At 71.7% G+C, this 57,671-nt stretch carries 41 protein-coding genes and 4 pseudogenes; 17 read left to right on the forward strand and 28 right to left on the reverse strand.

Annotation, left to right across the window (positions count from 1 at the left end):
* Positions 1 to 50 precede the first annotated feature (50 nt).
* Positions 51 to 830, reverse strand: coding sequence for a hypothetical protein (locus OG410_RS31810; RefSeq protein WP_329302244.1), 780 nt, complete (start codon positions 828 to 830; stop codon positions 51 to 53).
* A gap of 136 nt (positions 831 to 966) precedes the next feature.
* Complete coding sequence (locus tag OG410_RS31815; RefSeq protein ID WP_329302245.1) at positions 967 to 2,643, reverse strand: PucR family transcriptional regulator; 1,677 nt, start codon at positions 2,641 to 2,643, stop codon at positions 967 to 969.
* Positions 2,644 to 3,104: 461 nt separating this feature from the next.
* On the opposite strand from OG410_RS31815, the gene OG410_RS31820 reads away from it, so the two are divergent.
* From OG410_RS31820 to OG410_RS31840, 5 genes are all read left to right on the forward strand, one after another.
* Positions 3,105 to 3,995, forward strand: a complete 891-nt coding sequence (locus OG410_RS31820; RefSeq protein WP_329302246.1) for an FAD binding domain-containing protein — start codon at positions 3,105 to 3,107, stop codon at positions 3,993 to 3,995.
* Positions 3,995 to 4,597 (forward strand): (2Fe-2S)-binding protein, encoded by a 603-nt coding sequence (locus OG410_RS31825; protein WP_329302247.1) that lies wholly within the window; start codon positions 3,995 to 3,997, stop codon positions 4,595 to 4,597. The genes OG410_RS31820 and OG410_RS31825 overlap by 1 nt, the downstream gene beginning before the upstream one ends.
* A gap of 2 nt (positions 4,598 to 4,599) precedes the next feature.
* Positions 4,600 to 6,987, forward strand: a complete 2,388-nt coding sequence (locus OG410_RS31830; protein WP_329302248.1) for a xanthine dehydrogenase family protein molybdopterin-binding subunit — start codon at positions 4,600 to 4,602, stop codon at positions 6,985 to 6,987.
* A gap of 300 nt (positions 6,988 to 7,287) precedes the next feature.
* Positions 7,288 to 8,745: an NCS2 family permease gene (locus OG410_RS31835; RefSeq protein WP_329302249.1), complete on the forward strand. Its 1,458-nt coding sequence runs from the start codon at positions 7,288 to 7,290 to the stop codon at positions 8,743 to 8,745.
* A 43-nt stretch (positions 8,746 to 8,788) separates the two neighbouring features.
* Positions 8,789 to 9,943, forward strand: coding sequence for an XdhC family protein (locus OG410_RS31840; RefSeq protein ID WP_329302250.1), 1,155 nt, complete (start codon positions 8,789 to 8,791; stop codon positions 9,941 to 9,943).
* A 194-nt stretch (positions 9,944 to 10,137) separates the two neighbouring features.
* Here the strand turns inward: OG410_RS31840 and OG410_RS31845 are convergent, their stop codons facing one another.
* Entirely contained in the window at positions 10,138 to 12,846 is a 2,709-nt protein-coding gene (locus OG410_RS31845; RefSeq protein ID WP_329302251.1) for an AfsR/SARP family transcriptional regulator, read from the reverse strand.
* Positions 12,847 to 13,301: 455 nt separating this feature from the next.
* Here OG410_RS31845 and OG410_RS31850 point away from each other — a divergent pair, with 455 nt between their 5' ends.
* The 3 genes from OG410_RS31850 to OG410_RS31860 all read left to right on the forward strand — a co-directional run bounded on the left by OG410_RS31850 (position 13,302) and on the right by OG410_RS31860 (position 16,279).
* On the forward strand, positions 13,302 to 14,207 hold the full coding sequence (locus OG410_RS31850) for an aegerolysin family protein (RefSeq protein WP_329302252.1): 906 nt from the start codon (positions 13,302 to 13,304) through the stop codon (positions 14,205 to 14,207).
* Between the two features lie 87 nt (positions 14,208 to 14,294).
* Entirely contained in the window at positions 14,295 to 14,819 is a 525-nt protein-coding gene (locus OG410_RS31855; RefSeq protein WP_329302253.1) for a hypothetical protein, read from the forward strand.
* Between the two features lie 284 nt (positions 14,820 to 15,103).
* Complete coding sequence (locus OG410_RS31860) at positions 15,104 to 16,279, forward strand: glycoside hydrolase family 6 protein (RefSeq protein ID WP_329302254.1); 1,176 nt, start codon at positions 15,104 to 15,106, stop codon at positions 16,277 to 16,279.
* Position 16,280: 1 nt separating this feature from the next.
* Here the strand turns inward: OG410_RS31860 and OG410_RS31865 are convergent, their stop codons facing one another.
* The 3 genes and pseudogenes from OG410_RS31865 to OG410_RS31875 all read right to left on the reverse strand — a co-directional run.
* On the reverse strand, positions 16,281 to 16,721 hold the full coding sequence (locus OG410_RS31865) for an SRPBCC family protein (protein ID WP_329302255.1): 441 nt from the start codon (positions 16,719 to 16,721) through the stop codon (positions 16,281 to 16,283).
* A gap of 141 nt (positions 16,722 to 16,862) precedes the next feature.
* Positions 16,863 to 18,248, reverse strand: coding sequence for a diacylglycerol/lipid kinase family protein (locus OG410_RS31870; RefSeq protein ID WP_329302256.1), 1,386 nt, complete (start codon positions 18,246 to 18,248; stop codon positions 16,863 to 16,865).
* 250 nt (positions 18,249 to 18,498) lie between these two features.
* A pseudogene (locus OG410_RS31875) lies at positions 18,499 to 18,954 on the reverse strand (winged helix-turn-helix transcriptional regulator); the annotation flags it as partial.
* Between the two features lie 120 nt (positions 18,955 to 19,074).
* Here OG410_RS31875 and OG410_RS31880 point away from each other — a divergent pair.
* From OG410_RS31880 to OG410_RS31905, 6 genes and pseudogenes are all read left to right on the forward strand, one after another.
* Entirely contained in the window at positions 19,075 to 19,560 is a 486-nt protein-coding gene (locus OG410_RS31880) for a PaaI family thioesterase (RefSeq protein WP_329302257.1), read from the forward strand.
* 90 nt (positions 19,561 to 19,650) lie between these two features.
* Positions 19,651 to 20,295 (forward strand): DUF1345 domain-containing protein, encoded by a 645-nt coding sequence (locus OG410_RS31885; protein WP_328672195.1) that lies wholly within the window; start codon positions 19,651 to 19,653, stop codon positions 20,293 to 20,295.
* 145 nt (positions 20,296 to 20,440) lie between these two features.
* Positions 20,441 to 21,475 carry a Dyp-type peroxidase gene (locus OG410_RS31890; protein WP_329302258.1) on the forward strand — a complete coding sequence of 345 codons (1,035 nt, stop codon included), beginning with the start codon at positions 20,441 to 20,443 and terminating at the stop codon, positions 21,473 to 21,475.
* A complete protein-coding gene (locus OG410_RS31895; RefSeq protein WP_329302259.1) occupies positions 21,472 to 22,407 on the forward strand; it encodes a family 1 encapsulin nanocompartment shell protein in 936 nt (311 codons plus the stop codon). Before OG410_RS31890 ends, OG410_RS31895 begins: the two co-directional genes overlap by 4 nt.
* 236 nt (positions 22,408 to 22,643) lie before the next feature.
* A pseudogene (locus OG410_RS31900) lies at positions 22,644 to 23,306 on the forward strand (Clp protease N-terminal domain-containing protein); the annotation flags it as partial.
* A gap of 254 nt (positions 23,307 to 23,560) precedes the next feature.
* Positions 23,561 to 23,845, forward strand: a complete 285-nt coding sequence (locus OG410_RS31905; protein ID WP_328672198.1) for a hypothetical protein — start codon at positions 23,561 to 23,563, stop codon at positions 23,843 to 23,845.
* A gap of 74 nt (positions 23,846 to 23,919) precedes the next feature.
* Here OG410_RS31905 and OG410_RS31910 read toward each other — a convergent pair.
* A pseudogene (locus OG410_RS31910) lies at positions 23,920 to 25,049 on the reverse strand (RNA-guided endonuclease InsQ/TnpB family protein).
* Between the two features lie 50 nt (positions 25,050 to 25,099).
* Between OG410_RS31910 and tnpA the strand changes: the two are divergent.
* The 3 genes from tnpA to OG410_RS31925 all read left to right on the forward strand — a co-directional run bounded on the left by tnpA (position 25,100) and on the right by OG410_RS31925 (position 29,272).
* Positions 25,100 to 25,528, forward strand: a complete 429-nt coding sequence (tnpA, locus tag OG410_RS31915) for an IS200/IS605 family transposase (protein ID WP_329302261.1) — start codon at positions 25,100 to 25,102, stop codon at positions 25,526 to 25,528.
* A gap of 573 nt (positions 25,529 to 26,101) precedes the next feature.
* A complete protein-coding gene (locus OG410_RS31920; protein ID WP_329302262.1) occupies positions 26,102 to 28,423 on the forward strand; it encodes an FdhF/YdeP family oxidoreductase in 2,322 nt (773 codons plus the stop codon).
* A gap of 117 nt (positions 28,424 to 28,540) precedes the next feature.
* Complete coding sequence (locus OG410_RS31925) at positions 28,541 to 29,272, forward strand: phosphatase PAP2 family protein (RefSeq protein ID WP_329302263.1); 732 nt, start codon at positions 28,541 to 28,543, stop codon at positions 29,270 to 29,272.
* A gap of 7 nt (positions 29,273 to 29,279) precedes the next feature.
* Here the strand turns inward: OG410_RS31925 and OG410_RS31930 are convergent, their stop codons facing one another.
* From OG410_RS31930 to OG410_RS32030, 21 genes and pseudogenes are all read right to left on the reverse strand, one after another.
* Positions 29,280 to 30,605, reverse strand: coding sequence for a glutamate-1-semialdehyde 2,1-aminomutase (locus OG410_RS31930; RefSeq protein ID WP_329302264.1), 1,326 nt, complete (start codon positions 30,603 to 30,605; stop codon positions 29,280 to 29,282).
* Positions 30,606 to 30,612: 7 nt separating this feature from the next.
* The gene (gene rfbC / locus OG410_RS31935; protein ID WP_329302265.1) at positions 30,613 to 31,164 is read right to left on the reverse strand and encodes a dTDP-4-dehydrorhamnose 3,5-epimerase; all 552 of its coding nucleotides are present in this window, start codon (positions 31,162 to 31,164) and stop codon (positions 30,613 to 30,615) included.
* Positions 31,161 to 32,393, reverse strand: coding sequence for a polysaccharide pyruvyl transferase family protein (locus tag OG410_RS31940; protein WP_329302266.1), 1,233 nt, complete (start codon positions 32,391 to 32,393; stop codon positions 31,161 to 31,163). The genes rfbC and OG410_RS31940 overlap by 4 nt, the downstream gene beginning before the upstream one ends.
* Positions 32,390 to 33,337 carry a glycosyltransferase family 2 protein gene (locus tag OG410_RS31945; RefSeq protein WP_329302267.1) on the reverse strand — a complete coding sequence of 316 codons (948 nt, stop codon included), beginning with the start codon at positions 33,335 to 33,337 and terminating at the stop codon, positions 32,390 to 32,392. Before OG410_RS31945 ends, OG410_RS31940 begins: the two co-directional genes overlap by 4 nt.
* Positions 33,334 to 34,623 carry a hypothetical protein gene (locus OG410_RS31950; RefSeq protein WP_329302268.1) on the reverse strand — a complete coding sequence of 430 codons (1,290 nt, stop codon included), beginning with the start codon at positions 34,621 to 34,623 and terminating at the stop codon, positions 33,334 to 33,336. The genes OG410_RS31945 and OG410_RS31950 overlap by 4 nt, the downstream gene beginning before the upstream one ends.
* Before the next feature lie 5 nt (positions 34,624 to 34,628).
* On the reverse strand, positions 34,629 to 35,912 hold the full coding sequence (locus tag OG410_RS31955) for a DUF4910 domain-containing protein (RefSeq protein ID WP_329302269.1): 1,284 nt from the start codon (positions 35,910 to 35,912) through the stop codon (positions 34,629 to 34,631).
* Complete coding sequence (locus tag OG410_RS31960) at positions 35,900 to 36,925, reverse strand: NAD-dependent epimerase/dehydratase family protein (protein WP_329302270.1); 1,026 nt, start codon at positions 36,923 to 36,925, stop codon at positions 35,900 to 35,902. The genes OG410_RS31955 and OG410_RS31960 overlap by 13 nt, the downstream gene beginning before the upstream one ends.
* 3 nt (positions 36,926 to 36,928) lie before the next feature.
* Positions 36,929 to 37,576 (reverse strand): PIG-L deacetylase family protein, encoded by a 648-nt coding sequence (locus OG410_RS31965; RefSeq protein WP_329302271.1) that lies wholly within the window; start codon positions 37,574 to 37,576, stop codon positions 36,929 to 36,931.
* Entirely contained in the window at positions 37,573 to 38,403 is an 831-nt protein-coding gene (locus tag OG410_RS31970; protein WP_329302272.1) for a glucose-1-phosphate cytidylyltransferase, read from the reverse strand. The genes OG410_RS31965 and OG410_RS31970 overlap by 4 nt, the downstream gene beginning before the upstream one ends.
* Positions 38,400 to 39,635, reverse strand: coding sequence for a class I SAM-dependent methyltransferase (locus OG410_RS31975; RefSeq protein ID WP_329302273.1), 1,236 nt, complete (start codon positions 39,633 to 39,635; stop codon positions 38,400 to 38,402). Before OG410_RS31975 ends, OG410_RS31970 begins: the two co-directional genes overlap by 4 nt.
* Complete coding sequence (locus OG410_RS31980; RefSeq protein ID WP_329302274.1) at positions 39,632 to 40,873, reverse strand: glycosyltransferase; 1,242 nt, start codon at positions 40,871 to 40,873, stop codon at positions 39,632 to 39,634. The genes OG410_RS31975 and OG410_RS31980 overlap by 4 nt, the downstream gene beginning before the upstream one ends.
* Before the next feature lie 2 nt (positions 40,874 to 40,875).
* Positions 40,876 to 42,126 (reverse strand): O-antigen ligase family protein, encoded by a 1,251-nt coding sequence (locus OG410_RS31985; RefSeq protein WP_329302275.1) that lies wholly within the window; start codon positions 42,124 to 42,126, stop codon positions 40,876 to 40,878.
* Between the two features lies 1 nt (position 42,127).
* On the reverse strand, positions 42,128 to 43,648 hold the full coding sequence (locus OG410_RS31990; protein WP_329302276.1) for a right-handed parallel beta-helix repeat-containing protein: 1,521 nt from the start codon (positions 43,646 to 43,648) through the stop codon (positions 42,128 to 42,130).
* 13 nt (positions 43,649 to 43,661) lie between these two features.
* Positions 43,662 to 45,629, reverse strand: a complete 1,968-nt coding sequence (locus OG410_RS31995; protein WP_329302277.1) for a heparinase II/III family protein — start codon at positions 45,627 to 45,629, stop codon at positions 43,662 to 43,664.
* On the reverse strand, positions 45,626 to 47,833 hold the full coding sequence (locus OG410_RS32000) for a bi-domain-containing oxidoreductase (protein ID WP_329302278.1): 2,208 nt from the start codon (positions 47,831 to 47,833) through the stop codon (positions 45,626 to 45,628). Before OG410_RS32000 ends, OG410_RS31995 begins: the two co-directional genes overlap by 4 nt.
* Before the next feature lie 29 nt (positions 47,834 to 47,862).
* Entirely contained in the window at positions 47,863 to 49,797 is a 1,935-nt protein-coding gene (gene asnB, locus OG410_RS32005) for an asparagine synthase (glutamine-hydrolyzing) (RefSeq protein WP_329302279.1), read from the reverse strand.
* 3 nt (positions 49,798 to 49,800) lie between these two features.
* Entirely contained in the window at positions 49,801 to 51,321 is a 1,521-nt protein-coding gene (locus OG410_RS32010) for a Wzz/FepE/Etk N-terminal domain-containing protein (protein WP_329302280.1), read from the reverse strand.
* Positions 51,318 to 52,685, reverse strand: a complete 1,368-nt coding sequence (locus OG410_RS32015) for a Wzz/FepE/Etk N-terminal domain-containing protein (RefSeq protein WP_329302281.1) — start codon at positions 52,683 to 52,685, stop codon at positions 51,318 to 51,320. Before OG410_RS32015 ends, OG410_RS32010 begins: the two co-directional genes overlap by 4 nt.
* Positions 52,682 to 53,949 (reverse strand): annotated as a pseudogene (locus OG410_RS32020) (glycosyltransferase family 4 protein). The gene OG410_RS32015 and the pseudogene OG410_RS32020 overlap by 4 nt, the downstream one beginning before the upstream one ends.
* Positions 53,939 to 55,255: a nucleotide sugar dehydrogenase gene (locus OG410_RS32025; RefSeq protein ID WP_329302283.1), complete on the reverse strand. Its 1,317-nt coding sequence runs from the start codon at positions 55,253 to 55,255 to the stop codon at positions 53,939 to 53,941. The pseudogene OG410_RS32020 and the gene OG410_RS32025 overlap by 11 nt, the downstream one beginning before the upstream one ends.
* A 73-nt stretch (positions 55,256 to 55,328) precedes the next feature.
* Positions 55,329 to 56,807 (reverse strand): sugar transferase, encoded by a 1,479-nt coding sequence (locus OG410_RS32030; RefSeq protein ID WP_329302284.1) that lies wholly within the window; start codon positions 56,805 to 56,807, stop codon positions 55,329 to 55,331.
* Positions 56,808 to 57,671: the final 864 nt, after the last annotated feature.

Raw genomic sequence — 57,671 nt, forward strand, 5'->3', positions numbered from 1 at the left:
TCCGGCGGGCACCCCTTCGGCGTGTGACTTGCTCAGGTGGGTCCAGTCGGTCAGGCCGTCGCGGCGGGTGGCGCCGGGGTCAACTGGTCCCCCAGCCACAGGGGGACGCCCCCGAGCAGCCGGAACAGCCGTCCCGCCTCCGCCCGCAGCCGCGAGGCCTCCGGCTCGGTCTCGGCGTCGGCGAGCGACGCCAGCGCCGGCGCCGTACCGACCAGGTATCCGAGCTCCTCCCGGATCCGCAGGGATTCGGCGAAGCCGTGCCGGGCCTCCGCCAACTCCCCTTCGCGCAAGGCGAGTCCGGCGAGATGCCGCCAGGTGAAGGACAGCAGCAGCGCGTCGTTCTGGGCGGTCGCGCCCGCGTGCGCCCGCCGGTACGCGGCGCGGGCCGCCTGCGGCGCGTGCGCGAGGTTCTCGGCGAGCAGTCCGCGCCGGAAGTCCAGCAGCGCCCGGCCGGGCGCGCCCGGCGCGAGCAGCGCCGCGGCCCTGCCGAGCGCCGCACGCGCCTCGTCGGCCCGGTCGCGTACACCCAGCAGGGTGGCCGCGTAGGCGAGTTGGCCCCGCTCGCAGGCGGCCGCGCCCCGCTCGTCGTCGCTCTGTGCCAGTGCCTCGGCCGTGCGCAGCGCGTCCTCCGCCTCGGCCCAGCCCTGCTCGGTGTAGAGACAGCGCTCGACCAGGAGCGACGCTCTCTGGAGCGCCGGCCCCGCCGCGCGCGGCTGGATCAGCGCGGCCGCGTCGGCCCAGCAGGCGCGCGAGCGCAGCCGCCATACCGCGGTCTGGAGTGGATCGTCCCCTGCAGTCGTTCCGGTACCAGACATGGCGGTATGCGCCACGTTGCCCTCCCCGAGCACGCCATTGAGCTGTTGAGTGGTGGCATCTCAGCACGGATCACCGGGCCCGGCCAAGAGGGTAGGTGAAGGATTTCACAAAGTCATCGATCCCGTGCCGGGCCGCCCGGGGCTCCTGGGGTCAGCTCATCCGCAGTGCCAGGAAGAAGTCCAACTTGTCTTCCAGGCGTGACAGATCACGACTCGTCAACTGCTCGATACGGCCGACGCGGTAGCGCAGCGTGTTGACGTGGAGGTGCAGACGGGCCGCGCAGCGCGTCCAGGAGCCGTCGCAGTCGAGGAACGCCTCCAGGGTCGGGATCAGCTCCGCGCGGTGCCGGCCGTCGTACTCGCGCAGCGGGTCCAGCAGACGGGCGGTGAAGGCGCGGCGCACGTCGTCCGGGACGAACGGCAGCAGCAGGACGTGCGAGGCCAGCTCCTGGTGCCCGGCGGCGCAGACCCGTCCGGGGCGGGCCGCGGCGACCCGGCGGGCGTGCCGTGCCTCCTCCAGGGCGCCGCGCAGCCCCTCGGCCGAGTGGACGGCCGCGCTGACGCCGATGGTGAGTCGGCCGTCGTCGTTCAGACCGGCCGACAACGGCTCCCGTACGGCCGTCAGCAGCGTGTCGGCGTGCAGACCGGGCTCGGATCCCTCCTCCTCCTCGGAGGAGACCGCCGGAAGGGGGACGAGCGCGACCGCCTCCGCACCCGTATGGGCGACGGCGATCCGGTCGGAGAGCTCCGGCCCCGGCGACAGCGGGTCGACGAGGATCTCCTCCAGCAGTGCCTGGGCGACCGGGCCGCCCTCGACCTCGCCGCCGTCCCACTCGACGCGCGCCACCACGACCTGCCAGTGCGGGGCCGCGCCGAGGCCCGGCAGCAGCACCGGCGCCGCGACCCGCAGCCGGGCCGCGATCTCGGCGGGCGCGGCCCCCGTCTGGACGAGTTCCAGGACTTCCTGCGCGAGCCGTCGGCGCACCGTGCGCGCCGCGTCCCGCCGGTCCCGCTCCACCGCGATGAGCTGGGTGACGCCCTGGAGCAGGTCGAGCCGCTCCTCGGGCCAGTCCCCGGCGTCCGCCTCGACGGCGAGCAGCCAGTCGGAGAGCACCGTCTCGCGGACGTCCCGGAGGGCGCCCGGGGCGCGCCCGGCGGAGCGGACCGGGAAGAGCGAGTACATCGCCGGGCCCACCGTCACCCGGTGCGGTCCCCGGCGCCCGCTGCGGACCGCCGTGAGATGCGCCGCGGCCAGTTCGGCGCGGGTGCCCGCGGGCAGCGCGCCGCCCGCGAGCTTCGAGCCCGCGATGGGCCGTCCGGCGGGCGAGAGGACCCAGGCGCGCAGGTCGAGGTCGGTGCCGAGGAGGTCGAGGACCACGTCGGGGCCGCCGCCCGCCGGGCCCGAGGTCATCATCCGCCGGTGCCGCTCGACCACGGCGGCCAGGTCCCCGGCGCGCTCGCCCGAGACCTGGCGCACGACGTGCTCGGTGATCGTGGCGAAGGCGACCGACTCGTTCACGGCGAACAGCGGCAGCCGGTGCCGGGCGCAGGCCACGACCAGGTCGTCGGGGATGTCGCCGAGCTCCGCCTCGCCCGCGGCCAGGGCCGCGACCCCGGCGCTCGCGAGAATGCGGACGAACGGCTCGGAGTCCTCGGCGTCGTGCCGCCAGGCGAGGCCGGTGAGGACCAGTTCGCCGCCCGACAGATAGCGGCTCGGGTCCTTGAGGTCGGTGGTCATCACACCGCGTACGGTGCGGTCCAGCTCGTCCTCGCCGCCGAGCAGCCGCAGGCCCAGCGCGTCCGTGTCCAGCAGTGCGCGCAGCCGCATTCCGGTCGCCGCCGTTCTTTGTCTCGAAATCTACGATGGATCGAGGGAGGGCCCGTAGGCCTCCCGGGCTCCGCGGAGCTGTCCGTGGGTTCCGGGAAACCTGCGGTACCGCCCCTGGGCCTTCGGTTCCGGAGGGCCGTGTCCCGTTTCGGTGGGGCGTGTCCCTGTTTCCGGAGGACCGGGCCGTCCGTTTCCGGAGGACCGACCGATTGTTTCCAGAGGACCGGCCGACTGTTTCCGGAGGAAAACGAAGAGGTTGCCGATGGCCTCGGTTCATACGAATCTACAAGATGCGCGCGCTGGCCAGCGAACTCCTTCATGGTTTCGGTGACTGACCCCGGTGCCGGACACCGCTGTGTACTGACCCCACTCCGCTGTTGAGACCTCATGACCGAGCCGAGGACGCCGCACCCGATCTGGCTTGATCACCACACCCACGACACGAATGAAGAGAGCCACTCATGGACTTCCTTCGCCCCGCCAGTTGGGAGGAGGCGCTCGCCGCCAAGGCCGAGCACCCGACCGCTGTGCCGATTGCGGGTGGCACGGATGTGATGGTCGAGATCAACTTCGATCACCGCAGGCCCGAGTACCTCCTCGACCTGAACCGCATCGGTGAGCTGAGCGAGTGGGAGGCCGGTGAGAGCAGCGTGCGCCTGGGTGCCTCCGTTCCGTACACCCGGATCATGGAGAACCTGCGCTGTGAGCTTCCCGGGCTGGCTCTCGCCTCCCACACGGTGGCCTCCCCGCAGATCCGCAACCGCGGCGGCGTCGGCGGCAACCTCGGCACCGCCTCCCCGGCCGGCGACGCCCACCCCGCCCTCCTCGCGGCGGGTGCCGAGGTCGAGGCCCAGTCGGTGCGCGGGTCGCGGCTGATCCCGATCGACGACTTCTACACCGGCGTGAAGCGCAACGCGCTCGCGCCCGACGAGCTGATCCGCGCCGTCCACATCAAGAAGGCGGACGGACCGCAGCAGTTCTCCAAGGTCGGCACCCGCAACGCCATGGTGATCGCGGTGTGCGCCTTCGGTCTGGCCCTGCACCCCGAGACCCGTACGGTCCGCACCGGCATCGGCTCGGCCGCGCCGACCCCGGTCCGCGCGAAGACCGCCGAGGAGTTCCTGAACGCGGCGCTCGACGAGGGCGGCTTCTGGGACAACGGCAAGATCATCACCCCTTCGGTGGCCAAGCAGTTCGCCGTGCTGTGCTCCGCCGCCTGCAACCCGATCGACGACGTCCGCGGCACGGCGAGCTACCGCCGCCACGCGGTCGGTGTCATGGCCCGTCGCACGCTGACCTGGACCTGGGAGTCCTACCGCGGCGCTGCCGCCCGCACGGAGGGAGTCGCGTAATGCGTGTCAACTTCACGGTCAACGGCCGCAGGCAGGAGGCCGACGACGTCTGGGAGGGCGAGAGCCTCCTGTACGTCCTGCGCGAGCGTCTCGGCCTGCCCGGTTCCAAGAACGCCTGCGAGCAGGGCGAGTGCGGCTCCTGCACGGTCCGTCTGGACGGTGTGCCGGTGTGCTCCTGTCTGGTCGCCGCCGGCCAGGTGGAGGGCCGCGAGGTCGTCACCGTCGAGGGCCTGGCCGACTTCGCCAAGCAGCGCGCGGAGCACGCCGGTTGCGCGACGGGTGCCTGCAGCACGGCTGAAGCGACGGGTATTTCGCTCGACGAGGCCCAGAGCTGGGCCGCCAGGGGGCACGACTCGCAGACCGGCGAGGGCGACGAACTCTCGCCCGTCCAGCAGGCGTTCATCGACGCCGGAGCCGTCCAGTGCGGCTTCTGCACCCCGGGTCTGCTCATCGCGGCGGACGAGATGCTGGAGCGCACCCCGAACCCGACCGACGCGGACATCCGCGAGGCGCTCTCGGGCAACCTGTGCCGCTGCACCGGCTACGAGAAGATCATGGACGCGGTCCGCCTCGCGGCCGCCCGGCAGTCCGAGGCGGTCTGATCATGGGAACGACCGGAACACCCACGAACATCACGCAGGGCTCCCGGACCAAGGGCGGCATCGGCGAGTCCACGCTCCGCCCGGACGGCACCCTCAAGGTCACCGGCGAGTTCGCGTACTCCTCCGACATGTGGCACGAGGACATGCTGTGGGGCCAGATCCTGCGCTCCACGGTCGCCCACGCCGAGATCGTGTCCATCGACACCTCCGAGGCCCTCGCACAGGCCGGCGTGTACGCCGTCATGACGTACGACGACCTGCCCACGGACGTGAAGAACTACGGCCTGGAGATCCAGGACACCCCGGTCCTCGCGCACGGCAAGGTACGCCACCACGGCGAGCCGGTCGCCATCGTGGCCGCCGACCACCCGGAGACCGCCCGCCGCGCCGCCGCCAAGATCAAGGTGGAGTACCGCGAGCTGCCGGTGATCACGGACGAGGCGTCCGCGACCGCGCCCGGCGCGGTCCTCGTCCACGAGGGCCGCGACGACCACCACATCGGCCACGTCCCGCACCCGAACATCCTGCACCGCCAGCCGATCGTCCGCGGCGACGTCGAAGAGGCCGCGAGGAAGGCCGACTTCGTCGTCCGGGGCGAGTACACCTTCGGCATGCAGGACCAGGCCTTCCTCGGCCCCGAGTCCGGCCTTGCCGTGCCCTGTGAGGACGGCGGCGTCGAGCTCTACATCGCCACCCAGTGGCTGCACTCCGACCTGCGCCAGATCGCCCCGGTGCTCGGCCTGCCCGAGGACAAGGTCCGGATGACCCTCTCCGGGGTCGGCGGCGCGTTCGGCGGCCGCGAGGACCTGTCGATGCAGATCCACGCCTGCCTGCTGGCCCTGCGCACCGGTAAGCCCGTCAAGATCGTCTACAACCGCTTCGAGTCCTTCTTCGGACACGTCCACCGCCACCCCGCCAAGCTCACCTACGAGCACGGGGCGACCAAGGACGGCAAGCTCACGCACATCAGGGCACGGATCGTGCTCGACGGCGGCGCGTACGCGTCGGCCTCCCCGGCGGTCGTCGGCAACGCCGCCTCGCTCGGCGTCGGCCCGTACGTGGTCGACGACGTCGACATCGAGGCCATCGCGCTCTACACCAACAACCCGCCCTGCGGAGCCATGCGCGGCTTCGGCGCGGTCCAGGCGTGCTTCGCGTACGAGGCCCAGATGGACAAGCTCGCCGACGAGGTGGGCATGGACCGGGTCGCGTTCCGTCAGCTCAACGCGATGGAACAGGGCTCGCTGCTGCCGACCGGGCAGCGCGTCGACTCACCGGCCCCGGTCGCCGAACTCCTGCGCCGCGTCAAGGCGATGCCCCTGCCGCCGGAGCGGCAGTGGCTCTCCGCGGGCGAGGAGGCCGACGTACGGCAACTGCCCGGCGGTCTGTCCAACACCACGCACGGCGAGAGCGTCGTCCGCGGGATCGGGTACGCCGTCGGCATCAAGAACGTCGGCTTCTCCGAGGGCTTCGACGACTACTCGACCGCCCGGGTCCGCATGGAGGTCGTCGGCGGCGTGCCGGTCGCCACCGTGCACACCGCGATGGCGGAGGTCGGCCAGGGCGGCGTCACCGTCCACGCGCAGATCGCCCGCACCGAACTGGGCGTCGCCCAGGTGACCATCCAGCCGGCCGACACCCGGGTGGGCAGCGCCGGTTCGACGTCCGCCTCGCGCCAGACGTACGTCACCGGCGGCGCCGTCAGGAACTCCTGCGAGCTGGTCCGCGAGAAGGTCCTGGAGATCGGCCGCCGCAAGTTCGGCACGTACCACCCCGCGTGGGCCACGGCCGAACTCCTGCTGGAGGGAGGCAAGGTCGTCACCGACGGCGGTGAGGTCCTCGCCGATCTCGCCGACGTGCTCGAGTCGGAGGCCGTCGAGGTCGAGGCCGAGTGGCGGCACCGGCCGACCGAGGCCTTCGACCTGCGTACCGGGCAGGGCAACGGCCATGTCCAGTACTCGTTCGCCGCGCACCGCGCCGTCGTCGAGGTGGACACCGAACTCGGGCTGGTCAAGGTCATCGAACTGGCCTGCGCCCAGGACGTCGGCAAGGCGCTCAACCCGCTGTCCGTCATCGGCCAGATCCAGGGTGGTACCACCCAGGGCCTGGGCATCGCGGTCATGGAGGAGATCATCGTCGACCCGAAGACCGCGAAGGTGCGCAACCCCTCCTTCACGGACTACCTGATCCCCACCATCCTCGACACGCCGACCATCCCCGTCGACGTGCTCGAACTCGCCGACGACCACGCCCCGTACGGGCTCCGTGGCGTCGGCGAGGCCCCGACCCTGTCGTCCACCCCGGCCGTCCTCGCAGCGATCCGGAACGCGACGGGTCTGGAGCTCGACCGGACGCCGGTACGCCCCGAACACCTCACGGGAACCGCGTAGGCGCCGGACACATCTCTCCGGGCGGCGACGGGAACGTCACACTTCTCCGCGCCGCCCGGAGCACCCGGTCACCGCACCGCTCGCGGACCGGGAGCCGCAGGGAAGCAGCAAGCAACAACCGCGTACAGCAACAGAGTTCCTCTCGTTTCTCACGTTCTTCTCGTTTCTCACGTTCGTCTCGGGCCGTCCCCCGGGTCGTGCGGCCGAAGCACCTTCCCAAATCCCGCAGCCGCCAAGGCGGCTGACCAGCCGTCAGGACGGCTGTCCGGGTGCCCCTTTGAACCTTGGGAGCAGGCCCACATGACCCAGCAGTCACTGAAGCCGAAGACCACCGCGCAGGACGCGGGCGCGGGCAGCCGCGTTCCGGCGGGACGGTCTTGGCTCGACCGGTACTTCCACATCTCCCGGCGGGAGAGCTCGATCGCGCGCGAGGTGCGCGGCGGCGTCACCACCTTCATGGCGATGGCGTACATCCTGCTGCTCAACCCCCTCATCCTGTCCGGCAAGGACGTGGCGGGGGACGTGCTCGGGCAGAAGGCCCTGATCACCGCGACCGCGTTCGCGGCGGCCTTCACCACCCTTCTCATGGGCTTCGCCGGCAAGGTGCCGCTCGCCCTCGCCGCCGGGCTCTCGGTGTCCGGGGTGCTCTCCTCGCAGGTCGTCCCGCAGATGACCTGGCCGCAGGCCATGGGCATGTGCGTGCTGTACGGCGCGGTCATCATGCTCCTGGTCGTCACCGGGCTGCGCGAGATGATCATGAACGCGATCCCGCTGGCACTCAAACACGCCATCACCATGGGGATCGGCCTGTTCATCGCGCTGATCGGCCTGGTCAAGGCCGGCTTCGTGCACCAGGGCAAGGCGACCCCGCTCACCCTCGGCTCCACCGGCGAACTCGCGGGCTGGCCGGTGCTGCTCTTCGCCGCGACCCTGCTCCTGATCTTCGCCCTCCAGGCGCGCGGTGTCCCCGGCGCGATCCTCATCGGCATCGTCTCCGGCACGGTCGTCTCCGTCGTCCTCGACGCCACCGGTGTCATCGACCCCGGCCAGTGGGCCGGCGGCGCCCCCGAACTGCACGGCAGCGCCGTCTCGATGCCGGACTTCTCGCTTTTCGGCAAGGTCGAGTTCGGCGGCTGGAGCCACGTCGGCGCCATGACGGTCGGCTTGATCGTCTTCACTCTGGTGCTCGCCGGGTTCTTCGACGCGATGGCCACGATCATCGGCGTCGGCACCGAGGCCGGACTGGCCGACGACCGGGGCCGGATGCCCGGTCTGTCGAAGGCGCTGTTCATCGACGGCGCCGGCGGAGCGGTCGGCGGAGTGGCCGGAGCCTCCGGCCAGACGGTCTTCGTCGAGTCCGCGACCGGCGTCGGCGAAGGAGCCCGTACCGGCCTCTCCTCCGTCGTCACCGGCCTCTTCTTCGCGGCCTGCCTGTTCTTCACCCCGCTCACGGCGATCGTCCCGGGCGAGATCGCGGCGGCGGCCCTGGTGGTCATCGGCGCCATGATGATGACGAACGCGCGCCACGTCGACTGGGCCGACCGCGCCACCGCCGTCCCGGTCTTCCTCACGGTCGTGATCATGCCGTTCACCTATTCGATCACCGCGGGCGTGGCGGCCGGTGTGATCAGTCACGTCGCCGTCAAGACCGCCCAGGGCCGGGCCCGGGACATCGGGGCCTTCATGTGGGGTCTGACGGCGGTCTTCTTCGTCTACTTCGCGCTCCACCCCATCGAGGGCTGGCTGGGCGTCCGCTGACGCCGAGCCCCTTCCACGCAACCGCTGCCAAGGAGACCGAGACATGCTGGACATCGCCGAAGAACTGCACCGGTGGGTCGAGCAGGGCCGCGACTTCGCCGTCGCCACCGTGGTGGCGGTCGGCGGCAGCGCGCCCCGCCGGCCCGGCGCCGCTCTCGCCGTCGACTCCGACGGCACGGCGATCGGCTCGGTCTCGGGCGGTTGCGTGGAAGGGGCGGTCTACGACCTGTGCGCACAGGCGCTGGAGGACGGCGAGACCGTCCTGGAACGCTTCGGCTACAGCGACGACGACGCCTTCGCGGTCGGCCTGACCTGCGGCGGTGTCATCGACATCCTGGTCACCCCGGTCCGCTCGCACGACACCGCCCGACGGGCGGTGCTCACGACGGCCCTGGCCCGAGCGGCGCGCGGCGAGGCGGCGGCGCTAGCCCGCGTCGTGAGCGGGCCCGCCGAGCTGATGGGCCGCGCCCTCGTCGTGTGTCCCGACGGCTCCCACGAGGGCGGTTTCGGGGCCCATCCCGGGCTCGACCGTACGGTGGCGGGCGAGGCGGCGGCCCTGCTGGACGCCGGCCGCACCGCCACCGTGGAGATCGGAGAGCAGGGCTCTCGTTGCGGAGCGCCGCTCACGGTCCTGGTGGAGTCCTCGGTCCCGCCCCCGCGCATGATCGTCTTCGGCGCCATCGACTTCGCCTCGGCACTGGTCCGCGTGGGCAAGTTCCTCGGCTACCGGGTGACGGTGTGCGACGCCCGCCCGGTCTTCGCGACGGCGGCCCGCTTCCCCGAGGCGGACGAGATCGTCGTGGAGTGGCCCCACCGCTATCTGGAGCGTGCGGAGGTCGACTCCCGCACCGTCCTGTGCGTCCTCACCCACGACGCCAAGTTCGACGTCCCGCTGCTCCGGCTCGCGCTGCGGCTCCCGGTGGCGTACGTCGGAGCCATGGGCTCGCGCCGCACTCACCTGGACCGCAACGAGAGGCTGCGCGAGGTCGGCGTCACCGAGATCGAGCTGGCCCGCCTCAGGTCGCCGATCGGCCTGGACCTGGGGGCGCGGACCCCCGAGGAGACGGCGCTGTCGATCGCGGCGGAGATCGTGGCCGACCGGCGCGGGGGGAGCGGGGTCTCCCTCACCGGGGCGCACACCCCGATCCACCACGACACGTCCTCGGTTCCGGCGCGTCGGATCGGGTCGGTGGCGTGAGAGCCCGCGACTGACATCCCTCAGCTCTCCGGCCCGTTGTGCCCGCCCTGACAGGGCGGGCACAACGGGCCGGAGTCGCCCGGGGGGAATGGCTTGTCCGCTTCTCGCGCGGTCACCGCCGACGCGTTGCGCCTTCTGGGCGGATCCCTGCGGGAAAGCGGAGCCGCGGTGGACATCCCCGCGGATCTGCAGACTCAGCCCGTCAGGGAGCGGACATGGACCGAGGCTGCGCCGCTGGGCGCGAGGCCGCTCGTGCGGGCGTGGCCGCGTGCGCCGCCTGTCCCCCCGCTGAGGGCCGCGGCTTGGCGGAGGCAGTGTCGGGCCTCGCTGCCACGGCCGAGGGCCTGCAGGGCGTTTCCGCAGGTGGTGAGCAGCAGGGCCCGGCGCTCGTCGGACTGCTGGTGCGGGGCGAGGGTCAGGGCGTGCCGGCACCGGCTCAGGGCTTCGTGCGGGCGGCCGACGGTCAGAAGGTGGGTCGCCAGGTGATACAGGGCCAGCGTTTCGGTGTGGGGGTGGGCCAGGGAGTGGGCCATCCTGGCTGCCTCCTCGCGCCGGATACCGGCGTCGGTCAGTTCCCCGGTGCGCTCCAGGGCGGCCGCCCAGTTGATCAGGGCGATCACCTGCCCGCGCCGGTCTCCGGCTCGGAGGGCCAGGTCGGGTGCGCGGCTGAGATACGTCAGCGCTGCGGTGTGCCGGCCGTTCTCGGTGAGGACCCAGCCCAGCAGAGCGCACAGCCGCGACTCGGCGTCGGTGTCGCCCAGCGCGACAGCGGCGGCGAGGCCGTGTTCGAGCGTCGGCTCCCAGCCGTCGTGGACCTGCCGCACGATCAGCGGCCAGAGCTGGACGGCGAGGCGCCAGGCCAGTTCCGGATGCCCGGCCTGGGCTGCCGCGGCCACCGCGGCGGTGAGGTTTGGGCGCTCGGTGACGTACCACGCCATCGCCGCGGCACGGTCGGCGAAGGCCGGCGGCGGGCCGGGCGGGGACGCCTGCGGGGGCAGGGAGCAGCAGGGCTGGCTGCCCGGTTCGGCCGCCGCAGCGGCGGCTCGGGCGGCGGCCAGGTAGTGCACCAGGAGGCGTTCGAGTCCCGTCGCGTCGGCCTGCGCCGGCAGGGAGCGTGCGTAGAGCCGGACGAGGTCGTGCATCAGATAGCGGCCATCAGCCCGTTCCTCGACGAGGTGGGCCGCGGCGAGTTCCTCCAGGGCGGCGCGCGCGGCGGCGGGCGGCACGCCGCTGAGCGCCGCCGCGGCACCGCCGTCGAGTTCGGAGCCGACGTGCAGGGCCAGTTGGCGAAAGAGCAGCGCCCCGGCCGCAGGCAGCTGCTGGGCGCTCAGGCGCAGGGTCGCTGCGACGCCGAGGTCCTCGGTGGCAAGCAGGGACAGGCGCTGGTGTTCGTCGGCCAGGTCGTCGGCCATCGCGCGCAGGGTGAGCCGGGGTCGTGCCACGAGCCGGGCGGCGGCCAGCCGCAGCGCCAGGGGCAGGCCGTCGCACAGGGCGGACAGCTCCTCGGCGGCAGCAGGTTCGGCGGCCACGCGCAGCTCGCCGATGACGCCGCGCAGGATGCGTACGCCGTCCGTGGGCACCAGGTGCTGAAGCGGCAGCAGCCGGGCGCAGTCGGTGGCCACCAGCCCCTCGAGCCGGTTGCGGCTGGTGACCAGCACCGTGCACCGGGGCGTGCCGGGCAGGAGCGGACGGACCTGCGCCGAGTCGCGGGCGTTGTCGAGCAGGATCAGCGCGCGGCGGTCGGCGAGCAGGGAGCGGTAGAGGGTTTCGGCGGCGCGGCCATGACGTGGCAGGCGTTCCTCCTCGACGCCGAGGGCCGACAGGAAGTCGTGCAGGACGCCAGCATGCGGCCTGCCGGTGCCGTCCTGTTCCAGGGTGTGCAGGTCGGCGTAGAGGATGCCGTCGGGGAAGTCGTCGGCGTGCGCGTGCGCCCAGTGCAGCGCCAGCGAGGTCTTGCCGACGCCGGCCGGGCCGGTCACCACGCTCAGGGTGGCGGTGCCGGCCGATGCGACGGCGGTCAGGCGGGCGAGGTCGGCGGTGCGGCCGGTGAAGCCGGCCGGGGCGCGCGGCAGGAGGCAGGGGACCGGTGGGGAGGGATGCGGGGCGGCGGCCGGGTCCGCTGCTCTCTGCGGCCCGGGCGCGGCCGGTGGGGGTGTCCCGGTGGCGGGTGGGTGGGGTGGCCGGGAGTGCAGAACGTCGAGATACGCCTTTGACAGCGCGGGGCCCGGGTCGACGCCCAGTTCCTGGGCGAGGAGTTGCTGCGTGCGGCGGAAGAGGGCGAGGGCGTCACCTTGGCGGTCGGCAGCATGCAGGGAACGGACCGTGGCCGCGATCAGGGATTCGCGCAGCGGATGGTTCTCGGCTGCCGGCCGCAGCAGGGCGAGGGCGTCCGCCCCGTTGCCGCACGCGTGCAGGGCGTTGGCGTACCGCTCCAGCGCGACGAGGCGTTCCTCCATCAGTTGGTCGGCGGCCGCCGATAGCGAAGGGGTGTCACCGATCCCGCCGAGCGCCTGGCCCCGCCACAGGCCCAGGGCTTCGACCAGGAGCGCGGCCCGCCGCTCGGCAGAGACGGCCGCGGCACGGCACGCCAGGTCGTGAAAGCGCCGTACGTCCACCGAGCCCGGTGCGGCGCGCAGGGCGTAGCCCCCGCTCCCGGTGACGAGTTCGGCCGCGGGCGTCGTACGCATCAGTCCGCGCAGTGCGGAGATGTGACCGTAGACGATGGTGCGGGCGTGGGTGGGTGGCCGGGTGTCCCACAGCGCGTCGATGATCCGCTCGGCGCTGACGGGCGTGCCGTCGGCGAGCAGGAGCAGCGCCAGCACGGCTCGGCGCTTGGGAGGGCCGAGTGGCACCTCTTTGTCACCCGTGAAAGCCGAAACCGGCCCGAGAAGCCGGAATTCCATCAGCATTGTTCCTTTGGCCATGTCGTCCGGGCGGACATTCACGAGAAGCCAGACAAGCATGCTCACCCTCGAAATGGGGTGCACGGATCGAGAATTGGACAATCGGCGCTTCAAGTCCGTCCAGAACTTGTCGTGTTGCGCGAGTTCCAGTGATCTCTGCCACGGGACCCGAGTGTGCGGGGCAACACGAAAAGCGCGAAAGGTGTTCAGCGAGAGGCTGCGGGGTCGGAATGGGTCGTACCGAATTCAATTGCCGGGTGCGACGCAATCCGTCGTCCGCCATCCGCCGGGCAGTGCCATGGACAGGAGGTCCGCATCTCGGGCAGGGCGGTGGCCAAGACCTTACGACGACCTAACGGCCGGATGCTTTTGGCGCTCCTGTTCGGCGTTACACCACCGTTAGGCCCCCTCGGCAAGCTCTTTCCCGGAAGCCAGAACACGGATCAGGAGGCGCAATGTCACACAGCGCAGGAATTCGCAGGGGCCCGGGCGCGGTGCGCAGGACGGTGACGGCGAGCGGCGCCATTGCCGCAACCGCCATGGCCGCCGTGGCCGTGTTCGCCTCGGCCGGCAGTTCTGCCGCCGCGGCAGGGCACGACACGGCGCACGCGTCCACGGTGTCGGTGCAGTCGGCCCGCGGTACCCGGGTGCACGTCGTCAACGGCACCACCACGACCCTGTATCGCAACTACTCGTCGCTGTCGCACGGGGTCTGGGACGACGGGACGCCGCCCGAGGCCATCGACGGCGGGAGCCAGGTCGTCTGGGGCTCCCATTCCTCCGGGGTGATGACGGGGACGGAAGGCTACGCCCGCTACTCCCTCGGCAACGCGGGTGAGGTCTCCCTCCACTGGGACAACCCCTACGTGGGCAGCAACAGTTACAGCTGTACGGCGCCCGCCGGCTACAGCTGTGCGCGCTCCGGTGGCAGCGGCGACAACGCGGAGGTGTGGTTCACCATCAGCGGCAGCGGCCGCACCGCCGCCGCGGACCGTGGCCGACGGTCGGCGTCCGCGGCACGCAGCACGCACGTCACGCTGCAAAACCGTACGCCCAACGAGATGCTGCGCACCTCGTCGAGCCTGGTGCACGGTACCTGGAGCGAGAACCTGCTCCCTCCGGACCACGTGTACCCGATGTCCAACGCGATCTGGCAGTCGGAGTCGAACGGCTTCATGACGGGGACGGAAGGAACGGCCGTCTACAACATGCTCAACGTCGGCACCGTCAGCGTCTCCTGGAACAACCCCTACGCGGGCAGCAACGGATACTCCTGCTCGCCTCCCTCCGGATACACCTGCCGACAGGACGGCGGCGGTGGTGACAACGCCGCCGTCACCTTCACCGTGCTGAAGCGCTGACGGCGCCCTCCTCCTTTCCCGGCCGTCTCCATCCACTGCATTTCCCCTCCTTCACAGCTTCTCCTGTCGTGCAGGAGAGAAGGGACGATGATGTCTCGTTACACCGCAGCACTGTCATGCGCTGCCGCCCTGGCCGTCCTCACGGCCGGCTCGGCCGCGGCGCTCCCCGCCGACACCGCGCCAGCCGGCCCCGCGCACGCGGCCGTCGCCGCGCAGGCGAACACCTACGTGCTGGCCCCGCAGGACAAACCCGATCTGTGGCTCGGGGACCTCGACTACCACGGCTTGGTCGTCTGCAAGGCCAGCCGGCTCTGGTACGGAGAAGGGCGCGACAACGCCGTCTGGCAGATAACCAACAACAACGACGGCTCCGTATCGCTGGTGAACATGGACTCCCAGGGGAACCGGGAGCGTTTGCTCAGCACGCGCGAGGAAGTGCTCATCTCGGAGGGTACCGGCGACGCCTTCAACTGGTTCAGGGTCGCTGGCCCGTCCGGGACCTTCGGGCTGAAGAACAAGGCGACGGGCCGTTACCTGGCGTTCACCGCCGCCGGTGGGGTTCTGGGGGCCGTCAACGCCTACTGGTGGTACATGGTCAACACCCTGCCGTAGCCTGCGAGTTCGGCCTGCGCCGGTGTCCCCCGGATCGTGCCGGGGACGCGAAAGTGCCTTCCTGGGCGGGGTGGCGAGGCTGGACTCGGGCCTTGTGCCACCACGGTGGGAAGGCACTTGCTGCGTGTGCTCGAAGGTTCGAGGGCCAGGGCGAGGCCCGCCGCGGAGTGCGGCGGGCCTTTCTTCTGCGCCTTGTATTGACGCACGCGCGCCTCTCGGCGAACCTCCTGTGGGAGCGCTCCCGCAAGTCCCTCGTGACCGTTGCGACCCCGGAGTGAACCCGTATGAGACGACGCACCCCCACCTGGCTCGCCGCTCTGTCCGTAGGACTGGCAGCCCTGTTCGCCGTACCACCGGCGCAGGCCGCCGAGGCCGCCGGCCGCGCACCGTCGCTGTACGTCCCCGACGCCAACCCGGCGGCGTACCAGCAGGCCCTCGGCCTCGCCCGGGCCGGCAGGCTGCGCGACGCGGCGGGCATCGTGGCGATGGTGAACACCCCGCAGGCCGTGTGGTTCGGTGACCAGACGCCGGCCGAGGTGGAGAAGGAGGTCCGCGCGGTGGTGCGCGACGCGGGCCGTGACGGCGCGGTTCCCGCGCTGGCGCTGTACGACATTCCCGGCCGGGACTGCTCCAACTACTCGGCGGGCGGCGCCGCGGACACCGCCGAGTACCAGGCGTGGATCGACGCGGTGGCCCGCGGGATCGGCCGCGGCGACGCGATCGTCACCCTCGAACCCGACGCCCTCGCCCTGCTGCCCTCCGACTGCGGCCAGGACGACGCGCAGGGCACGAGGACGACCGCGCGCTACGCGGAGGTCAACTACGCGGTCGACGCCCTGGAGCCACTGCGCGGGACGAAGGTCTATCTCGACACCGGGCACCCGGGCTGGCACTCCGTCAACTCCATCGTGCCGCGCCTGATCGAGGGCGGGGTGGCACGCGCCTCCGGCTTCTACACCAACGCCTCGAACTACCACACCGACGACGCCGACTCCTGGTACGGCAAGCTCATTTCGTCCTGCCTGGCCTACGCCGACAGCGGTGGTGACGTGGCCCAGTGCCCCAACCAGTGGTGGCCGCGCGCCGACGCGCAGGCCTGGCTCGACGCGCAGGTGTCGACCCCGCCGTCCCGGATGAAGCACTTCGTCACGGACTCCAGCCGCAACGGCCGCGGCCCCTGGACCCCGCCGGCGGGCAAGTACACGGACGCGCAGGACTGGTGCAACCCGCCGGACCGCGGCCTCGGCGCCCGCCCCACGCTGCGCACCGGCGATCCGCTCCAGGACGCCCGGCTGTGGATCAAGACACCCGGTGAGTCGGACGGCCTCTGCCTGCGCGGAACCGCGGGGCCCGAGGACCCCGAGCGCGGCACGGTCGATCCGAAGGCGGGCGACTGGTTCCCGCAACAGGCTCTGGAACTGGCTCAGTTGGCCGAACCGCCGCTTCTGCCGGGAGACTGAACTACTCCCGCCCCAGGAGCCCGTCCATCGCCCGCCCGAACATCCACCTCGCCGACCATTCCAGCGGGCGGTCGGCGAGGGCGGGCAGGGCGCGCACGCTCAGGTCCTCCCGCCAGACCACCCGTGAACCGCCGCCGTCCGCCGGGTGCACCTCGAACTCGGCCCAGCCCGTGACGAACGTGCCGCGCTTGACCAGCCGGCACGTTCCCGGGACCCCGTCGCCCGGCGGGTTCCACGCGACGACCTCCATCGGGTCGTCGAACCCGAGCCGCCCGAGCCCCGACCGTGCCACGAAGACCGTGCCCTCCCGCGTCGGCGCCGGGGTGCGCACGGTGACCCGGGTCAGCGGGACGACGTCCGCGTGCCGGGGCCAGTCGGTCAGCCGCCGCCAGCTCTCGGCGACGGAGTGCCGGGACACGCGTTCCAGGACGAAGAGGACCACGCCATGATCGTAGGCGCCGGAAGGCCGCGGACCGGAGACGAACCCACCGCGGGACATGCCGCGGACGATCCGCGGGACACGCTGCCGACGGTCCGGGGACAATCTCACGCGGTGCTCACGCGGGGGGTGCTCACGCGGTGCTCACGCGGTGCCGGACCGGTCCTCCGGTCGTCGTTCCCGCCCCGGTCCGTGGCCGGGGCGGTGCACACCGGCCGTGCGGCTCACGAGCAGGGCCATGGCCATCAGCCGGCGCCAGTCCAGGGCGGGCTGGACCGTGGGCACGCCCGGACGCTTCTTCGGGACGCGTACGCGCAGCACGCCCGGTTCGACGCGGCAGCGCACCGGGGTGGACAGGACCATGGCCTCGCCGTCGATACCGGCTTCCAGCTCTTCGCTGTCGGCGGTCACGACCACCTCGCGGGCCGTGAGGACGGACAGGCCCTGCGGGGCGGGGGAGAGCAGCAGGGCGGCGGCCCCGACCGCGCTGTCCACCTTGACGCCGAGAACGCCGAGCTGCCCCGTGTCCAGCCGCTCGCGCCGCCCGAGACCCGCCGGATCGTCGGTGCGGTAGGGGTTGTTGCTCACCAGCACCGCCTGCGGTGCCACGAGGGTCGTGCCGGCGGCGTGGGCGGTCAGCTCGGGTCCGCGCTGGCGGGTGAGCAGATCCGGAAGGAGTTCCAGGATCGTGCCGATCTTGTCGTCCCGGTAGGCGGGATCCTGGACGACCGCCGCGTACGCGCCGAACGAGGCGTTGTTGACGAACGGGTGCGTCCCGGCGAAGCCGAGGTCCACCCGCAGTTCGACCCCGTTCGTCAGCGCGTCCAGGCAGGTGGCGGGGTCGTCGCGGTCGAGGCCGAGGTCCATGGCGAAGTGGTTGCGGGTGCCGGCCGAGACGACGAGGAACGGCAGCCCGTGTTCGGCGGCGACGGCCGCGACGAGCGCCTGCGTCCCGTCGCCGCCCGCGACGCCCAGGAGATCCGCTCCGTCGGCGACCGCCTGCCGGGCCAGTTCGGTGACGTCCTGGTGCTGCTCCGGGTCGAGGAGCACGACACGGGCGCCGAGCCGCTCGGCCTTCTCCACGAGTCCGAACCGCTCCACCTTGCCGCCGCCGGAGCGGGGGTTCATCAGGACGAACGGCTTCCGCGGCGGCGGCGTGCGGTGCTCCTTCATGGGCCGGACCCGGCCGCGGGCGCTGCGCAGCGCGTAACGGCCGCTCCACACGGCGGTGATCCACAGCACGGGGGACAGCAGCAGGGTCCACAGCAGGGTGAGCGCGAGGACCACGAGGGCGGCGAGCGGGAGGACGATGGCGAGCAGCCCGGCGATCCAGCGCAGCGGGCCCCGCCGGGTCAGCATCCACCACAGTGCCGCCGCCGCGACGGCCATGGCGGCGGCAGCGGCGAGCAGGAGCAGGAAGCCGCGTACGCCCCCGAAGGCGAGCGGAAGCGCCACGGCGAGCGCCGCCGCCGCCAGCGAGGCTCTCGCCGCCCACCGTTCCCTGGCCGGCGGCCCCGTCTCCGTGCTCATCGTTCCTCCACCGGTCGCTCCGTCCGGCACCGCGGTCGCCGCCCGGGAGGGCACCGCCGCGCCGTTCACGCGAACCGCATGCCCCTGCGGCGGACGTCCATGTCCGACCCGCCGGGACAACCCTCACAGGGTCACGCTGTCACGAGCCGGGCTCCGGGGCCACGAGGCGGCCTGTGTCCCGGTCCGTTTCCTGGCCCGCGCCCCCTCCCGTTCCCCGCCCGGGGGCCTGGAGGGCGGCGGGATCCGCCCGCCGCGCCGACGGGCCGGGGCGGGTACGCGCCTTGGGCGGGATCAGCTCGCCGTGCCCGGCTCCGCACACGACCGCCGCGCGCACCTGCTCGCCGCACTCCGCGTGCACGACCTCCAGGGGCGGTCCCTCGGGGTCCGCCGTGTAGCGGTCGCCCCACTGCTTGAGGGCGATCATGGCGGGCCACAGCTCCCAGCCCTTGCGGGTGAGCCGGTACTCGTACCGGGTGCGGCTGCCGGGCTCGCTGTACGGCACGGTGTCCAGGATCCCGGCCGCGACCAGCTTCCGCAGCCGGTCCGCCAGCACGCTCTCGGAGAGCCCGACATGGCGCCGGAAGTCGTCGAAGCGCCGTACGCCGTTCATCGCGTCCCGCAGGACCAGCATCGACCACTTCTCGCCGATCAGGTCGAGGGTCCGCTGGACCGTGCAGTTCTCGGTACTGGTGTCGAGCCACGTCATGCGCCCCATCGTAGGCTGACTGTGAGATTGACAGCCAGGTGTGGTGCTGGCTAGCTTCTGTCGTACCGGCTGGCTTCGAAAAGCAGAGTCAGAGGGCCGAGGCGGGAGAGTGGGAGAACCATGGGCAGGTCTCGTACGTACGACTGGGAGGACCCGGCCGTCTCCGCGGCGGCCGTCGCCCGGTACAGCGGCCTCGAATTCCTCCGCGAGATGCAGGCCGGACGGCTCCCCGCGCCACCGATCTCCGCGACCGTGGGCATGACCCTCGACGAGGTCGAGCACGGCCGGGTGGTCTTCTCCCTGGTCGCGGGGGAGGAGCACTACAACCCCATCGGAAGCGTCCACGGAGGCATCTACGCCACCCTGCTGGACTCCGCCGCGGGCTGTGCGGTGCAGTCCGTGCTGCCCCGGGGCACCGGATACACCTCGCTCGACCTGAACGTGAAGTTCCTGCGGCCGGTCACCGTGGACACCGGCCGGATCCGCGCGGTCGGCACCGTCCTCAACAGCGGCCGCCGTACGGCCCTCGCCCAGGCGGAGCTCTTCGACGCGGGCGACCGGCTGCTCGCCCACACCACCAGCAGCTGTCTGCTGTTCCCCGTCTGACCCGCCGCCGCTCCCCGTCCTGACGCCGACCGCAGCCCGCCGCGGGTTCCACCGGGCTGGCCGGCGCCACCGGGGATACCGTTGCCGCGTATGAGGACCAGCCTGCCGGGACTGCCCCTGGACGCCGTGCCGCGCCTGATCGTCGCGGTGATCCTCGGTGCCGTCGTCGGCGTGGCCGTCGGGCTCTCGAACGACGTCTTCCTGGGCTCGCTCGTCGGGATCGCGGCGACGGAACTGTCCTTCGTCCTGGCGGGCTGGGCGGTGCTGTGGCCGATGACGGCCACGGCCACCCGCGACATCGCGCGCCGCGAGGACTTCCGCCCCCTGGCCGACGAACTCGTGGTGGTCGCGGTCGCCCTGTGCGGGCTGTGCGCCATCGTGCTGCTGCTCCTGCGCGGCAGCCGGTCCGACCAGGGCCACGCGGGGGCCGTGACCGCCCTGTGCGGAGTGTTCCTGGCCTGGGCCGCGCTGCACCTGATGTACGCCACCCGCTACGCCTACGTGTACTACGAGGCGAACGGCGGCATCGACTTCAACACGGACGACCCACCGGCGTACCGCGACTTCTTCTACTTCAGCTACAACCTCGGGATGACCTACCAGGTGTCCGACACCAGCGTCTCCAGTCCGCGGATCCGCTCGATCGTGCTGAGGCACTGCCTCCTGTCGTACGTGTTCGGCACCAGCATTCTCGCCACGGCCATCAATGTCGTCGTCGGACTCGTGAGCGGCTGACACCACCGCGGTCGCGATCCGTTCTGGTGCGGTTTGTCCCGCGACGAAGCAGGATGGGGGGAAGTACCGACCGGTCCGTGCGCGACGGGACGCCTCCGCGTCCCGTCGCGACGGACACCTCCGCGTCCCCCGAGGAGGCCGACTCTTGGCCGAGCCACAGGCTGTGATCTCCCGACCGGCCAGGGCCACTGTCTTCCTCGTGGCCACCGTCACGCCGGGGCGCGAGGACACGGTCCGCGGTCTGCTGGAGGACGTCTCCGGACTGCGCCGCTCCGTCTCCTTCCGGGCACCGGACGGCGAACTCGGCTGTGTCGTCGGCGTCGGATCGGCGGCCTGGGACCGGCTGTTCAGCGGGCCCCGTCCCCAAGAGCTGCACCCGTTCGTGGAGTTGACGGGCAGACGCCACCGGGCCCCGGCCACGCGGGGAGACCTCCTGTTCCACCTACGGGCCCGCCGCGAGGACCTCTGCTTCGAACTGGCCCGGCTGATCATGGAACGGCTGGACGGCGCCGTCACGGTGGTCGACGAGGTCCATGGATTCAAGTACTTCGACGACCGCGACCTGCTCGGCTTCGTCGACGGCAGCGAGAACCCCGAAGGACCGACGGCCGCCGACGCCGTGCTCATCGGCGACGAGGACCCCGATTTCGCCGGCGGCAGTTACGTGATCGTCCAGAAGTACCTGCACGACCTGCGGACATGGAACGCGCTGCCGTCGGACGAGCAGGAGAGGGTCATCGGGCGCACGAAGCTCGCCAACACCGAACTCCCCGACGACGTCAAACCGGCCGACTCCCATGTCGCGCTCAACACCATCACCGGCGAGGACGGCCGCGAACGCAAGATCGTGCGGGAGAACATGCCGTTCGGCACCCTGGGCGAGGGCGAGTTCGGCACCTTCTTCATCGGCTACGCCCGCACCCCCGAGGTGACCGAGCAGATGCTGCGCAACATGTTCCTCGGAGACGGCCGGGCCTCGCACGACCGCATCCTCGACTTCTCGACCGCGATCACCGGATGCCTCTTCCACGTGCCGCCCGCCGGCTTTCTCGACGACCTCCCCGCCGCCCCCGGCGAGCGGGAGGAGGACGAGCCCGCGGCGGACCCGGCCGCCGCCGACGAGCGCACGGTGGCGGCCGGGTCGCTGGGGATCGGCAGCCTCAAAGGAGTCCGAACATGACGACCCCACCCGACGCCACCGCCACCGCTACGGACACGGCCACCGCCACCGCCGCCGGGACCGGCAACCTGCACCGGGAACTCGCGCCCATCACGCCCGCCGCGTGGAACGAGATCGAGGACGAGGCGCGCCGCACGTTCCGGCGCAATCTCGCCGGCCGCCGTGTCGTGGACGTCACGGGCCCCGAGGGCCCCGCGCTCGCCGCCGTGGGAACCGGCCACCTGTCCCGCATCGACGGACCGTCACCCGGTGTCGCGGCCCGGCTGCGCCGGGTTCAGCCCCTGGTCGAGCTGACGGTGCCGTTCCGGGTGAGCCGTGACGCCGTCGACGACGTGGACCGGGGCGCCAAGGACTCCGACTGGCAGCCGGTCAAGGACGCGGCCCGCACCATGGCCTTCGCCGAGGACCAGACCGTGTTCAACGGCTACACGGCGGCCGGCGTCGACGGTCTTCGCGCCCGTACCTCCAACCCCGTGCTCCGCCTTCCCGCGGAGCCCCGCGACTTCCCCGACGCCGTCAGCCACGCGCTGAGCACCCTGCGGCTGGCCGGTGTGCAGGGCCCGTACGCGCTGCTGCTGGGCGCCGAGGCGTACACGGCGGTCAGCGAGACCTCCGACCACGGCTACCCCGTCGCCGCCCACCTCGGCCGGCTGCTCGACGGCCGGCTGATCTGGGCCCCCGCCGTGGAGGGGGCCTTCCTGCTCACGACCCGGGGCGGCGACTACGAACTGCGCCTCGGCGACGATCTCGCCATCGGCTACACCTCCCACGACGCCATCGGCATCGACCTTTACTTCCGGCAGACCCTGACGTTCCTCGTCCACACGGACGAGGCCGTCGTGGCACTCGACCCGTGGACCGACACGAACACCGACCTGGGCATGGACACGAACACGGACTCGGGCAGAGACGCGGGCAGGGGCGGGGGCTGATCCCGCCGGGGGCACGGGCGTTCCCCGGGCGGGGCGGGCGTCCGCGCGGGTCCCCGCGGGCCGGACCGCATCCGTTTCCTGGCGTTCGTCAACACCCCCTTCCCCTCGGCGAGTTCCCCCTTCTCCGGGGAAAAGCCGCAGGCCAGGTCGTTCGCGGCACTGACGCCCGCTCCGGTTGCGGAGCAATAGGTGCCGCGAAATGGTGGAAGGACTCGTTGCCGCACCGGGAGCTGTCCATGTCGATGTCGTCCTACGGTTTCGGCTCGTCCGACCCCTTCGGTGAACTGCTGAACCGCTTCTTCGGGATGTCGCCCGCGTCGTCTCCTCCGGCGGTGCAGCGCGTGCCCATCGGACGGCTGCTGACGGAGTCCTCGCAGGAACTCCTGAACCTGGCCGCACAGCGGGCCCAGCAGGACGGGACGTCGGATCTCGACACCGAGCACCTGCTGTGGGCCGCCACGAAGGTGGAACCCGCCCGCTCCCTGCTGGCCCGCGCGGAGCTGGACCCCGACGCGCTCGCCGCGCAGCTGGCCGAGGTCCTCCCCCGGGAGAGCAGCGAACCGTCCTCGGAGCCGGGGCTGACCCCGGCGGCCAAGCGCACCCTCGCCGCCGCGTACGCCCGCTCGCAGGCGGCCGGGGTGTCCTACATCGGCCCCGAGCACATCCTCGCCGCCCTGGGGGAGGACGATCTCGCGCAGATCGTCGAGCATCTCCTCGGCCGGAGCGAACGCCGGGTGCGCGCGCAGGGCATGAAGCCGGAGGTGACCGAGGCGGCCAAGAAGCTGCTGGTCGCCCACGGCCATCAACCGGAGTTCGGTGCCCACCCGCCGAGGCGCACGATCCGGACGGAGCTCGACAACGGCATCGCGGAGCTGCTGCTCGGCGGCGAGGCCGAACCCGGCGACACGATCGTCGCCGATGACCGGGACGGCTCCGTGCGCTGCACCGTGCGCAAGGGCGCCGGGGGCAACAGTGCCCCGGACGGCGGACCTTCGGGTGACGGAGCGGAGGCGGAGCGGGGGAGCGCGGTGCCCGCCGGCGACACAGGCGGCGACTGACCGACGCACGACGAAGGACGGGACGGAGGACTCCTGAGACCGAGGGACGTACCCGGGCGTGCGAGACGCCGGGTAGTCGTTTGAGGAGGCTGCGCATGACGCACCACAAGTCCAACCGGGCTGTCGAAGGCGATCCGGAGCACGCCCACAACAGGGGAATGCCCCTGCGGAGCGACGACGACGAACTCCACGCACGTACGGTCCGTGAGCGGCGCGAAGCCGGTCTGCTCGGCGGGCCCATGGAGGATCCCGAAGCCGAATACCGGCGCGAGCGCGTGGAGATCGACCTGGAGGTGGGCTCCGGCCGGATCCCCACGGGCCATGTCACCCGCCGCACCAGAGCCCCCTATCCGCCCTCCAGTTACGGGGAGTCAACTTGACCCGGCCCTGAAGGACCGGGCTTGGAGGTAGTGCCCAGCTGGCTGCTGGGGTGGGCTCCTCCGTTCAGACACCCCTATGAGGTGGCAGGGACGCGTGACTCACGCCCCGCATTCCACACAGCAGCGCCACGGGTGGCGATGTTGTGGGAAGCATTCCGGTCGGCGTGGGCAACGACCCCGCACCCCCGGCAGATGAAAAGCCCCTGGTCGACACGGTTTCGCTTGTCGACGTGGCCGCACTCGGCGCACGTCTGCGACGTGTACGCGGGATCGACGAAGACCAGGGGTACCCCGGCCCGCTCGGCCTTGTAGACGATGAAGTCTCCGAGCTGGGCGAAGGCCCAGGAGTGGAGTGCGACCCGTTGGGGCTTGCGGAGCCGTACCCGGTTGCGGATGCCCTTGAGTTCTTCGAGGGACAGGCCGCGTCCGGTGCGTTCAGCCTCGGTCACGATCGTCTTGGAGATGATGTGGTTGGTGTTCGCGGCGTGCCGCGTTTCCTTGCGGGCACGGGCCTTGAGCCGCCGCTTGGCGCTCTTGGTGCGCTTCTTCTGGAGCTTGGCCCGTAGGGCAAGCTGTCGCCTGCGGTACCGGTTGAGCCCCCGCCCGGCGGCGAGGTAGCCGGTGGAGGCGGTGGCGATGTTCTCGATGCCGAGGTCCACGCCGATGAAGCCGTCCGGCTCGTACTGCTCGGCCTCGGGCACATCACAGGTGGCGACGAGGTAGAACACGCCGTCGCGTTCGATCAGGTCGGATTCGCCCTGCCGGTGTGCCTGGAGCATCTTGAGCGCGTCCGGGGAGCACACGAACGAGACGTTCTTGACCGGCCGTCCACGGTCCAGATGGACACGGTCCGCTGGTCGTACTGCCAGCTCAAACACCGGTCGTCGTACGGCTGCGCGGCCTGGGGTCGGAACGTGACCGGCCTGGACTCGGCCTTGCGGCGACGCCTGGAGCCTTCCTTGCCGAGATTCCCGGCACGAATGTTGGCCTTGAGCGTGGTGTACGAGTCGCGCACCTTCTTGATGACGTGTTGCGCGGCCTGCGCTCCCAGCCCACGGGCTTTGAGTTCGGCGTAGGTGTGCTTGCGCAGTTCGTACTCACGCGGCACGCCGTGCTCGAACGCCACCTCCGACACCCAGTTCGCGGCGTCATTGGCCGTGCGCAGAGTGCGCTCAAGCACAGACGCCTGCACGGCATCCGGCATGAGTTTGACCTGCGTCACGATCTTCACGGGCGTGATCGTAACATTGATCCATGTCACCACGCTGGGAGCCAAACCCCGATATCCGCAGGGGTCGTAGCGTCGTCTACACCCTCCATGCACACTTGGTCTTCATCCCCAAATACCGGCGCGGACCATTCACTGACGAGATCCTTCGGCGCTGTGAAGAGGTCATGCGCGACGTGTGTACCGACTTTGACGCGGAGCTACGGGAGTTCAACGGCGAACCCGATCACGTTCACCTGCTCGTGCACTACCCGCCCAAGGTCGCCGTCTCCCGGCTCGTAGGCTCCCTCAAGGGTGTCTCCGCCCGGCGCCTGCGGCAGGAGTTCCCCGGCCACATCCGCAAGTACCTGTGGGGCGAGCACTTCTGGTCGCCGTCCTACTTCGCCGCCTCGTGCGGAGGCGCCCCGCTCGCCGTCATCAAGGAGTACATCGAGAACCAGAAGCGACCTGCCTGAGCCGGCTCAGGTCAACAGTGCAGACCCATGCACCCGCGCGGTCGGAGCAGCGGCAAGAAGCGCTTTCTCCCGGGCGTGAACGCCCGGGGTTCCACGCTAGATCATGCTGAATTCACCGGTTCACCGCGGGGAACGAGCCGGGGGACTCCGGGGCGCGGGTCGGGCCGGTGGCCGCCGGGGCGCAAGCCCCTACCGGCCCAGGGAGACCACGACCGTGCTCCGGGGCCTTCGGGTGCCTGCAAGTCCACGGTGCCTCCTGCCCGGTGGCCGAGGAGAGCGTGTCCGAGCGGGCTGCCGGCCGTGACGAGCGTGCGGTCCAGTACCGAGGTCAGGGTGCTTTCAGTATTTCTGCGTTCTTCTGTGAGCTATTGAGTCGGATCGCGGCGCTATGTGATGTGTGGAATCGTGGAGCACCGGAGTTCAGGACGCTTCGTGCTGTCCTGCGAGCGAGTGAGGGAGGTCCCCATGTCCTCGAAGCGACGCCGGAAGAAGAAGAGCCGCCGCAAGCACGCCGCGAACCACGGAAGACGACCCCAGTGCTAGCTCGGTGAGACCTTGAGCTCGGTGAGACTCTTGAACGCATCCCAGAACGGACAGGACGGCCGGGTACCCCATGTCGGGCCCGACCCGCGGGGCGAACCGGAATTCCATCCGTACCATCACCCGGCCGCCGGCTGGGGTGCGGCCAAGAGCGTGAGCCGGTTCCTCGTGCGCGAACGCGCCCTCGTGGACGGCCCCCGCGCGATCATGCGCATGAACCACGAGAACACGGGCTTCGACTGTCCCGGATGCGCGTGGCCCGACGACACCAAGGGCCTGCACCTGGACATCTGCGAGAACGGCATCAAGCACGTCACCTGGGAGATGACGGGCAAGCGGGTCGGCCGTGAGTTCTTCGCCGCGCACTCGGTGACCGAGCTGTCCGGCTGGAGCGACTACGACCTGGAGGACCAGGGCCGGCTGACCGAGCCGATGGCCTACGACCCGGAGTCGGACCACTACGTTCCGGTGAGCTGGCGCGAGGCCTTCGAACTCGCCGGCCGCACCCTGCGTGAACTCGACGATCCCGGCCAGGCCTCCTTCTACACGTCGGGCCGCCTGGGCAACGAGGCCACGTTCCTCTATCAGCTGCTGGCCCGCGAACTGGGCACGAACAACCTGCCCGACTGCTCGAACATGTGCCACGAGGCCAGCGGCCGGGCCCTGACGGCATCGCTCGGCACCGGCAAGGGGACCGCGGACCTCAAGGACTGGGAGACCACCGACGCCCTGTTCGTCCTGGGCGTCAACGCCGCCTCCAACGCGCCCAGGATGCTCACCGCCCTGGCCGAGGCCTACCATCGCGGCGCCCAGATCGTGCACATCAACCCCCTGGTCGAGGCGGCCGCCACCCGGACCATCGTTCCGCACGACTTCACGGACATGGCCGTCCTCAAGTCCACCCGGACCAGCACCCTGAACCTCCAGCCGCGCATCGGCGGGGACATGGCGCTCCTGCGGGGCATGGCCAAGGCGATCCTGGAACAGTCCGGAACGGATCCGAAGGCCCTGGACCAGGAGTTCATCGACCGTCATACGGCCTACTTCGACAAGTACCGCGCGGTGTGCGAGGCCACCCCCTGGGACGCCATCGAGCTGCAGTCCGGGGTCAGCCGGGACGGCATCCTCAAAGCGGCGCGCGTGTACCGCGACGCCGACCGCTCCATCATCAGCTGGTGCCTCGGTGTCAGCCAGCACGAACACGGCGTCGACACCGTGCGCGAGATCGTCAATCTCCTTCTGCTGCGCGGCAATCTGGGCCGCGAGGGCGCCGGTCCGTCACCGGTGCGCGGGCACAGCAACGTCCAGGGCAACCGGACGTGCGGCATCGACCACCGGCCGGACGAGAAGTTCCTGGACCGGCTCGCCGAGGTCTGCGGGATCGACCCGCCCCGCGAGCACGGCATGGACACCGTGGCCACCATCCGGGCCATGCACCGCGGCGACGTGAAGGTGTTCGTCGGCATGGGCGGCAACTTCGCCCTCGCCGCGCCCGACACCCCGTACACCTACGCGGCCCTGCGCAACTGCGACCTCACCGTCCAGGTGAGCACCAAGCTCAACCGCAGCCACCTCGTGCACGGCCGCCGGGCGCTCATCCTCCCGTGCCTGGGCCGGACCGAGAAGGACCACCAGCGCGGCGGCGTCCAGAGCACCTCGGTCGAGGACTCGATGAGCATGGTGCACCTGTCCGTCGGCATGAAGCGCCCCGCCTCGAAGCACCTGCTGTCCGAGCCCGCCGTCATCGCCGGCATCGCGCGCGCCGCCCTCCCGGACAGCGCCACCCCGTGGGAGTGGTACATCGAGGACTACGACCGCATCCGCGACACGATGGCCCGGGTCCTGGACGGGTTCGAGGACTGCAACCGCCGCGTGCGGCTGCCGCTGGGGTTCCGGATCAAACAGCCCGCCCGCGAACTGGTCTTCCTCACCCCGTCGGGCCTGGCCGAGTTCTCCGCGGCCCCCCTGCCCGACGTGATCCCCGAGCCCGGCACCCTGGCGCTCGGCACGATGCGGTCCCACGACCAGTGGAACACCACGATCTACTCGGACAACGACCGCTACCGGGGCATCAAGAACCTGCGCACACTGGTCTTCATGAACGAGGACGACATGCGCGAACGCGGCATCTCCGAGTTCACCCCGGTCGAGATCGTCAGCACCGCCAAGGACGGAAGCCACCGCAGTCTCGACGGCTATCTGGCCATCCCGTACGACATCCCCCGCGGCTGCGCGGCCGGCTACATGCCGGAGATGAACGTGCTCTGCGCGATCGGCGACTACAGCGTCCAGAGCGACCAGCCGTTGATGAAACACGTCAAGGTCACCATCGAGCCGTCCGGTCACGGCACTTGAGACTTCGCCAAGTGTTGACTCGCCGAGCCTTCGACGGCCGTGCACCGCGGCCGCGTTGTTGGTTAGGGTGACAAAGGCTCGCGTTCGGGCCGAGTCGGACACAACGGGGGTGCGTCGGTGGGGAGTTGGCGTCGGGCGGAAGCCGCCACACCTCCCGCGCTGCGTACGCGGCTCGGGCTCGTCGCGGCCCTCGCCGCGCTGGTGGTCCTCTCGCTCGGAGTCCTGTACGCCGGTGACAGCACACCCGGCGCATGGGACGCGCGGATCGGGACGGCGACGTACGACGTGGGGCCGTCGTGGCGGCACGTCGCTCTGGCCCTGGACTTCCTGGGGGAGCCGGCCGGATCGGCGGCGCTGGTCGTGGCCGCCGTGGCGGGCTTCCTGCTCCTCCGGCGTCCTCGCGCGGCGGTGCTGCTCGTCGTCGGCGCCGCGCTGACCGTGGGCACGGCGACACTGCTCAAGTCCCTGGTGGGACGCACCATCCACGGCGACAACCTGTCCTATCCCAGCGGGCACACCGCCTTCGCCACCGCGGTCGCCCTCGTGGTGGCGCTGACGGCGGCCGGCCGGTCCGGCCTCGGCAGGACGGCCGGCCTGTCACTCGTGCTCGCCGCGGCCATGGCGGCCGGCGCCGCCATGGGCTGGGCGCAGGTCGCCCTGGGCGCGCACTACCCGACCGACGTCCTCGGCGGCTGGTGCACCGCGCTGGCGGTGACACCGGCGACCGCCCTGGTGGTGGACCGGCTCGGCGACCGGTTCGGCGACCGGCCGGCCGACCGGGCGGTCGACGGGCCGGCCGAGGCACCGGCCGACCGGACGGCCGACACCGGTCGCCGGGTGGGTCACTGACGGTATGTCACACCTGGCGGCGGAACACGGGCTTCACCGGCCGTCCGGCCAGCCAGGGGCTCGGGTCCCCGGCGTCCAGTGCCTTGCGGTACACCGCGCACGCCTGGGCCACCACGTCGACGGTCCGCTCGATGTCTGCTTCGTCGAGCGCGCTGCTCACCACGAACGACGGGGCCAGCACCCCGCCCGCGATGAGCCGGCGCAGGAACAGGGTGCGGTACTCCTGCGACGGCTGCCCCTTCTCGTCGAGGGTGGCGAAGACCAGGTTGCTGGCCCGGCCCCGGACGACGACGTGGTCGCCGACGCCCATGGTGGCCGCGGCCTCCCGGACCCCGGCGGCGAGCCGCTCGCCGAGGGCGTGCAGCCGCGCGGTGATGCCCTCTTCGGTATAGGTGGTGAGCACGGCCATCGAGGCCGCCAGGGAGTGTGTCTCCGCGCCGTGCGTGGTGGACAGCAGGAACACCCGCTCGCCGGAGTGACGCAGCCCGCCCATCTCCATCAGCTCGCGGCGCCCGGCCAGCGCGGAGACGGCGAACCCGTTGCCCAGCGCCTTGCCGAACGTGGAGAGGTCGGGGACGACGCCGTACAGGCCCTGGGCGCCCGCCTCGGACCAGCGCAGGCCGGTGATCATCTCGTCGAAGACCAGGACGCAGCCGTACCGGTCGGCCAGCTCGCGCAGACCGGCGAGGTACCCGGGCGGCGGCTCGGTCTGGGCGGCGGGTTCGAGGATCAGGCAGGCGACGTCCTCCGGGTACCGTTTCAGCAGCTCCTCCGTGGCGGCCAGGTCCCCGTAGGGGAACGTCACGGTGAGTTCGTTCGTCTCCGCCGGAATGCCCGCGGACATCGGCGTGGTGCCGATGAACCAGTCGTCGACGGAGAAGAACGGATGGTCGGCGCAGATGGCCACCCGCGTGCGCCCGGTGGCGGCCCGGGCGAGGCGCACCGCGGCGGTGGTGGCGTCGGAGCCGTTCTTCGCGAACTTCACCATCTCGGCGGTCGGCACCGTGGCCAGGAAGCGTTCCGCGGCCGCGACCTCCACGATGGACGGCCGGACGAAGTTGCAGCCGCGGTCGAGTTCCCGCCGTACCGCCTCGACCACACGGGGGTGCGCGTGACCGAGGCTGACCGACCGCAGGCCGGAGCCGTACTCGATGTAACGGTTTCCGTCGACGTCCCACACGTGGGCACCGCTGCCGTGACTGATGACCGGGGCCAGGTTGTCGGGGTACTGGTCGTCGCCCTTGGCGTAGGTGTGCGCGCCCCCGGGGATCATGGCGTGCAGCCGCTCGTTGGCTGTCCGCGACAGGGGCAGGTGAAGTTCTTCGGTGTCCACGGGGACCTCAACTCTCTTCGTGCTTCAGGACCTCGGCGAGGCTCGGTGCCTCCCGGTCCCGTTGGGACATCGATGTGACCGGCAGCGGCCAGGGAACGGCGAGCTCCGGGTCGTCGAAGGCGATCGTCACGTCCTCGGCCGGATCGTGCGGGCGGTCGATCCGGTAGGAGGTGTCGGCGGTCTCGGTCAGCGACTGGAAGCCGTGCGCGCACCCCGCCGGGATGTACAGGGAGACCTGCGTCTCGCCGGACAGCTCGAAGGTGGCCACGTTGCGGTACGTCGGCGAGTCCGTCCGCAGATCCACGACGACGTCGAAGATCCTTCCGTACGAGCACCGCACCAGCTTGGCCTCGCCCGCGCCGGAGCGCAGGTGCAGACCGCGCAGCACGCCCCGGACCGAACGGGACAGGCTGTCCTGGATGAAGGCGTCCGGGTCGAGGCCCACCGAGCGGACCACGTCGGCGTCGAAGGTGCGGCTGAAGAAGCCGCGCTCGTCGGCGAACGGTGTCGGCTCGAACAGGTACGCGCCGGCGATCGCCGGGACGTGGGTCGCTTTCATCGGGTCTCCCGCTGGGCGTGGGCGTGGTCGGTCGCCGGGAACAGGGTCGCGGTCAACTCGTCGAACTGGTCGTCCAGTTGCCGGGCGGCGGCCTGGTTGCGCTCGGCGAGGGTCCGCCGCAGTTCCGCCGATCGCTTCTCCAGCGCCCGGAACTGTTCGAGCAGTCGGTCGGCGTCCACCTCACGCGCCGGGTGGCAGTACGCGCCGAGACCCATCCCCTCCATGAGCGCGTCGCTCTTCGCCGCGTAGCTGAGCGCGAGCGCCGGTGTGCCGGTCTTCAGCGCGCAGATCAGGTTGTGGTACCGGACCGCCACCACCGTGTCGGCGGCGGCCATCTCGTTCATCAGGTCGGCCAGCGAGGCCGGTTCGGCGGCGGTGACCAGCGGTGAGTCCACCGCGTCGAGGATCGCGGCGACCACCGTCGCGTCGCAGGTGTCGCCGGTGAGGAGCCGGACCGGCCTGCCCTCCTCGACCAGCGTCCGCACGAACCGGATCGTCCCGTCGAGATAGCGCCGGTGGATCTCCTCGGCCCGGGCGCGGTCGTCGTTGCCGCCGTGGAAGTCCATGACCCCGACGCAGACAGGGCCCGGCGCACCCGAGGGCTCGCTCGCCCGCGGCGCGGGCAGGGAGAACGCGAGGTCCGGGTAGACCTTGTCGCGCGCGGTGTTTACGCCCATCGCCCGCATCGCGTCACGGGACTGGACATCCCGGTAGGACCGGTACGCGGCCAGCCGCCCAGACCAGCGCACCAGGGCCCGGGTCGGCCGGTTGCGGATCTCGGCGGCCCCGACGCTGACGAGCGCGACCCGGGTGCGCAGCAGTCGGCCGCTCGCGCAGAGCAGGAACAGCGAGTACGGGAAGCCCCACGGCCGCAGCGGCAGCGTGGCCTCCAGGACGCCCATGCCCGGGACGATCACCACGTCGTGCCGGCGCACCCAGGAGGCGGTGCGGAAGACGTCGACGAGTTTGCCCAGACCCTTGCCCACGATCGCGCCGGCCCGTGACGCGGTCCGGTACTCCCCGCGGTACCAGTGCAGCCGCGTCGCGGGGATCCCGAACCGGGCCGTGACGGCCTCGGGCCCGCCGCACAGCGCGTCCACGGCCGCCTCCGGGTGCCTGTCCCGCAGGTACCCGAGCACGGCCTCCAGCGACCCGTCGTTGCCGAGGTTGCCGGAGCCGAGCAGGCCGAACACCCCGACGCGCACCGGAGTGCCCTTCGCGGGCGTCACGGCCGCCTCCCCTCACGGCCGGCGACCAGGGCGTCGACGGAGACGCTCAGCCGGTCCGGGCCGACCGGGGCGCGGTCCTCGACCCGCTCGCCGGCGCCCGGCCGGACCCGGCTGGTCATCCACGCGGCCAGGTGGCGGTAGCAGGCGCGCCGGTCGGCCGGGGACAGCGGCGCCCGCCGGATCGCCGAGACGAAGCCCCAGACGTACTCGGCGAGCAGCCGGGGCGTCGGGTGCAGCGGGCCCGCCCGGCGCGGGTCCAGGTTGACGCACCGCGAGCGCTTGGAGGGGTTCGCCCGCTCGGCGCGGGTGGGATGGTCGCGGCGGAAGTACAGCAGCTCCGGCACCTGGTGGAAGGGCCCGTGCAGGGTGATCTCGGCGACGTAGGTGCGGTCCGCGTGGTGGTAGCTGTCCATCGGCTTCACCCGGCGCAGCCTGTCGGCCCGGAACACCCCGTAGAAGTCGTCGCCGCCGGGCTCGAACAGCAGGCTGCGGAAGCGCTCCGGCGCGTGCGGCGAGTCGGTGGCGAGCGTGTACGCGTAGGGGACCTTCACCTTGCCGTCGCCGTCGATGACCGCCTGGCCGGTGTGCGCGAGGATCATCTCCGGCCGCTCGTCCAGCGCCTCCACGCAGACCCGCAGCAGGTCCCGGCCGTACAGGTCGTCGTGCGAGGCCCACTTGAACAGCTCGCCGCGGGACTCGGCGAGCACATGGTTGTGGTTCGGTGTCGCGCCGATGTTCCGGGGCAGCCGGATGTACCGGATGCGCGAGTCCTTCGCGGCGTACCTGCGGCAGATGTCCTCGGTCCCGTCGGCCGAGGCGTTGTCGGAGACGACCAGCTCGAAGTCCTCGTAGGTCTGGCCGAGCAGGGCGTCGAACGACTCGGCGAGGTACTCCTCGCCGTTGTACACGGGCAGGCCGATGCTCAGCCTGGGTTGCGCGGTCATGACGTCCTCACTTCGCGGATCGGTTCTTGAGCGTGCTCGCGCAGGGCGGACCGCAGTTGCAGCCACCACACGGCCGAGCCGCTGACGGTCGCGGCGGCGACGCCCCAGGCCGAGCCGACCGTGCCGGCGGCGGCCGCGCCGCCGAGCCCGCCGCCGACGTAACAGGCGGAGGCGAACAACTGGCAGCGCAGGCTGCGCCGGGCCGCGCCGAGCGCGCGCAGCCCGGCCGCCGCGCCGGTGCCGAGGCCCGCGCCGGCGACGCCGAGGCTGATCGGCACGATGAGCTGGGAGGCGGAGTGCCAGACGTCGCCGAGCACCGTCTCGCCGAGCCGGCCGGGCACCAGCAGCAGCGCCGAGCCCCAGAGCAGCGCGCCGACGGCCTGCCCCCCGCCGAGGAGCAGGCAGAACCTGCCCAGTCGGTGCGGGGCCTGCCGCAGTACCCGTGCCGCCTCCGGGACGGTGACCAGCGAAAGCCCCATGAGCACGGCCAGGAACGGGCCGAGCAGGAGCTCGGCGCCCCGCACCGCGCCGACCGCGCCGACCCCGACGATCACGCCGAGCCCGTACGCCCGCAGCTGGCTCGCGCCACTGAGGCTGACGTTCTCGACCAGGTACCGGTAGCCGAGATCGCGCTGTTCGCGCAGCCACCCGCGCGCCTCGGCCATCCGGGGCCGGATGCCGGACTGGACGCAGCCGTAGCCCGCGGCCACCGTGGCGGACGCGCCCCAGGCGAACACGAAGGCGGCCACGGTGCCGACGCGGGCGGCCACCACCATGGCGGGGACGAGCGCGACACCCCACACGACGTCGTTGAGGAACGCCTTCCGCCCGGTGCCCGCGGCGAAGAACGAGTACCGCCAGGCGTCCTGGAGCAGCAGCCCCGGCATCATGACACCGAGGGCGGCGAACGCGGGCCCGACCCGGCCGCCGAGTCCGAGCCCGGCCACCAGGCACACCGCGCCGAGGGCGCCGCCGACGCCGAGCGCGGTGCCCGTCGAACGGCCCACCGCCCCGCGCCAGGCCGCGCCGGGCGGGCCGCTGAAGCGCACCGTGAGCGGATCGGTGGCCAGCCCGCGGGAGACGTTGAGCACCACGCCGTAGGTCACCCAGGCGAGGCTGAACACGCCGAACGCGGTCACCCCCAGCGAACGGGCCACATAGATGCCCACCGCGAAGTTGCTCACGCTGGAGGCCGCCTGGTCGGCCAGCCCCCAGGACAGCCGGCCGACGAGGGCCCGCTTGGCGGACCCGGCCGGTGCCCTCGTCTTCTCCCCCTCGGTGGTCATCGGCGTCACGCCTTGATCAGTTCGGCGCCGTGCAGGGCGTCGGCCGCGGCGGCGACGGTGTCGAACGGCAGCCCGGCGCGCTCGGCGACGTCCAGCAGACTGTGCTCGCCGTCGGAGAGGCTGAGCACCCACAGCATCGCCATCTGGGCCTCCTTGGCGTCGCTGCGGCCGCCGAGCGAGTCGTACAGCCCGCGCCGGCCGAGCTGCGGCTCGCCGTAGGGGCTGAGGTTGACGTAGCTCCGGTTGCGGTCCAGGACGGCGAAGGCCTCGCGGCACACGGCGAGCGTGTCCGCCATCGCCTCCGGGGAGACGAAGTCCAGGTCGTCCGCCGAGGTGTGGTACTCGGGGTAGCCGGCGTACGGGGTCCGGCTGAGCGAGCCCACGCCGAGATCGAACCCGGGCGAGCAGTACTGCCGCTCGTCGTACCCGTACGGGGTGAACTCCTTGACCTGGTGCGGACGTTCGGAGGATGCCAGCACGTGCCGCATCACCCGGTCGATCTCCGCGTCCCCGCGCCTGCTCTGCTTGTACGTCAGCCGGCCCGAGTCGCCCGCGCAGGCCAGCACCAGCCCGTGCCTGACCCGGTCCACCCGCTCCGCGTTGCGGGCCAGCCAGGTGATCGCCCCGACGGTGCCGGGCGCGAAGATGAACCGGTAGGTGTAGTACGGGCTCTGCTCCGCCAGCGCGCGCGCCAGGTACGTCGCCACGGCGATGCCGGCCAGGTTGTCGTTGGCCAGCGACGGGTGGCAGACGTGGCAGGAGACGATCACCTCGTCGGCGATCTGCCCGGGGACCACGTGCTCGGCGTAGGTGAGGTGCCCGTCGGCGAGCGTGGAGTCGACGCGCACCTCGTAGTCGCCGTCCGGCATCGCGTCCAGGGTGTCCTGGGCCAGGCAGAACCCCCATTCCGGCTTGTAGTAGCTGGTGCGGTACGGCACCCAGGCCGGGTGGTCCGGCAGCGTGTGCAGGTGTCCGCGCAGCTCGGACAGCGGCATGGTCGCCGACACCGGCACGCTGTAGCCGAGCACGTGCAGGCTGGACGCGGCGAAGTCGACGACCCGCCTGCCCGTGCTGTCGGCGATGTACGCCTCCCGGATGTTCCACTCCTGCGGCACCGTCCAGTCGAGCACCTGGGTCCCGGTCGGTACCTCGTGCACCTGGAGCGGTATGTGCTCACCGACGATGTCCAGGGTGGCGCGCACCCCGTCGCCGGTGATGCTCCGGCACAGCGGGTACATCCGCTCCACCAGCGCGTGCATCTCCTCGCCGAGCTTGGTCACCGGCGCCACCGCAGGGTGTCGTCGACGGTGCCGGCGTCGGACGCGGCGCGCAGCACGGCGAGCCGGGTGAAGCGCTGCTCGAAGCTCTCCCGGGTCAGACCGTGTTCCCGGTAGGCGTCGGCGAGTTCGAGCGCGCCCCGCTTCACCGTCCACTCGCAGTCGAAGCCGGGGATCGCGGCGCGGAACCGGGAGAAGTCCACCCGGTACGACCGCGGATCGGCACCGTTCTCCCCGGTGATCACCACCTTCGCGCCGGACACCGCCTCGGCGACCTGGTCGGCGATCTCGGCGACCGTGACGTTGTTGAACTCGCCGCCGATGTTGAAGGCCCGGTCGTGCACCGCTTCCCTGGGCGCGGTCAGCGCGGCCGCGAAGGCCCGCGCGATGTCGGCGGCGTGCACCAGCGGACGCCAGGGGGTGCCGTCGGAGAGCACGAGCACCTCGCCGGACAGGAGGGCGTGCCCCACCAGGTTGTTCAGCACGATGTCGGCGCGCAGCCGGGGCGAGAAGCCGAAGGCGGTGGCGTTGCGCATGTACACCGGGGTGAAGTCGTCGTCGGCCAGCTCGTGCAGGTCGTCCTCCACCCGCACCTTGGACTCCGCGTACGGCGTCACCGGCCGCAGCGGGGCGTCCTCGGCCACCAGGTCGTCGCCGCCGGCGGCGCCGTAGACCGAGCACGTCGACGCGTACAGGAAGCGCCGCACCCCGGCCTCGCGGGCCAGCCGGGCCAGGCGTACGGACGCGTGGTGGTTGATGTCGTAGGTGAGTTCCGGCGCCAGCGACCCCAGCGGGTCGTTGGACAGCGCGGCCAGGTGGATCACGGCGTCCACCCCGGCCACGTGCTCGGCCGTGACGTCACGCAGATCCACCCGCGGTCCCGGCGGGTCGGCGGGCGTCGGGCCCAGCACGCAGTCGGCGAACAGGCCGGAGTCAAGACCGACGACCTCGTGCCCGGCGGCCGTGAGGACAGGGGCCATGACGGTGCCCAGGTAGCCCTGGTGCCCGGTCAGCAGTACGCGCAAGGTTCATTCCCCCAGGTCGAGAGTGAGTTTGGTGACGGCGAACGCCTCGGCGTAGCGCGCGTTGCTTTCGATACCGCGGATCCGGGCCAGCCCGAGGAAGGCCTCCCGGTCGTACCAGGGCCGGTGCCGCTGCGAGGGGTAGTGCTCCTGCAGCAGCCGCACCTTCTCCTCGGCGATCTCCGGCGACAGCGGCTGGTACGCCGACGGCCGGCCGAGATCGCCGTCCCACTTGACGATCTCGTAGCCGAGCACCAGGTGGTCGCGGAACGCGGTGGTCATCAGCTTCGCCAGACCGCGGTGGTCCTGATGCGCGTCGTCGGTGCGCGGGGCGAGGACGAGATCCGGCTCCGTGCCCGCGCGCAGCTCCTCGACCGCGCCCTTGGCCTCGTCCCAGTGCGCGGGCAGCCGTCCGTCCGGCAGCTTGTGCACGGTCAGCCGCAGGTCGGCGCCGGGGCAAAAGGCGGCGAGCGCGGCCCGTTCCTCCTGTTCCCGCTCGCCGCCACCGCCGGTGAGCACCAGCGCGTCGACGCGGATGCCCGGCCGCGCGTGGCACAGCGTCAGCAGCGTGCCGCCGGCGCCGATGGCGATGTCGTCGCAGTGCGCGCCCACCGCGACGATCCGGCCCAGGCGCCCGGTCCCGAGCCGGATCACGCGGTGCCCGCCGTGACGCCGGCCCGGCTCGCGGGCACCCGCGCCGTCGTGGCGCCGTGTTCCCACACGGCCCACGGGCGCTCGCCCCGGGTGTAGGCGTCGTCGAGCGCGGCCCGCTCCTTCACCGTGTCGGTCGGCTTCCAGAAGCCGCGGTGCTGGTGCGCCACCAGCCGTCCCCGCTTGGCCAGTTGGGCGCAGCCGTCGGCGACCAGGTCCCCGTTCTCCGGGATGTGGTCGAAGACCTCCTGGCGGAGCACGAAATAGCCGCCGTTCTCCCACAGCGGCATGTCGCTCACCGCGGTGATGCCCCCCACCAGGCCGTCGTCGCCCAGGTCCACGCAGTGGAACGAGGACTGCGGCGGCACCACCATCATCGAGGCGCCGGCGTCACGCCGGGCGAACTTGTCGATCATCTCCGGCAGCGGGGCGTCGGTGAGGACGTCGGCGTAGTTGGCGAGGAACATCTCGTCGCCGTCCAGATGGTGCCGCACCCGGCGCAGCCGCTCCCCGATCGGTGACTCGATGCCGGTCTGCGCGAAGGTGATCGTCCAGTCGGCTATGTCGGTGGACAGCAGCTCGGTCCGCCCGCCGCGCAGCACGAAGTCGTTGGACGTCGTCTCCTCGTAGTTGAGGAAGAAGTCCTTGATGTGGTGTGCCCCGTACCCGAGGCACAGGATGAACTCCGTGTGCCCGAAGTGCGCGTAGTAGCGCATGACGTGCCAGATCAGCGGCCGCGGGCCGACCATCGCCATCGGCTTGGGCACGTCATCGGAGGTTCCGTTGCGCATCCGCATCCCGTAACCGCCGCAGAACAGTACGACCTTCATGCCTTGACCTCGACAATGCTCAGTTCCGGAATGGGGAAGACCAGCCGGCCGCCCCAGTCGTGGACGAAGGACAGCTGCTCGACGAGCTCGTCCCGCAGGTTCCACGGGAGGACGAGCACGTAGTCCGGCTTGTCGGCGGCGATCCGCTCGGGCGGCAGGATCGGGATGCGGGTGCCCGGGGTGAACCTGCCGTGCTTGTACGGGTTGCGGTCGACCGTGTAGGCGAGCAGGTCGGGCCGGATGCCGCAGTGGTTGAGCAGGGTGTTGCCCTTGCCCGGGGCGCCGTAGCCGACGACCGTCTCACCGCGCTCGGCCGCCTCGATGAGGAACCGCAGCAGATCCCGGCGCACCTTGGCCACCCGGCCGGAGAACTCGGTGTAGCCGGACAGGTCCTGGAGCCCGGCGGCCTTCTCCCGGTCGAGGACCTCGGCCACCTTCCCGCTCGGCTCGCCGGCCACCTCGGCCGGCCGGGCCCACAGCCGGATGGAGCCGCCGTGCGTGGGCAGCAACTCGACGTCCACGAGCGCGAGTCCGCCGCTCGCCAGCGCCCGGATCGCGGACGCGACCGTGTAGTACTGGAAGTGCTCGTGGTAGATCGTGTCGTACTGGTTCTCCTCGATCAGGGTCAGCAGGTGCTGCACCTCGATGGAGACCCAGCCGTCGTCGGCGACCAGGGCGCGCAGCCCCCGGGTGAACCCGACCACGTCGGGGATGTGCGCGTACACGTTGTTGGCCACGACCAGGTCCGCCGGGCCGTGCTCGGCGCGGACGGCCGCGCCGGTGTCCGGGTCCAGGAACGCCGTGAGCGTGGGCACACCCGCCTCCCGGGCCGCGGCGCCGACGTTCACCGAGGGCTCGACGCCGAGGCAGCGGATCCCGCGGTCCACCACGTGCTTCAGCAGGTACCCGTCGTTGCTCGCGACCTCGACCACGAAGGCGTCGGGGCCGAGACCCACCCGCTGGGCGGCGTCGGCGACGAACGTGCGCGCGTGCTCCACCCAGGACGTCGAGTAGGAGGAGAAGTACGCGTACTCCGTGAACGTCTCCTCCGGCTCGATCAGCGGAGGTATCTGCGCGAGCCAGCAGTCGGTGCACACCCGCAGGTGCAGCGGGTACGCGGGCTCCGGCCGGTCGAGCTGGTCCGCGGCGAGAAAGCTCTCACACGGCGGGGTCGCCCCCAGATCGACGACGCTCGCCGTCGCGTGCGAGCCGCAGAGTCGGCATCGTGTCATGTACTTTCCCCATCCCCCTTGAACGCGCGGGTGTTCCCGCCGCGAGCATGTGCCGACCGTCCCGCGATCGCGGTCCGGTACTCCTCCACCAGGCGCTCCAGCCCGACGGCCGGGCTGAAACCCTGTTCGTAACGGCGCCGGGCCGCCCGCCCCATCTCCCGGTTGTCGTCCGGCCCGGCCGTGATCCGGCGCAGACAGGACGCGAGCGAGGCGGCCTCACCCGGCTCGTGCAGCAGCCCCGTCACCCCCTCCTCGACGAGTTCGACGAAGGCACCGTGACCTGCGGCGACCGTCGGGACCCCCGCCGCCATCGCCTCCACGACCACGAGGCCGAACGCCTCCAGCCAGGTGGAGGGAGCCACCACGGCGACCGACCGCGCGATCGCCTGCCGGCACTGCTCCTGGTCGTACAGGCCGACGTAGCGGACGTCGTCCCGGCCCGCGGCCCAGGCGGTCACCTCGGGCTCCAGCGGCCCCGTGCCGGCGATCACGAGCGGTACGCCCACACCGCCCCCGGCGGCGATCTCGTCCCAGGCGGCCATGAGCAGCCGTACGCCCTTGGCCTCGGCGAGCCGGCCGAGATAGAGCAGATGCTCGCCGTCGCCCTTCCGGCGGGCGCCCGGTTCGGGCACGAAGTTGTGCTTCACCGCCAGCCGCCCGGCCGGCATGCCGGCCCCCACCAGGACGTCGCGCTGGGCCGCGGAGATGCAGAAGAACCGCTCCACGCCGGTCCACCACCGCCGCCGGTTGACCGCCATGCTGACCGCGAGCGGCACCGTCGCCAGCCGGGAGCCCCGGTAGCAGCCGTGCCGGACGGCGGGCAGCGGCGAGGACCCGACGCACTCGGTGCAGGGCAGGCCGTCCCGTTGCAGCGTGCCGGGCGGGCAGACCTGGGTGTAGTTGTGCAGCGTGGCGACGGCGGGCACGCCCGCGTCGGCGCAGGCGGCCAGCACCGCGGGCGACAGGAGCGGGAAGACGTTGTGGACGTGCACCACGTCCGGCCGGTCGGCGCGCAGCCTGGCGGCGAGCTCCGAGCGGACCGCCGGGTTCCACGGCACCAGCAGCGGTACCGCCACCTTGCCCGGCAGCGACCGGGCGGCGATGTCGTCGCTGCGCCGCTCGAACAGCTCGACCTGGTGGCCGGCCTCGCGCAGCAGCGCCACCTCCTGGTCGACGACCTTGTTCTCCCCGCTCGGCTGCGCCGAGGCGTAGCGGTTGTGCACCACGAGGACGTGCATGCTCAGATCACCTCCGATCTCTGGGCCCATCGAGGGACGTGTCGCCGGGGGACCCGGGGCGTCGGGAGGGGAGTGGCCGGGGCGGGCGCCGCCAGCAGCGAGGCGGCCACGGCCAGGTGCAGCAGATACGGGGAGGCGTCGCCCAGCCCGGCCTCGGTGTACGACGCGATCGCGCAGTAGCTGATCAGGAAGATCGCGCAGGCCCGCTGGAGCGACGGCGGCCGCAGCAACGCCACACCGCCCAGCACGATGATGACCGCCGCCACCAGGATGACGCCGATCACGCCCTGCTCGTTGAAGACGGCCAGCCAGCTGTTGTCGATCGGCAGCCCGCCGAACGACTTGTCGCCCAGACCCGCGCCGAACAGGTACTCCGTGGTCGACCGGGGGGCTGCCAGCAGCGCGTGCCAGACCTTGGCGCGACCGGTGAGGCTGGAGAAGTTCTCCTGGCTCTGTCCGCGCAGGAACCAGGTCTGGAGCGCGGAGGCGAATCCCACCGCGGCCACCGTGGCGCTCAGCACCGCCCAGGCGAAGAACCGCCGGGCGGCGCCGCTGTTCAGGACGAGCGAGCCGATCGCCAGACACAGTCCGATGAGGAGGCCGAGCGTGGCGGTGCGGGTGTGGGTCAGGGCGAGCAGGACGAGCGAGGGCACGATGACCACCACCGCGCTGGTCCGGTCGGTCCGGCGGCCCAGGACGAGCAGCACGGTGAGCCCGATGATCACCGCGGCGTACTGTCCGATCTGCGGTGGGGTGAGCGGCCACAACGCGCCGACCAGCCGCCCGCCGTAGAGGTCGGGCAGGGCCGCGCCCGGTGAGAGGACCGCGCCGGCGGCCACCGTCCCGAGCACCGCCAGGTACATCCGGATGTGATGCCGGACGAACGTCAGACTGCCGTCCCACCAGCGGCTGACCAGCCACAGCGTGCCGACGAAGAGGGCCAGCCGGACGCAGCGGAACAGCGCGCCGAACCCGGACTCCAGATGCACGCTGGAGAACACGCTCGACACCAGCAGCAGGGTGAGCAGGAACACGAAGGCGCTGGGCCGCACGCGCAGCCGGACGTTGACCACGAGCGCCAGGGCGAACGCGGCGACCAGGGCGCCCATGGTGACCATCTGGATGAGGGAGCGGGGCAGCGGGACGATGGTCTTCGCCCCGGCGGACCCGAGCGTGTTGAGGACCAGCAGCCCCCAGACGGTCCCGATGATCTTCGGTGTGTGGTCACCGCTCGTCGTGTGGTCCCCGCTCATCTCAACCACCGTCCTGGGTGCGGAAGGTGCTGCCCGCGTCCTGCCGGTACGGGGTGCCCTGCCACTGCCCGGAGTCGAGGACCCGGCTCGGGTCGTGGGCGACGAACTTCCACGGTCCGACATAGGTGTTGTCATGCCAGCGGTTGTGCTGCTCGCCGGTGATCGCCTCCGCCACCCGGTCGCCCTGGTACGGCGACCAGTCCGGATAGGTGCCGTAGTTGGCCAGCACCGCCATGAGGTCGCACTTCACCGTGCAGCCGACGACGGACGTGTCCAGCACGAAGCGGTTGTTGTGGATGTCCACCCGCTGGGTCTTCCACCGGCAGTCGGCGTAGAGCGGTTCGGTGGCGATCGCCGGCCGGGCGCAGCGGTCGATGTCCTTCACCAGCAGCGTGCAGTCACCGGAGGAGGTGTTGGCCGGGCTGTTGCAGAACCGGTCGGCGTTCTCCCACAGGGTGATCCCGGACCAGTTGTCCTCCAGCAGGTTCCGGTAGACCTCGATCCTGTCCGTGCGGGCGCGGACCCGTGGTTCGCCGCCGGACTCGGACAAGTAGAGGGTCGCGAAGGGGAAGTTGTCCCCGCGGTCCGCGTACTTGCGGCCCTCGACCCAGTTGTTCCGCCGGATCGTGTTCTTCCGGATGACCGCGTTGTAGCTGGTCTCGTAGATCAGCGCGGCCCCGTCGTTGGCCTCGAGCACATTGTCCTCGATGAGGAAGTCGTTGTTGTTGGTGTCCGCCCACAACCCGGTCCCGCGGTTGTCGTGCACCCAGTTGCCGCGGATGTCGGCGCCGTCGACGGCCCAGAACTTGACGCCTCCGGTGCAGCCGCAGCCCGACCGCTTGCGCTCCCAGTCGTCCGTGTTGTTGCCCACGATCTCGTTGCCCTCGAGCACCAGGCCGCTGATCCGGCCGTTGCCCTTGTACGCGTTCACGCCGTACTGGCCGTTGTCGCGCAGGCAGCTGGCGCGGACCTGCTGGCGTGCCCCGGCCATCAGCCCGGCGCCCGAGTTGCGCTGGATCGTCGCGTGCTCGATCACCCACCCGTCGGCCGAGTCGTGATTGACCACGCCCTCGTCGCGCGGGGCGACGAACCCCTGCACGGTCAGATAACGGATGGAGACGTCGCGGGCGGTGCCGCCGAACGCGTACTGGTTGGTCTTCCGGCCGTCGAGCACCGCGCCCGGCGCACCGAGGTAGACGTCCCCCTTCTTGGGGATGACCTGGGCGTAGCGGTCCGCCTCGAGCCGGTGCTTGCCCGGCTTGAGCCAGAACGTGGTGTTCGGGGGGCTGTTCTTGGTCTTCTCGGCCAGGTCGCCTGCCTTCGAGGGGTCGACCGTCACCGCGCCCGCCGGCGCCTTCGCCGGTCCGGACGCGGGCTTGGCGCACACCCGGGCCACGGACGTGGACGGCCCGGCGGTCGGCTTCAGCCGCCCGTCCTGCGAGCTGTCGCAGCCGGTCGCCGCCGGCACGGCCAGCGCCAGCAGCGCAGCCGGCATCGCCCAGTGCCGCCACTTGATCGCCAAGCGTCCTTCCTCCCTAGCCGTGGAACCTGAGTACGGTGGTGAACCCCTGCGTGCCCTCGGCGACGCCGGTGCCGACCAGCGTGGTGGCGGGTTCCTTGCGCCCGAAGCCGGCGGAGTACCAGCCCAGCGGCGGCTCGCTCTCGCCGCGATGGGCCCGCCAGGTCAGCCGCCCGGGCAGGTCGAGCTCCGCGGAGCGGTCCTCGCCGTCCCGGGTCCAGCTGAGCAGCGCCCGGTTGTCCACGAGCTCGACGGTGATCGCCGGGCCGAGGTGGAAGGCCAGACGCACGTCCCGGCGCGGTCCGCTCACCTCGTCGACCACCGTCAACTCCCGGCTCGCGGCCGTCAGTTCCACCCGGCGGCGGTGCGCGGAGCCTTCGTAGCCGTCGTGCTCGGCGCACCAGCGGGCCACCCCGCCGTCGGAGGCGCCGGACGGGTCCGTGACCAGGACACGGGTGCGGGCGTGCCGGGTCCACAGGAACGGGCCGCCGGAGACGGACTGGTCACCGCCGTCCAGCTCCAGGGTGTTGTGGCCGAGCGTCGACCGGAAGTACCGCCGCCACTCGGGCTGCCCGTGGTAGCAGTACGTCCCCGGGTCCGCGAGCACGTCGACCCCGTCGTGCCGGACCTCCACGGACAGCGCGTCCGCGTGAGCGTGCGCGGCGATCGACAGGAACCCGTGCGGACCGCCGTCGCAGCGGCACCAGATCTCTCCCGGACCGCGCAGGATGGTCATGCCCGCGTCGGCGAAATGGGCCGGCCGCTCCGCCGGGCGGGACACGGCCGGCGCGTTCTCGATCAGCGAGTACGGCTGGACGAGCGCGGCCAGCAGCGGGGTCCGCACATCGGTGCCGGTCACCGCCGGCCACCAGGCGAGCCGGCCGAACACGGCGTCCCCGGTGGCCAGCAGCGAGCCCCAGCGGTCGGTGCCCGCGCCGTCCACGACCAGACCGTGCCCGTCGTCCGCGTCCCCCTGACGCGGCGGCCGCAGCCGGCTGTCCACGACGGCGGCGAGCGCGTCGGTCATCCGCAGCAGCACCAGCCGGACCGTCACGGGGACCGGTACGCCCGCCGCGTCCGCCTCGGCCACCGCGGCCAGGCCGAGCTCCAGCACCAGTCCGTGATACTCGGTGGCCAGCTCGCGGTTGAGGCCGGAGTGGAAGGTGTTGCTCCGTAACTGCCGCTCCAGCGACCGCAGCGCGTCGGCCCGCCAGCGCGCCGAGGAGGGGAACCACCCGAACGCGCAGGCCGCGGCGAACTGCCCGGCGGTCTCGGCGATGACGTGGTTGTTGGCCGAGGACCCGCGGCTGGGGAAGGCGGCCAGCCAGCGCTGGTGGTGCCAGATCTGGTTCAGCGCCACCGGGTTGTCCTCGAACAGGGCGGCCGCGCCCGGCCAGCCGTCGAGCAGCCGGCGGACCCACACCCAGGACAGCAGCCGGATGCCCAGCTCGATGCCGCTGGTCCAGTGCACCCCGCGCAGTGGCGGGTTGGCCGCCCACCACGACCGCAGGTGCCCGGCCACCCGCTCGGCGTACCGCTCGTCCCCGGTGACCGCGTAGGCGGCGGCGAGCACGGTCAGGTACTGATGCCGGGACGGCTCCCAGATCTGCTTGATGTCACCGACCCGGTCCTCGTCGCGGTACGGCACGTCGAAGGCGTAGCCCTCCGGCGCCCGGCGTCCCGTCTTCGGGTCGTACCACCAGTCCGGGTCGGCCAGGTCGTCGCGCTCGACGCCGAAGAACTCGGCGTGCCCGGCCATCAGCCGGTCCGCCTCGGCGACGAGACGCTTCGCGGCGTCGGGTGCCACCGCGTCGACCGTGCCCGCGGGCAGTGACGCGGTGAACCGGGCGCCGGTCACGTCCGGGCAGTCCGGCGGCGCCGACCGCCACCGCCGTCTGCGCACCGTGTCGCCCACCCGGCCGCCGATCTCCCGCGGCCCCATCCGGGACAGCCGCCGCAGGTACCAGCCCGCGCTCATGGTCATCGAGCGCTCGCCAACGTCACCGGCGCGCCGCCGGCCAGGCCGGTCCGCACGGCGAGGGTGGCCGCCGTGGTGGCGACGAGCGACTCCAGCGGCACCGGCATCGGGCCGCCGGTCCGCACGGCCTTGACGAACGCGGCCAGTTCGGCGGACTGACCCTTGTCCCGGGCCTTGGGCAGCCGCGAACTGACCCACCGCTTGCGGCCGTTCCTGCCGTCCGAATACAGCGAGGCCCGCACGAAGTCGTCGAGCCGCAGCACCTTGCCGTCCGCGACCAGGTCCAGCGTCTCCTTGGGGAAGCCGGACGCGCCGGTGGTGACGTAGCTGATGGTGGCGGTGGACCCGTCCGGGTAGCGCAGGACGACCTGAAGGTCCTCGTTGCCGGACGCGGCGACGGCGTACACCGAGACCGGGTCGGCGTCGAGCAGCCAGCTCGCCGTGTCGATGAAGTGTCCGCCCTCGCCCGCGAACCGTGAGCCCTCGGTGCCCTGCTGGAGATACCAGCTCCCGTGGGTCAGCCGGCCCGCGTTGACCAGATAGCGCAGGCTCGCCGGACCGGTCCGGGCGCCGAACCGGGTTTTGGCCTCCTGGAGCAGCGGCGCGAACCGGCGGTTGAAGCCCACCTGGATCCGGTCGTTGCCGGACTCCTCCACCGCCGCGAGCACACCGGCCAGCTCGTCCTCGGTGAGCGCCAGAGGCTTCTCGACGAACACGGTCTTGTCCGCGAGCAGGGCCTTGCGGGTCAGTTCGGCGTGCGAGCTGTGCCGGGTGACCACGAACACCGCGTCGACGGACTTGTCGCCGAGCACGGCGTCGAGGTCGGTGGTCGCCTCGGCGAAGCCGAACTTCCGCTGCGCGTTGGCCGCGGACAGCGCCGTCGTCGTGACGACCGTCGACAGCTCGACCCCGTCGCGCTGCGTCAGGTGCGGCAGCAGCATCGACGTCGCGTAGTTGCCCGCGCCGACGAACGCCAGCCGCACCGGCGCCGAGGCCGGCCGGGCCGGTCCGGAGACCCCGGCGCCGCGTCGCACCGCGGGCACGTCCACCACCGGGGCCTCGGCCTCGGCCTTCGCTTCGGCCGTCTGCCCGGGGTACCGGAACAGCACGGCCACGGCCTTGAGTTCACCGTCCTTCAGGCTCCGGTACGTCTCGACGGCGTCGTCGAAGTCGGCGACGTGGGAGACCAGGGGCTCCACGTCGACGCGGCCGCGGGCGACGAGATCGAGGAAGCACGCCAGGTTGCGGCGCTCGGTCCAGCGCACGTAGCCGATCGGGTAGTCCCGGCCGTCGAGTTCGTACTCCGGGTCGTAGCGCCCGGGGCCGTAGCTGCGGGAGAACCGGACGTCGAGTTCCTTCTCGTAGTACGCGTTCCAGGGCAGGTCCAGACGGCACTTGCCGATGTCGACGACCCGGCCGCGGTCCCGGCAGAGCCGCGCGGCCAGCTCGACGGGCTGGTTGCTGCCGCCGCCGGCGGCCAGGTACACCTGGTCCACGCCGTGGCCGGCGGTGAGTTCGGCGACGGCGGCTTCCACGGCCGCGGAGGCGGGGTCGCCGCAGGCCGCGGCACCCAGGCGCTCGGCCAGTTCGCAGCGCGTCGGGTCGGGGTCCGCCCCGACGACGCGGACCCCCGCGGCGACGAGGAGCTGCACCACCAGCTGCCCGATCAGCCCGAGGCCGATGACCAGTGCCACCTCGCCGAGCTGCGGCTCGCCCTGGCGTACGCCCTGCATCGCGATCGACCCGACGGTGCCGAACGCCGCGTGCCGCGGCGCGAGGCCGTCCGGTACCGGGGCGTAGAGGTTCTTCGGCACCCAGTTCAGCTCGGCGTGCAGCGCGTGCTCGTTGCCGGCGCAGGCCACGAGGTCGCCGACCTTCACGTCGTCGATCCCCGCGCCGACCTGCTCGACCACCCCGCACAGCGAGTAGCCCAGCGGCGTGTAGGAATCCAGCTTGCCCATCACCTTGCGGTAGGTGGCGGGCACCCCGTTGGTGGCCACGCTCTGCATGACCTTGGCCACCTGGTCCGGCCGGGAGCGGGCCTTGCCCAGCATCGACATGCCGGCCTCGGACACCTTCATCAGCTCGGTCCCGGTGGAGATCAGCGAGTAGGTGCTGCGGACCAGCACACCGCCCCGCTTGCACTCCGGCACCGGCACGTCGAGCACCGCCAGCTCGCCGCTCTTGTAGTTCTGAACAACCTGCTTCACCCGAAGTCCCCTTGTTTCTAAGCCGTGTTCTAGGCCGCCGAGCGAGTGTCCTGGCCGGACCCGGAGACCGCGCCGCGATACCAGTACTCGAGGGTCAGCACATGCCACAGATGCTTGGAGAAGTCCCGCTGCCCGGCGGCGTCCTCGGCGACCATGCGCGCCAGCGCGTCGCGGCGCAGGAGCCCCGAACGGACGAGCTCGCCGTCGTTCACCACCTCGCGCACCAGCGGTGCCAGATCCCTGCTCATCCAGGCCCGCAGCGGGGCGCTGAACAGGCCCTTGGGCCGGTACACGATCTCCCGGGGCAGGATCGAGGCGGCCGCCTCCTTGAGGACCGCCTTCCCCTGCCGTCCGACGATCTTGCGGTCACCGGGCACGGCGAACGCCGCCCTGACCACCTCGACGTCCACGTACGGCACCCGCACCTCCGTCGACGCGGCCATGCTCGACCGGTCCGTGTAGGCGAGGTTCAGGCCCGGCAGGAACATCCGGGCGTCGCCCAGGCACATGCGGTTGACGAAGTCGTCGAGGTCGTTGTCCTGGTAGACGTCCGCGTGCTCGGTCAGCACGTCCTCGACCGTCCCGGCCAGGTCCGGATCGATCAGGGCGAGCAGCTCGTCCCGGTCGTACATGGTGTAGCTGCGCCGGAACGCGGTCTCCTCCGGAAGGTCGGCGAAGGACAGGAACCGCTTGGCGAAGCGCACCGACCGGTACCCCCGGCGGGCCGTGGCGACCGGAAGCCGGTCCACGGCCGCGGACAGGCCGCGCCGCATCGGCCGCGGGACCCGCTGGTAGCGCAGCGCGATCAGGTTGGCCAGGTGCTTGCGGTAGCCGGCGAACAGCTCGTCGGCACCCATCCCCGAGAGCATCACCTTGACCCCGGCCTTCCGGGCGGCCGAGCAGATCAGGAACGTGTTGATCGCGGCGGGGTCGCCGATCGGCTCGTCCAGGTGGTGCGTCATCTGCGGCAGCAGGTCGAGCACGTTCGGAGCGATCTCGATCTCGTGCAGGTCGACGCCGAACCGCTCGGCCACCTGCCGGGCGTAGCGCAGGTCGTCCGGCATCGCCTCGAACTTGGCGTCCTCGGCCCGGAATCCGATCGTGTAGGCGGAGATCCCGGGCCGGTCGCGGGCCGCCAGCGCGGTCAGATAGCTGGAGTCGAGACCGCCGGAGAGGAAGGTCGCCACGGGGACGTCGGAGAGCAGGTGGCGCCGGGTCGACTCCTCGACGACGGCGGCGATGTCCGGCAGGTCGCCGCTTCGGGCCCGCTCCTGGCCCTCGGCGGCGACGTCCTTCAGATTCCAGTACCGGCCGCGCTCCACCCGGCCGTCGGGCCGGAACCTCAGCCAGCTCCCCGGCGGCAGTTTCTCCGCCTCGCGGAACGCGCAGCGCGAGTCCGGCACCCAGTAGTAGAGCAGCGAGGCCACCAGCGCGGCGTGGTCCACCTCCAGCGACCCGCCGCTCACGGCGGCCAGCGCCTTGAGCTCGGAGGCGAACACCAGGCCCCCGCCGCGCCGGAGCAGGAACAGCGGCTTGATGCCGAGCTGGTCCCGGGCGAGCACCAGTTCACCGGTCCGCTCGTCGAAGATCCCGAACGCGAACATGCCGCGCAGCCGGGGCAGGCAGTCCGTGCCCCAGCGCCGCCAGGCCTCCAGCAGCACCTCGGTGTCGGAGGTACCGCGGAAGCGCACCCCGGAGGCCTCCAGCTCGGCACGCAGTTCGGGCGCGTTGTACAGCTCGCCGTTGTACGTCAGGACGAGGCCGCCCGAGACCATCGGCTGGGCGCCGGTCTCGGACAGGTCGATGATGGCCAGCCGGCGGTGCCCGAGGTGCACCTCGCCGTCACCGACGGGGTGGCTGTAGCGGCCCGCCCCGTCCGGACCCCGGTGCGCCAGGGTCTCGGTGAGCCGGTCGGCCACGGCCTTCCCGTCGGGCCATCGGTAAGTACCCGCGATGCCACACATGTCCTACCGTGCCTCCTGGTCGCTGTCCGGGACGCGTGCCGCCCACATCGGCAGCCGCTCCGTCCGCCGCGGGCCCGATCCGCCCTGGCGGGCCGACCGCTCGTCCTGGCCGCGCAGCGCGGTGTTCAGCCCGTCCCACAGGGTGCCGTCGGTCCGGTCACGCGGATCGGGGTCGATCAGCACCACGCCGATCACCGCGATGCGCTGGTCCGCGAGCTGCCGTGCCACGGTGTGCAGCCATGCGGCGCTGCCGTGCCCGGCGCGTACGACCAGCACGGTCCGCGTGCCGAGGTACTGCAGGTCGGTCCACGCGGTGCCGGGCGCCACCGAGCCGACTCCCACCCGGCGTTCCTGATGCGGCACGGACGCGGCACCTTCGCCGCTGACCACGGTCGGGTCTCCCGGCTTCGGGCGGCGCTTGGCGAGTTGCAGGCCGGGCAGACCGTCGACGACGACCACCGGCCCGTCCGCCGCCAGCGCCCTGGCGAGATCCAGGGCGAGCACGCTCGTGCTGCGCGCGGTGCCCAGTTCGAGCAGTGACACCGGTTCCGCGGAGGTGCGCGCGGTGCGCGCCAGGGATGTGGTGAGCCGTTCGCGTGCCAGCCGGATCCGCCGGCGCCGCCACAGCCGGCCCGACCGGCGGGGCAGCTCCGCGACGACCGAGGCGCCGAGGTTCGACGCGATCTCCCGGCGCAGCACGGGGCGGTCGGCCACCACCGAACCGACCGCGGCCACCGCGAGGCCGAGGACGAGGCCGAGGACGAGGCCGACCGCGGCGTTGGTGGCGGCGGCTTCGGGCAGGGAGTTCCGCACCGCGCTCGGGGCGTCCACGATCTGTGTGCCGGCGATGAGCTTCGGCGTGCCGATGCGCGCCTCGGCGGCGCGCTGGCCGAAGTCGGAGATCCGTGAGGTGAGTTCGGCCCGGCGGGCGAAGAGCGACTCCAGGTCCGCCGACGCCGTCGGCCCGCTCCGCGGCGATCCGTCCCCGATCGCCTTGTTGACCTGGGCGAGTTCGCCCTGCAGGCGGTCACGCTGGTCGAGCAGGGCCTTGGCCTCGGCGTCCGCGGCCGCCCGGATCCGCTTCACATGGTCCGCGACGAACGCGTCGGCCAGTGCCTTGGCGCGGGCCTCCGCGTCCGCGTCGCTGTCACCGGTCACCGTGATCTGCAGCAGGTTGTTGGTCAGGCCGATCCCCGTGTAGTCCTTCATGAAGTCCTCCGGCTTCTCCGGAGAGTGAAGGGACTTCAGGGCCCGGTCGGCGATCCGCGTGGTCTGGAGCAGCGCGACGTCGGTACGGATCAGCGTTCCGGGGTCGTTCGGCTGGTCCTCCTGATGCGCGACCAGCACCTTGGTCTCCGCGGTCGGCGGCGTCGGCAGCAGGACCGCCACCGCCGCGCCCACGAGCAGCCCCAGCAGCCCCACGGCACACCAGAAGCGGCGCCGTCTGCGCACCGCCACCACCAGCGCCTGCAGATCCAGCAGCGGAGCGGCGGCCGACGACTCCGCAGTCGTACTCGTCGTCACCCTGAACTTCCCTTCGCGTCGTGGCCGACCGCGAGCACCGGCGTGGAGGTGTTCCGGGGACGGCCGGCGGACCGCGCCGGCAGGGCCCGGACCATGCCGGCGAGGACGATGCCGACGATCTCGTACTTGGCGTCCGCACAGGCCTCGGCGATGCCCGCGAGCTCCCCCGCGGTCCAGCTGCCCGGGCTGAGCACGACCAGGGCACCGGACTCGTTGCCGCGGTCCGGCACCAGCGGATGGGACACGGAGACCCCCACCATCCGCAGCACGGGATCGCCTTCCGCCTCCGCGACGAGCTGACCCGCGGCCCGGCGGGCGATCTCGTCGCCTTCCGGGAAGACGACCAGCAGCCCCCGCGGAGCGGGCAGCAGGTCCCGGAGACGGGTACACACCCGCCGGTAGCGGATCTGCCTGCTGACCTCGTCGCCGGAGGCCTGCGGGGCCGGTATGTCCCAGCGGACGTCGACGCCCAGCAGCCGGCGGATCGTGGCCCGCGGGCCACGGCCCTCCGGCCGGTGCGCGGACCGTTCACCGGGAACGTCGACGGTCCCCAGCAGCGCCGCGCCCAGCGCCGCGGCGATCTCCGGCTGGGTGCGCAGCCGGCGGCTCATCCGGGCCGCGGTGAGATGGCCGACGACCCCGAGCAGGAAGAACAGCAGCGCCCCGGCGACGACGAGCTGGATCCTGGTCGGCGGTGCCTCGCCGGTCGGCCGGGCGGCCGACCCCATCACGACCATGTTGGCCCTGCCGGCGGAGGGGTCGGCCTGGTCCAGCTTGCCGATGGCCTCCTGGAGCGTGGTACGCAGCTTCTCGAGCTCGGTGCGGGCCTGCACGCTCTCCACGGTCTGCCCCGGATCGGCGGCGTCGGCCAGCTCGGTGATGCGACGGCTGGTCTGCACCACCGTCTGCTGCAGTGCCTCGCGCTGCGCCGCCGCCTCGGGGTCGGTGTTGTCGTCCACGATCCGCGCGGCGAACGTGACGAACTGCTTGGCCACCTGGTCGGCGAGCTGCTGCGCGCGCTCCGGGGTCTCGGCCGTGCCCGAGATCTTGATGATGTTCCCGTCGGCGGTCTTGGCGCTCACCCGGTCCCGGAGCTCGCTGTTGCTGACCCCGGACCAGTGCAGCGCGGCGGCCGCCTGGTCGACCACGACCGAACTGGTCGCGATCTCCTCCTGGGTCACCAGCTCGCGCTCCTCCCAGGCGCCCGGCAGCAGTACCGATGCCGACGTCGTGTAGCGCGGCGGGAAGAGCAAGGACGTGCCGTACCCGGCGAGCGCGCCCACCAGGGCGAGGACGGTGAGGAGCCGCCAGCGCCGACGGATGATCCGCCCGATCGTGACCAGGCGTATCGTGTCATCGTTCAACGGTGCGGCCTCCGCCCTGTGCCCGGTCAGGATCGTCCGCCGACGCCGGGGCGTGGTCGCGGCAGGCGGCGGCGTAGGCCGCGAGCAGGGACGCCTGGGAGTTGCGCCAGGAGAGCGGGCCGCTGATCCGCTCCTGGCCGATCTTGCCCATCAGAGCGCGCTTCTCCGGATCGTCCAGCAGCAGCCCGATGAGCCTCGCGAACTCGGCCTCGTCGTTGGCGGGCGCGTAGACGGCGGCGTCACCGGCGGAGACGCGCGCCTCCCGGAGGTCGAAGGAGACGAGCGGCCTGCCCATCACCATGTACTCCAGGACCTTGTTCATGGTCGAGACGTCGTTGAGCGGGTTGTGCGGGTCGGGGGAGAGGCACACGTCCGCGGTGGACAGGTAGCGCACCAGGTCCGCGTCCGGGATCCGTCCGGTGAACTGCACCTGCTCCGAGAGCCCGAGCTGCCGGGACAGCTCCACCATCGCCTCGAAGGTGTCGCCGCCGCCGACGAACACCGCGTGCCAGTCGGTCCGCCCGACCTCGTCGCGCAGTTTCGCCAGAGCCCGCAAGGCGTAGTCGACGCCGTCCTGCGGGCCCATGACCCCGAGGTAGCACAGCAGATGGGGCTTGCCGCGCTTCAGCTCCGGCTCGGGCGGTACGGGGTGGAACCGGTCGATGTCGGGCGCGCTGCGCACCACGAAGACGTCCTCGGGCCGTCGGCCGCCGCGGCGCACCGCGACGTCCCGGTAGCTCTCGTTCGTGGCGAGCACGACGTCCGCGGCCCGGTAGGTCATCCGTTCCAGCGCGCACACACCGCGGTAGAGCAGGTCCTTGCCGCGGCCGAACCGCGACAGGTACAGCTCGGGCACCAGGTCGTGCTGGTCGAAGACGAACCGCGCTCCGCGCCGCTTCAGCCACCGCGCGGGCAGGAACAGGAGGTCGGGCGGATTGCAGGCGTGCACCACGTCGACCGGGCCGATCTTCCGGGCCAGTCGCATGGTGTGCCACAACGCCGATCCGTACTCCCGCAGATAGCCGGCCGGTCCGCCGGTGGCGGCGCGCAACGGGTAGCGGTGGATCCGCACCCCGTCGATCACCGCCTCCGGCTCCGTGTCCCGCTTGCTGCCCTGGGGACAGATGACGTGCACCGTCCAGCCAGCGTCGCGCAGGGTCGTGCATTCCTGCCACACCCGTCGGTCGAAGGGCACCGACAGGTTCTCCACCAGGATCAGCGCGCGCCGGTCAGGCCGGTCGCCGCTGGTCGTGTCACCAAGCAAGGCCCATGTATCCCGGTTCGGTCCGGCGCGCGTCGGCGTCGGGAAGGTGGATGAGATCGACGATCATCGGGCCGTCGCCGTGGGGCAGCGCCGACAGCACGGCCGGGTCCCTGGTTCCGACCAGGCACACCTCCGCGTGTTCCAGCACCTCGTCGACGGAGTCCGCGAGCAGCTGCGCGAGGTGCGGCAGCCGGGTCTCGATGTATTCGCGGTTCGCGCCGAGCAGCCGGGAGAGGCTCACGTTGGCGTCGTGGATCCGCAGGTCGTACCCCTTGCCGAACAGCCTCTCCGCCAGCTCGACGAGCGGGCTCTCGCGGAGGTCGTCGGTGCCGGGTTTGAAGGACAGCCCGAACAGGCCGACCCGGCGCTTGCCGGTGCGCTCGACCATCTCCACCGCGCGCTGCAGATGGTCGGAGTTGGAGGGCAGCACGTGGGAGAGGATGGGCACCGAGACGTCCGCCCGCTGCGCCGCGTGGACCAGGCTGCGCAGGTCCTTGGGCAGGCACGAGCCGCCGAAGGCGAAACCGGGCCGCAGATAGGCGGGGCTGATGTTCAGCTTGCGGTCGGCCAGGAACACGTCGATCACCTGGTGCGAGTCCACCCCGAGGGCCTGGCACACCGCGCCCAGCTCGTTCGCGAAACCGATCTTGAGGCCGTGGAAGGCGTTGTCCGCGTACTTGATCGCCTCGGCCACGGGGATCGGCACCCGGAACACCTCGCCGGGCAGTCCCTCGTACAGGGCCGCCACCACATCGCCGCTCGCCGCGTCGAGTTCGCCGATGACGGTCTTCGGCGGGTCGAAGAAGTCCCGCACGCTCGTGCCCTCGCGCAGGAACTCCGGGTTGACCGCGACCCCGACGTCCACGCCGGCCGTTCCGCCGACGTACTTCTCCAGGATCGGCACCAGCAGGTTCAGGCAGGTGCCCGGGAGCATGGTGCTGCGGAACACCACGGTGTGCCGCCCGCCCCGCTCGGCCAGCGCGGCACCGATCTCCTCGGTGACCCGCTCCAAGTACGTGGTGCACAGGCTGCCGTTGGGCTCCGAGGGCGTGCCCACGCAGATCAGCGACACCTCGCTGTCCGCGATCGCCTCACGGACGTCGGTGGTGGCGCGTAAGGCCCCGCTCCCCACGACGTCGGCGACGAGCTCGCCGATCCCCTCCTCGACCACCGGGGCCTTGGCGTCGTTGACCAGGTCGACCTTCACCTGGTTGACGTCCACGCCGATGACCTCGTGGCCCTGGCCGGCCAGGCACGCGGCCGACACACAGCCCACGTAACCGAGCCCGAAAACGCTGACCTTCATGACCCGTTCCTCCCCCAGGGCAGACCCTTGCGGCCTGCCGTACACGCGCCTGCCGGACGACACCCTCCGCGCATCAATAGGCCCCCTGCCCGTAGAGCACCGCACGCAGCGTCTTCCACAAGATCACTGTGTCCAGGGCGAGCGACCAGTCCTCCACGTACCGCAGGTCCAGCCGCACCGCCTCCTCCCACGACAGGTCGCTGCGTCCGCTGATCTGCCACAGGCCGGTCAGTCCGGGCTTGACCAGCAGCCGCCGACGGATGTCCGGGCCGTACGCGGCGGACTCCTCAGGCAACGGAGGCCGCGGACCGACGAGCGACATCGATCCGGTCAACACGTTGAAAAGCTGCGGGAGTTCGTCGATCGAGTACCGGCGCAGCACCGCTCCGACCCGGGTCACCCGCGGATCCCGGCGGACCTTGAACAACAGACCGGCACCCTCGTCGAGGCCGGCCAGCTCCGCACGTGCCTTGTGGGCCCCGGAGACCATGGTGCGGAACTTGAGGATCGTGAACTCGCGGCCGTTCTTGCCGACCCGGCGCTGCTGGTAGAACGCTCCGCCCCGGCTGTCGAGGAGCACGAGCAGTCCGACGAACACCATCAGCGGCGCGAACAGTAACAACAGGACGGCCGCGCCCAGCCGGTCGACGACCACCTTGACCGCCCGGCGGCCCCCGGTGAACGTCGGCATGCTGACCCGCAGCAGCGGGATCCCGAGCACCGCGTCGACGTGCAGCCGCGGACCGGCCACCTCCATCAGCACGGGGGCCACGACCATCTCGGCGTCGCTGCCCTCGAGGTTCCAGGCCAGTCGTTGCAGCCGGTCCGGCGACCAGTGCGGGTCCGGGGTGACCGCGACGACGCGATAGCCGTCGCGGTGCACGTGGGTCGCGACGTCCGCCAGCAGCCCGACGACCGGCACTCCGTCCAGCTCGTCACCGTCGAGCCCGTGACCGTCGGTCGTGCACACCGCCTCCACCCGCCAGCCGAGGTGCGGGAACTTACGGGTCCGGGTGACCAGGTCGTGCAGGGTCGCCGGGCTCCCGGCGGCGAGCACCGGTCGCAGGCACCGTCCTTCCTTACGTTGCTTGTGCAGCCACAGGCGCAGCAGATAGCGCACGGTCATCGTGACGAGCGCGATCGCGGGGATCGCGACGAAGATCCAGAGTTTGATGTTGCGCGAGGTGAGCGCGATCCCGCCGAGCGCCAGGACGACGGTCGCCGCGAACAGCGAGCGTCCTAACCGGCGGAATTCCTCCGCGCCCTGGCCGAGCACGGCCGGAGCCCACGCCCGGCTCACCGCTAACGCCCCCAGCACCAGCAGTTCGGTGCCGAACGCGAGGATGCCCCATTTCTCGTGCCAGTTGGCCGCGTCCCGGGCCCCGAAGAAGTTGCCGATCGCCGCCACCACGAAGGCGGTGGCGATCATGTCGCTGGTGATCACGGTACGGCGGTACCGCTGCTCCCAGTCGGTCGCAGGCTGATTGACCCCCCCGTTCGTCAGACGCTCGCGCGCAGACGGAAACGGGCGTACTAGTCCCCCTTGCCGCACAGAACCCCCCAGGTTCCAGTGGTTCGACGTGTTCGCCTAACACTGTTCCTCGCTCCGGAAGGCACCCCAGCCTCCCGCGGCGCGCCGCGCTGTTCCTCCCCCCGGGAGGCCCCCGCCTCCCGCGCCGCGCTGATCATCCCCCCGGGAGGCACCGCCTCCCGTCCAGCGAACACCCGCTGTTTCAGGGCTATTTGAGCAACTCGCCCTATCGGCAGCGGACTTGCACTCCAGCCGGACTTCCGAGGACTCCCGGAACCCGTCGAGACCCCGGGTGCTCCCCGCACCCGACCCCCTTCAGGGCCCCAAGAACCGACCACCCCCAAGTCCCGCGTCGAGGAGGCCAATGCTGGCATTCCCGGCGCCGGACCTATAGATCATTATTGGTCGCCTCGTGTCCGAACAGCTGAAGCACGGTCAATCTAGACCATCGGGGCCGTTATGAAGAGGGGGATGTGTGGAATTTGTGCCCAAGATTTGAGGCCGGATCCGCTGACGGTTGTCCGCCTACGGGCGCTTTGGTGTCATCGCGCCGCTCTGGGCGGCTCGTCCGGCACCCGGGCCCGGCGTGTGCGAGCTCCGACCTGCGAGCCTCAACAGGCCTTCTACGGCGCGTAGTTAGGCGACTACGGCCGCCGGCGGGCCCGCACTCCCGGTGCGGCTCCGGCATGTGACTGAAATTCATGCCGTAGATCGTCCCGGCGTTGGGTACAGCGCGGCAGCCATGCGTGTCGGCTGGGGCGGTCGGATCGTGGTCAGTGCGTTTGGAGGAGGCGGCGCGCGAGTGTCATGGTCATTGGCCTCCGGTATTACTCGGTGAGCAAGCGATCAGTCGCTGCGGGAGCCGGATCGTGAGGGTGGGGGAGT

Source organism: Streptomyces sp. NBC_00659, from assembly GCF_036226925.1.
Lineage (GTDB): Bacteria > Actinomycetota > Actinomycetes > Streptomycetales > Streptomycetaceae > Streptomyces.

What these genes read in the sequence shown, in the direction of transcription:
- OG410_RS31815 (WP_329302245.1), bottom strand. Translation starts at nt 2,643, where the DNA reads ATGCGGCTGCGCGCACTGCTGGACACGGACGCGCTGGGCCTGCGGCTG.
- OG410_RS31820 (WP_329302246.1), top strand. Translation starts at nt 3,105, where the DNA reads ATGGACTTCCTTCGCCCCGCCAGTTGGGAGGAGGCGCTCGCCGCCAAG.
- OG410_RS31825 (WP_329302247.1), top strand. Translation starts at nt 3,995, where the DNA reads ATGCGTGTCAACTTCACGGTCAACGGCCGCAGGCAGGAGGCCGACGAC.
- OG410_RS31830 (WP_329302248.1), top strand. Translation starts at nt 4,600, where the DNA reads ATGGGAACGACCGGAACACCCACGAACATCACGCAGGGCTCCCGGACC.
- OG410_RS31835 (WP_329302249.1), top strand. Translation starts at nt 7,288, where the DNA reads ATGACCCAGCAGTCACTGAAGCCGAAGACCACCGCGCAGGACGCGGGC.
- OG410_RS31840 (WP_329302250.1), top strand. Translation starts at nt 8,789, where the DNA reads ATGCTGGACATCGCCGAAGAACTGCACCGGTGGGTCGAGCAGGGCCGC.
- OG410_RS31845 (WP_329302251.1), bottom strand. Translation starts at nt 12,846, where the DNA reads ATGGAATTCCGGCTTCTCGGGCCGGTTTCGGCTTTCACGGGTGACAAA.
- OG410_RS31850 (WP_329302252.1), top strand. Translation starts at nt 13,302, where the DNA reads ATGTCACACAGCGCAGGAATTCGCAGGGGCCCGGGCGCGGTGCGCAGG.
- OG410_RS31855 (WP_329302253.1), top strand. Translation starts at nt 14,295, where the DNA reads ATGATGTCTCGTTACACCGCAGCACTGTCATGCGCTGCCGCCCTGGCC.
- OG410_RS31860 (WP_329302254.1), top strand. Translation starts at nt 15,104, where the DNA reads ATGAGACGACGCACCCCCACCTGGCTCGCCGCTCTGTCCGTAGGACTG.
- OG410_RS31870 (WP_329302256.1), bottom strand. Translation starts at nt 18,248, where the DNA reads ATGAGCACGGAGACGGGGCCGCCGGCCAGGGAACGGTGGGCGGCGAGA.
- OG410_RS31880 (WP_329302257.1), top strand. Translation starts at nt 19,075, where the DNA reads ATGGGCAGGTCTCGTACGTACGACTGGGAGGACCCGGCCGTCTCCGCG.
- OG410_RS31885 (WP_328672195.1), top strand. Translation starts at nt 19,651, where the DNA reads ATGAGGACCAGCCTGCCGGGACTGCCCCTGGACGCCGTGCCGCGCCTG.
- OG410_RS31895 (WP_329302259.1), top strand. Translation starts at nt 21,472, where the DNA reads ATGACGACCCCACCCGACGCCACCGCCACCGCTACGGACACGGCCACC.
- OG410_RS31905 (WP_328672198.1), top strand. Translation starts at nt 23,561, where the DNA reads ATGACGCACCACAAGTCCAACCGGGCTGTCGAAGGCGATCCGGAGCAC.
- tnpA (WP_329302261.1), top strand. Translation starts at nt 25,100, where the DNA reads ATGTCACCACGCTGGGAGCCAAACCCCGATATCCGCAGGGGTCGTAGC.
- rfbC (WP_329302265.1), bottom strand. Translation starts at nt 31,164, where the DNA reads ATGAAAGCGACCCACGTCCCGGCGATCGCCGGCGCGTACCTGTTCGAG.
- OG410_RS31945 (WP_329302267.1), bottom strand. Translation starts at nt 33,337, where the DNA reads ATGACCGCGCAACCCAGGCTGAGCATCGGCCTGCCCGTGTACAACGGC.
- OG410_RS31950 (WP_329302268.1), bottom strand. Translation starts at nt 34,623, where the DNA reads ATGACCACCGAGGGGGAGAAGACGAGGGCACCGGCCGGGTCCGCCAAG.
- OG410_RS31970 (WP_329302272.1), bottom strand. Translation starts at nt 38,403, where the DNA reads ATGAAGGTCGTACTGTTCTGCGGCGGTTACGGGATGCGGATGCGCAAC.
- OG410_RS31975 (WP_329302273.1), bottom strand. Translation starts at nt 39,635, where the DNA reads ATGACACGATGCCGACTCTGCGGCTCGCACGCGACGGCGAGCGTCGTC.
- OG410_RS31980 (WP_329302274.1), bottom strand. Translation starts at nt 40,873, where the DNA reads ATGCACGTCCTCGTGGTGCACAACCGCTACGCCTCGGCGCAGCCGAGC.
- OG410_RS31985 (WP_329302275.1), bottom strand. Translation starts at nt 42,126, where the DNA reads ATGAGCGGGGACCACACGACGAGCGGTGACCACACACCGAAGATCATC.
- OG410_RS31995 (WP_329302277.1), bottom strand. Translation starts at nt 45,629, where the DNA reads ATGACCATGAGCGCGGGCTGGTACCTGCGGCGGCTGTCCCGGATGGGG.
- asnB (WP_329302279.1), bottom strand. Translation starts at nt 49,797, where the DNA reads ATGTGTGGCATCGCGGGTACTTACCGATGGCCCGACGGGAAGGCCGTG.
- OG410_RS32025 (WP_329302283.1), bottom strand. Translation starts at nt 55,255, where the DNA reads ATGAAGGTCAGCGTTTTCGGGCTCGGTTACGTGGGCTGTGTGTCGGCC.